Annotated in this window: 52 protein-coding genes, 1 tRNA gene and 1 pseudogene (2 of these 54 cut by a window edge); 33 read left to right on the top strand and 21 right to left on the bottom strand. The window is 73.4% G+C overall.

Going from position 1 to position 55,515, the window contains the following annotated elements:
- From AB0C99_RS16795 to AB0C99_RS16780, 4 genes are all read right to left on the bottom strand, one after another.
- Positions 1-81: the start of an S-methyl-5'-thioadenosine phosphorylase gene (locus AB0C99_RS16795; protein ID WP_362475487.1), read on the bottom strand. 762 nt of this gene lie to the left of the window's left edge; 81 of the gene's 843 nt are visible here — the first part of the coding sequence; its start codon is at positions 79-81; the stop codon falls past the left edge of the window.
- Between the two features lie 97 nt (positions 82-178).
- Positions 179-508: an FmdB family zinc ribbon protein gene (locus AB0C99_RS16790; RefSeq protein WP_362475485.1), complete on the bottom strand. Its 330-nt coding sequence runs from the start codon at positions 506-508 to the stop codon at positions 179-181.
- A gap of 68 nt (positions 509-576) precedes the next feature.
- The gene (locus tag AB0C99_RS16785) at positions 577-1,854 is read right to left on the bottom strand and encodes an MFS transporter (protein WP_362475484.1); all 1,278 of its coding nucleotides are present in this window, start codon (positions 1,852-1,854) and stop codon (positions 577-579) included.
- Positions 1,855-2,103: 249 nt separating this feature from the next.
- Positions 2,104-3,663: a potassium/proton antiporter gene (locus tag AB0C99_RS16780; protein WP_362475520.1), complete on the bottom strand. Its 1,560-nt coding sequence runs from the start codon at positions 3,661-3,663 to the stop codon at positions 2,104-2,106.
- Between the two features lie 235 nt (positions 3,664-3,898).
- Between AB0C99_RS16780 and AB0C99_RS16775 the strand changes: the two genes are divergently transcribed.
- Entirely contained in the window at positions 3,899-6,616 is a 2,718-nt protein-coding gene (locus tag AB0C99_RS16775; RefSeq protein ID WP_362475482.1) for a penicillin acylase family protein, read from the top strand.
- A 19-nt stretch (positions 6,617-6,635) separates the two neighbouring features.
- On the opposite strand, the gene AB0C99_RS16770 is transcribed toward AB0C99_RS16775, so the two are convergent.
- Positions 6,636-7,199 (bottom strand): 5-formyltetrahydrofolate cyclo-ligase, encoded by a 564-nt coding sequence (locus tag AB0C99_RS16770; RefSeq protein ID WP_362475481.1) that lies wholly within the window; start codon positions 7,197-7,199, stop codon positions 6,636-6,638.
- Between the two features lie 144 nt (positions 7,200-7,343).
- Here AB0C99_RS16770 and galU point away from each other — a divergent pair, with 144 nt between their 5' ends.
- From galU to AB0C99_RS16735, 7 genes are all read left to right on the top strand, one after another.
- Positions 7,344-8,243, top strand: a complete 900-nt coding sequence (gene galU / locus AB0C99_RS16765; protein WP_362475479.1) for a UTP--glucose-1-phosphate uridylyltransferase GalU — start codon at positions 7,344-7,346, stop codon at positions 8,241-8,243.
- Positions 8,244-8,343: 100 nt separating this feature from the next.
- Entirely contained in the window at positions 8,344-9,621 is a 1,278-nt protein-coding gene (gene glp / locus AB0C99_RS16760) for a gephyrin-like molybdotransferase Glp (protein ID WP_362475518.1), read from the top strand.
- Positions 9,622-9,679: 58 nt separating this feature from the next.
- Positions 9,680-10,165 carry a cyclic pyranopterin monophosphate synthase MoaC gene (gene moaC, locus AB0C99_RS16755; RefSeq protein WP_362475478.1) on the top strand — a complete coding sequence of 162 codons (486 nt, stop codon included), beginning with the start codon at positions 9,680-9,682 and terminating at the stop codon, positions 10,163-10,165.
- Complete coding sequence (locus AB0C99_RS16750) at positions 10,162-10,686, top strand: MogA/MoaB family molybdenum cofactor biosynthesis protein (protein WP_362475477.1); 525 nt, start codon at positions 10,162-10,164, stop codon at positions 10,684-10,686. Before moaC ends, AB0C99_RS16750 begins: the two co-directional genes overlap by 4 nt.
- Entirely contained in the window at positions 10,683-11,300 is a 618-nt protein-coding gene (locus tag AB0C99_RS16745; RefSeq protein ID WP_362475475.1) for a GNAT family protein, read from the top strand. The genes AB0C99_RS16750 and AB0C99_RS16745 overlap by 4 nt, the downstream gene beginning before the upstream one ends.
- A gap of 156 nt (positions 11,301-11,456) precedes the next feature.
- The gene (gene glpR / locus AB0C99_RS16740) at positions 11,457-12,569 is read left to right on the top strand and encodes a gephyrin-like molybdotransferase receptor GlpR (RefSeq protein ID WP_362475474.1); all 1,113 of its coding nucleotides are present in this window, start codon (positions 11,457-11,459) and stop codon (positions 12,567-12,569) included.
- A 96-nt stretch (positions 12,570-12,665) separates the two neighbouring features.
- Positions 12,666-12,739, top strand: a tRNA-Ala gene (locus tag AB0C99_RS16735).
- Positions 12,740-12,824: 85 nt separating this feature from the next.
- On the opposite strand, the gene AB0C99_RS16730 is transcribed toward AB0C99_RS16735, so the two are convergent.
- Complete coding sequence (locus AB0C99_RS16730; RefSeq protein ID WP_362475473.1) at positions 12,825-13,793, bottom strand: LysR family transcriptional regulator; 969 nt, start codon at positions 13,791-13,793, stop codon at positions 12,825-12,827.
- A gap of 95 nt (positions 13,794-13,888) precedes the next feature.
- On the opposite strand from AB0C99_RS16730, the pseudogene AB0C99_RS16725 reads away from it, so the two are divergent.
- The 3 genes and pseudogenes from AB0C99_RS16725 to AB0C99_RS16715 all read left to right on the top strand — a co-directional run.
- Positions 13,889-14,518: pseudogene (locus AB0C99_RS16725) on the top strand (NAD(P)-binding domain-containing protein); the annotation flags it as partial.
- An 8-nt stretch (positions 14,519-14,526) separates the two neighbouring features.
- Positions 14,527-14,829, top strand: a complete 303-nt coding sequence (locus tag AB0C99_RS16720) for a hypothetical protein (RefSeq protein ID WP_362475471.1) — start codon at positions 14,527-14,529, stop codon at positions 14,827-14,829.
- A gap of 244 nt (positions 14,830-15,073) precedes the next feature.
- Positions 15,074-16,141 carry a hypothetical protein gene (locus tag AB0C99_RS16715; RefSeq protein ID WP_362475470.1) on the top strand — a complete coding sequence of 356 codons (1,068 nt, stop codon included), beginning with the start codon at positions 15,074-15,076 and terminating at the stop codon, positions 16,139-16,141.
- A gap of 53 nt (positions 16,142-16,194) precedes the next feature.
- Here AB0C99_RS16715 and AB0C99_RS16710 read toward each other — a convergent pair whose 3' ends face one another.
- Entirely contained in the window at positions 16,195-16,935 is a 741-nt protein-coding gene (locus AB0C99_RS16710; RefSeq protein WP_362475468.1) for a class I SAM-dependent methyltransferase, read from the bottom strand.
- Between the two features lie 185 nt (positions 16,936-17,120).
- Entirely contained in the window at positions 17,121-17,615 is a 495-nt protein-coding gene (locus tag AB0C99_RS16705; RefSeq protein ID WP_362475466.1) for a GNAT family N-acetyltransferase, read from the bottom strand.
- Positions 17,616-17,672: 57 nt separating this feature from the next.
- On the opposite strand from AB0C99_RS16705, the gene AB0C99_RS16700 reads away from it, so the two are divergent.
- The gene (locus AB0C99_RS16700) at positions 17,673-18,476 is read left to right on the top strand and encodes an exodeoxyribonuclease III (RefSeq protein ID WP_362475465.1); all 804 of its coding nucleotides are present in this window, start codon (positions 17,673-17,675) and stop codon (positions 18,474-18,476) included.
- A 27-nt stretch (positions 18,477-18,503) separates the two neighbouring features.
- Here the strand turns inward: AB0C99_RS16700 and AB0C99_RS16695 are convergent, their stop codons facing one another.
- Complete coding sequence (locus AB0C99_RS16695; protein WP_362475463.1) at positions 18,504-19,118, bottom strand: MerR family transcriptional regulator; 615 nt, start codon at positions 19,116-19,118, stop codon at positions 18,504-18,506.
- A gap of 287 nt (positions 19,119-19,405) precedes the next feature.
- Between AB0C99_RS16695 and AB0C99_RS16690 the strand changes: the two genes are divergently transcribed.
- The 5 genes from AB0C99_RS16690 to AB0C99_RS16670 all read left to right on the top strand — a co-directional run bounded on the left by AB0C99_RS16690 (position 19,406) and on the right by AB0C99_RS16670 (position 23,703).
- The gene (locus AB0C99_RS16690; protein WP_362475462.1) at positions 19,406-20,926 is read left to right on the top strand and encodes an NAD(P)/FAD-dependent oxidoreductase; all 1,521 of its coding nucleotides are present in this window, start codon (positions 19,406-19,408) and stop codon (positions 20,924-20,926) included.
- On the top strand, positions 20,923-21,825 hold the full coding sequence (locus tag AB0C99_RS16685; RefSeq protein ID WP_362475461.1) for an alpha/beta hydrolase: 903 nt from the start codon (positions 20,923-20,925) through the stop codon (positions 21,823-21,825). The genes AB0C99_RS16690 and AB0C99_RS16685 overlap by 4 nt, the downstream gene beginning before the upstream one ends.
- Positions 21,822-22,703, top strand: a complete 882-nt coding sequence (locus AB0C99_RS16680) for an SDR family oxidoreductase (protein ID WP_362475459.1) — start codon at positions 21,822-21,824, stop codon at positions 22,701-22,703. The genes AB0C99_RS16685 and AB0C99_RS16680 overlap by 4 nt, the downstream gene beginning before the upstream one ends.
- A gap of 133 nt (positions 22,704-22,836) precedes the next feature.
- Positions 22,837-23,028, top strand: a complete 192-nt coding sequence (locus AB0C99_RS16675) for a hypothetical protein (RefSeq protein ID WP_362475458.1) — start codon at positions 22,837-22,839, stop codon at positions 23,026-23,028.
- 102 nt (positions 23,029-23,130) lie between these two features.
- Positions 23,131-23,703, top strand: a complete 573-nt coding sequence (locus tag AB0C99_RS16670) for a GNAT family N-acetyltransferase (protein WP_362475457.1) — start codon at positions 23,131-23,133, stop codon at positions 23,701-23,703.
- Here the strand turns inward: AB0C99_RS16670 and AB0C99_RS16665 are convergent.
- Positions 23,646-27,188, bottom strand: coding sequence for a S41 family peptidase (locus AB0C99_RS16665; protein WP_362475455.1), 3,543 nt, complete (start codon positions 27,186-27,188; stop codon positions 23,646-23,648). The genes AB0C99_RS16670 and AB0C99_RS16665 overlap by 58 nt on opposite strands.
- A 245-nt stretch (positions 27,189-27,433) precedes the next feature.
- On the opposite strand from AB0C99_RS16665, the gene AB0C99_RS16660 reads away from it, so the two are divergent.
- Complete coding sequence (locus AB0C99_RS16660) at positions 27,434-28,003, top strand: TetR/AcrR family transcriptional regulator (protein ID WP_362475454.1); 570 nt, start codon at positions 27,434-27,436, stop codon at positions 28,001-28,003.
- Between the two features lie 185 nt (positions 28,004-28,188).
- Positions 28,189-30,387: an MMPL family transporter gene (locus AB0C99_RS16655; protein WP_362475453.1), complete on the top strand. Its 2,199-nt coding sequence runs from the start codon at positions 28,189-28,191 to the stop codon at positions 30,385-30,387.
- A 102-nt stretch (positions 30,388-30,489) separates the two neighbouring features.
- Here the strand turns inward: AB0C99_RS16655 and AB0C99_RS16650 are convergent, their stop codons facing one another.
- On the bottom strand, positions 30,490-30,867 hold the full coding sequence (locus AB0C99_RS16650; RefSeq protein ID WP_362475451.1) for an SsgA family sporulation/cell division regulator: 378 nt from the start codon (positions 30,865-30,867) through the stop codon (positions 30,490-30,492).
- 144 nt (positions 30,868-31,011) lie between these two features.
- On the opposite strand from AB0C99_RS16650, the gene AB0C99_RS16645 reads away from it, so the two are divergent.
- From AB0C99_RS16645 to AB0C99_RS16630, 4 genes are all read left to right on the top strand, one after another.
- Positions 31,012-32,070, top strand: a complete 1,059-nt coding sequence (locus AB0C99_RS16645) for an energy-coupling factor ABC transporter permease (RefSeq protein WP_362475449.1) — start codon at positions 31,012-31,014, stop codon at positions 32,068-32,070.
- Positions 32,070-32,831: a cobalt ECF transporter T component CbiQ gene (gene cbiQ / locus AB0C99_RS16640; protein ID WP_362475447.1), complete on the top strand. Its 762-nt coding sequence runs from the start codon at positions 32,070-32,072 to the stop codon at positions 32,829-32,831. The genes AB0C99_RS16645 and cbiQ overlap by 1 nt, the downstream gene beginning before the upstream one ends.
- Positions 32,828-33,595: an ABC transporter ATP-binding protein gene (locus AB0C99_RS16635; RefSeq protein ID WP_362475445.1), complete on the top strand. Its 768-nt coding sequence runs from the start codon at positions 32,828-32,830 to the stop codon at positions 33,593-33,595. The genes cbiQ and AB0C99_RS16635 overlap by 4 nt, the downstream gene beginning before the upstream one ends.
- A gap of 112 nt (positions 33,596-33,707) precedes the next feature.
- Positions 33,708-34,871 (top strand): serine hydrolase domain-containing protein, encoded by a 1,164-nt coding sequence (locus AB0C99_RS16630; RefSeq protein WP_362475516.1) that lies wholly within the window; start codon positions 33,708-33,710, stop codon positions 34,869-34,871.
- Between the two features lie 14 nt (positions 34,872-34,885).
- Here the strand turns inward: AB0C99_RS16630 and AB0C99_RS16625 are convergent, their stop codons facing one another.
- From AB0C99_RS16625 to AB0C99_RS16615, 3 genes are all read right to left on the bottom strand, one after another.
- Positions 34,886-35,392: an RICIN domain-containing protein gene (locus AB0C99_RS16625; protein ID WP_362475443.1), complete on the bottom strand. Its 507-nt coding sequence runs from the start codon at positions 35,390-35,392 to the stop codon at positions 34,886-34,888.
- A gap of 109 nt (positions 35,393-35,501) precedes the next feature.
- Positions 35,502-36,152 carry a YdcF family protein gene (locus AB0C99_RS16620; RefSeq protein WP_362475442.1) on the bottom strand — a complete coding sequence of 217 codons (651 nt, stop codon included), beginning with the start codon at positions 36,150-36,152 and terminating at the stop codon, positions 35,502-35,504.
- Entirely contained in the window at positions 36,152-36,937 is a 786-nt protein-coding gene (locus AB0C99_RS16615; protein ID WP_362475441.1) for a GntR family transcriptional regulator, read from the bottom strand. The genes AB0C99_RS16620 and AB0C99_RS16615 overlap by 1 nt, the downstream gene beginning before the upstream one ends.
- A gap of 80 nt (positions 36,938-37,017) precedes the next feature.
- On the opposite strand from AB0C99_RS16615, the gene AB0C99_RS16610 reads away from it, so the two are divergent.
- Positions 37,018-37,392, top strand: coding sequence for a hypothetical protein (locus AB0C99_RS16610; RefSeq protein WP_362475439.1), 375 nt, complete (start codon positions 37,018-37,020; stop codon positions 37,390-37,392).
- A gap of 39 nt (positions 37,393-37,431) precedes the next feature.
- On the opposite strand, the gene AB0C99_RS16605 is transcribed toward AB0C99_RS16610, so the two are convergent.
- The 4 genes from AB0C99_RS16605 to AB0C99_RS16590 form a co-directional block, all read right to left on the bottom strand.
- Positions 37,432-38,283 carry a DMT family transporter gene (locus tag AB0C99_RS16605; RefSeq protein ID WP_362475437.1) on the bottom strand — a complete coding sequence of 284 codons (852 nt, stop codon included), beginning with the start codon at positions 38,281-38,283 and terminating at the stop codon, positions 37,432-37,434.
- Positions 38,280-38,768: a YbaK/EbsC family protein gene (locus AB0C99_RS16600; protein WP_362475435.1), complete on the bottom strand. Its 489-nt coding sequence runs from the start codon at positions 38,766-38,768 to the stop codon at positions 38,280-38,282. Before AB0C99_RS16600 ends, AB0C99_RS16605 begins: the two co-directional genes overlap by 4 nt.
- Before the next feature lie 148 nt (positions 38,769-38,916).
- Positions 38,917-40,563 (bottom strand): penicillin-binding transpeptidase domain-containing protein, encoded by a 1,647-nt coding sequence (locus tag AB0C99_RS16595; RefSeq protein ID WP_362475433.1) that lies wholly within the window; start codon positions 40,561-40,563, stop codon positions 38,917-38,919.
- Between the two features lie 119 nt (positions 40,564-40,682).
- Entirely contained in the window at positions 40,683-42,437 is a 1,755-nt protein-coding gene (locus AB0C99_RS16590; RefSeq protein ID WP_362475432.1) for a phospholipid carrier-dependent glycosyltransferase, read from the bottom strand.
- Positions 42,438-42,489: 52 nt separating this feature from the next.
- On the opposite strand from AB0C99_RS16590, the gene rsmI reads away from it, so the two are divergent.
- The 6 genes from rsmI (at position 42,490) to AB0C99_RS16560 (ending at position 47,912) form a co-directional block, all read left to right on the top strand.
- Positions 42,490-43,377 carry a 16S rRNA (cytidine(1402)-2'-O)-methyltransferase gene (rsmI, locus tag AB0C99_RS16585; RefSeq protein ID WP_362475430.1) on the top strand — a complete coding sequence of 296 codons (888 nt, stop codon included), beginning with the start codon at positions 42,490-42,492 and terminating at the stop codon, positions 43,375-43,377.
- 139 nt (positions 43,378-43,516) lie between these two features.
- Entirely contained in the window at positions 43,517-43,945 is a 429-nt protein-coding gene (locus AB0C99_RS16580) for a hypothetical protein (RefSeq protein ID WP_362475428.1), read from the top strand.
- Between the two features lie 84 nt (positions 43,946-44,029).
- On the top strand, positions 44,030-44,899 hold the full coding sequence (locus AB0C99_RS16575) for a TatD family hydrolase (protein ID WP_362475426.1): 870 nt from the start codon (positions 44,030-44,032) through the stop codon (positions 44,897-44,899).
- Positions 44,900-44,971: 72 nt separating this feature from the next.
- Complete coding sequence (locus AB0C99_RS16570; protein ID WP_362475424.1) at positions 44,972-46,132, top strand: ubiquitin-like domain-containing protein; 1,161 nt, start codon at positions 44,972-44,974, stop codon at positions 46,130-46,132.
- Positions 46,129-47,010: a 16S rRNA (adenine(1518)-N(6)/adenine(1519)-N(6))-dimethyltransferase RsmA gene (gene rsmA / locus AB0C99_RS16565; RefSeq protein WP_362475422.1), complete on the top strand. Its 882-nt coding sequence runs from the start codon at positions 46,129-46,131 to the stop codon at positions 47,008-47,010. Before AB0C99_RS16570 ends, rsmA begins: the two co-directional genes overlap by 4 nt.
- Positions 47,007-47,912 (top strand): 4-(cytidine 5'-diphospho)-2-C-methyl-D-erythritol kinase, encoded by a 906-nt coding sequence (locus tag AB0C99_RS16560; RefSeq protein ID WP_362475420.1) that lies wholly within the window; start codon positions 47,007-47,009, stop codon positions 47,910-47,912. Before rsmA ends, AB0C99_RS16560 begins: the two co-directional genes overlap by 4 nt.
- Here the strand turns inward: AB0C99_RS16560 and AB0C99_RS16555 are convergent.
- From AB0C99_RS16555 to AB0C99_RS16545, 3 genes are all read right to left on the bottom strand, one after another.
- On the bottom strand, positions 47,909-48,898 hold the full coding sequence (locus AB0C99_RS16555) for a hypothetical protein (RefSeq protein WP_362475418.1): 990 nt from the start codon (positions 48,896-48,898) through the stop codon (positions 47,909-47,911). The two genes, AB0C99_RS16560 and AB0C99_RS16555, sit on opposite strands and share 4 nt — an antisense overlap.
- Positions 48,899-49,047: 149 nt before the next feature.
- Complete coding sequence (locus AB0C99_RS16550; RefSeq protein WP_362475416.1) at positions 49,048-50,145, bottom strand: hypothetical protein; 1,098 nt, start codon at positions 50,143-50,145, stop codon at positions 49,048-49,050.
- Positions 50,142-51,245, bottom strand: a complete 1,104-nt coding sequence (locus AB0C99_RS16545) for a hypothetical protein (protein WP_362475415.1) — start codon at positions 51,243-51,245, stop codon at positions 50,142-50,144. The genes AB0C99_RS16550 and AB0C99_RS16545 overlap by 4 nt, the downstream gene beginning before the upstream one ends.
- A gap of 107 nt (positions 51,246-51,352) precedes the next feature.
- On the opposite strand from AB0C99_RS16545, the gene AB0C99_RS16540 reads away from it, so the two are divergent.
- From AB0C99_RS16540 to AB0C99_RS16530, 3 genes are all read left to right on the top strand, one after another.
- Positions 51,353-53,158 carry an ABC-F family ATP-binding cassette domain-containing protein gene (locus AB0C99_RS16540; protein WP_362475413.1) on the top strand — a complete coding sequence of 602 codons (1,806 nt, stop codon included), beginning with the start codon at positions 51,353-51,355 and terminating at the stop codon, positions 53,156-53,158.
- 132 nt (positions 53,159-53,290) lie between these two features.
- Positions 53,291-55,087, top strand: a complete 1,797-nt coding sequence (locus AB0C99_RS16535) for a PQQ-binding-like beta-propeller repeat protein (RefSeq protein WP_362475411.1) — start codon at positions 53,291-53,293, stop codon at positions 55,085-55,087.
- A 79-nt stretch (positions 55,088-55,166) separates the two neighbouring features.
- Positions 55,167-55,515, top strand: partial view of a PQQ-binding-like beta-propeller repeat protein gene (locus AB0C99_RS16530; RefSeq protein WP_362475410.1) — the 5' end (the start) only. Its footprint extends 1,445 nt past the window's final position; the window shows 349 of its 1,794 coding nt (coding positions 1-349); the start codon lies at positions 55,167-55,169; its stop codon lies off the right edge, out of view.

Raw genomic sequence — 55,515 nt, 5'->3', positions numbered from 1 at the left:
CACCTCGGTCACATCGTCCAGGAAGGAGTAGAACCCCGAACCGCCGATCACACCGATGTCCGCGAACACGTCGCTCGTCATGGCGGTCACCCTAGCCGCAGGCCGCCAGAAGAAACGCCCGGGCAAACGCGAAATGCCCTGCCGAAGGTGATCGGCAGGGCAGCGCGGGAAAGGGGGATCAGGCCGCCGAAGTGGAGCTCGACGAGGCCGCCGGCTTCGAGTCCGAGGAGGACGAAGTCGAGGGGGTCGAGGTCGACGAAGAAGACGACGACGAGGTGGAGGACGACGACGAAGAGGACTTCGACGCGGCCGGCGAGCTGCTGGACGACGAGCCGCGGCTGTCGTTCCGGTAGAAGCCGGAGCCCTTGAACACGATGCCGACGGCCGAGAACACCTTCTTCAGGCGTCCCTTGCAGTTCGGGCACTCGGTCAGAGCGTCATCCGTGAACTTCTGCACCGCCTCGAGGCCCTCGCCGCACTCGGTGCACTGGTACTGGTAGGTCGGCACTTGTCTTCCTCCTGGCACTCACACTCATCGAGTGCTAACGACGATCCATAGTGACGTATTCCGCCGGTTCAGTCCACCGTCACGGGAACTCGGTGACCGATGCCACGCGCGGCGACGCGGCCCGCGGCGCGCGGCCGGAGCCGGGAGCGCAGCGTGATCAGGGTGATGAGGGCGAGCACGGTGCCCGCCATCGGCACCAGGAAACCGGTGCTCGCGCCGTGGGCGTCGGCCAGCCGGCCGGCGACGGTGACGGCGGCGGCCTGGCCGAGCGCGACCGCGCCGGTGAGCCAGGTGAACGCCTCGGTGCGGGACGAGGCCGGGACCAGGGTCTCGACGATCGTGTAGGCGGTGATCAGGGCCGGGGCGATGCACAGACCGACGATCAGGCCGAGCGCTCCGAGCAGCAGCACGGAGTGCGTGGTCCACAGGAGGGAGGCGGCGATGGTGAGACCGATGTAGCCGAAGATCAGCCGGCGGCGCGGGCCCATCTTCCAGGCGACGGCGCCCATGGCGATGCCGGCGAGCATGTTGCCGGCGGCGAAGACGCCGTACAGCAGACCGTTGGCGCCGGGGTTGCCGATCTCCTGGCTGAAGGCCGTGAGGGAGACCTGCATCCCGCCGAAGACCGAGCCGATGCCGAGGAGGGCGACGGCCAGGACCCGGACACCCGGGATGGACAGGGCCGAGCGGTGCGGCTCGCCGTCCGTGAGGCCGGCGGCGGCCGCGCCGAAGGCGGGCTGGGTGCTGCGCTGGGCGGCGAAGAACAGGCCGCCGATCAGGGTGAGGGTGGCCTCGGCGATCAGGCCGGCGGCCGGGTGCACGCCGGTGCACAGGGCGGTGGCGAGGACCGGGCCGACGACGAAGGTGAACTCGTCGGTGACCGATTCGAAGGCCGCCGCGGTCGACATCAGGGGCGTGCCGTCCAGCTTGGCGGCCCAGCGGGCCCGGACCATGGGTCCGACCTGCGGGACGGAGGCACCGGCGGGGACGGCCGCCAGGAACAGGGCCCACATCGGGGCGCCGGCCAGGGCCAGCACGACGAGGAGGGAGACCGAGGCGGTGTGGACGAGCACACCGGGGATCAGGACGGCCCGCTGGCCGAAGCGGTCGGCCAGCTTGCCGGTCTGGGGGGCGAACAGCGCCATGGAGACGCCGGTCACGGCGGCTACGGCACCCGCGCTGCCGTAGGAGCCGGTGGTGTGCTGGACGAGCAGCACGATGCCGATGGTCAGCATCGCGAAGGGCTGCCTGGCCGCGAAGCCGGGCAGTACGAAGGAGAGAGCCCCCGGAGTGCGAAGCAGCGCGCCGTATCCGGGCCGCTTCTCGGAGACGACCGTGGACTCCACGGTCCATGCCTTTCCGCCGCCTGGTAGCGGGCCCGTGCACGGGTGGTGCGGGTATCGCCGAGAGCTGTCCTCTTGCGCGGAACTGCGGTAGATACCTGGCCCCACGTTGGTGGAAGGGCGCTGGCCGCCATACGGTCGCGCCAGCTCTGCGTCAGGCAGAGTTGGTTCGATCAAGTGTGCCTTCATGGTACAGGGAAGGGCGCCCTCCCGCCTGGGAAAGCGCCCTCAGGCCCGAATTAATGCCTGGGATTAACCGGATGTTCGCCGGAACGGGTTGGGAAACGCGCCTCGGGGGCGGTCCGGGGCTGCGATGGCGGTGGCACCGCCGGTGCCCAGCCAGCCGGCCAGCTTGCCGCCCTGGCCGACCGCGCGCAGCCGGCGCTCGGTGGCGTCCCGTACGGGGTCGGTGGCGACCACCAGGAGCTCGTCCCCGCGGCGCAGCACGGTGGCGGGGCCGGGGACGAAGCTGGCGTCCTCGCGGACGACCAGGGTGACGGCGGCGCCGGCCGGGAGCCGGAGCTCGGCGACCTCGACGCCGTGCATCTTGGACTTCTCCGGGATGGCGACGGAGAGCAGGTGGCCGCGCAGCCGCTCCAGGGGCGCGGACTCGACGCCGAGGTCGGCGGCCTCGGCCGAGTCGCCCAGCTTGAGGGCCTTGGCCAGCCAGGGCAGGGTCGGGCCCTGGACCAGGGTGTAGACGACCACGAGCACGAAGACGATGTTGAAGATCCGCTCGCTGCCCTCGATCCCCGAGACCATCGGGATGGTGGCGAGGATGATCGGCACCGCTCCGCGCAGGCCGGCCCAGGACATCAGGGCCTGCTCCTGCCAGGGGATGCGGAAGGGGAGGAGGCTGACGAAGACCTCCATGGGGCGGGCGACCATGGTGAGGACGAGGCCGATGATCACGGCCGGCCAGAAGTCGTTGCCGAGCTCGTGCGGGGTGACGAGCAGGCCGAGCAGGACGAACATGCCGATCTGGGCGATCCAGCCGAGGCCCTCGGCGAAGCCCCGGTTGGCGGGGGCGTGCGGGAGCTTGGCGTTGCCGAGCACCATCGAGGCCAGGTAGACGGCGAGGAAGCCGGAGCCGTGGGCCATGGCGCCGGCGGCGTAGGCGACGACCGCGATGGCCATGACGGCGATCGGGTAGAGGCCGGAGGCGGGCAGCGCGACGTGCCGCAGTCCGTAGGCGCCGAGGAAGCCGACGGCGAGGCCGACGGCGACGCCGATGGCGAGTTCCAGGGCGATCTCGCCGACCAGCAGGTACCAGGCGTCGACGGGGCCGGCGGTGGAGAAGGCGACGACGAGGATGACGACGGGGGCGTCGTTGAAGCCGGACTCGGCCTCCAGGACGCCGGTGACCCGGGAGGGCAGCGGCACCTTCCGGAGCACGGAGAAGACGGCGGCGGCGTCGGTGGAGGAGACGACGGCGCCGATGATGAGGGCCTGCTGCCATTCCAGGCCGACGAGGTAGTGCGCGGCCGAGGCCGTGATGCCCACGCTCACCGCGACGCCGACGGTCGACAGCACGACCGCCGCGGGCAACGCGGGTTTGATCTCCTTCCACTTGGTGCCCAGGCCGCCCTCGGCCAGGATCACCACGAGTGCGGCATAGCCGATCACCTGGGTCAGTTCGGCGTTGTCGAAGGCGACGTTGCCGATGCCGTCCTGCCCCATGGCGACCCCGATCCCGAGATAGAGCAGGAGGCTGGGGAGCCCGCTCCGGGAGGAGATCCGCACCGCCGCGACAGCGATGAGCAGTACGAGCGAGCAGATGAGCAGGAGTTCGTTGAGCTGGTGGACAGTCAGTGGCCGATCCTTCCCCTCACGCGCAGCTGGATCGTTCCTCCAGCGCCGGTACTTCGTTACCTTACCTAATCTTTAACGCTTTCTTGACGCCTCCTTGGTGTTACATCGCACAACCGTGCGTATAAGTACGGTTCTCCTCACGGCTGTCTTCCTGACACCGCGTCCAGGGCTTCCGGACGCTGCGCCTAAGGTTGCTCCCGTACTCCAGGACCACCCTGCCCCTCGAAGGACAGCGATGCCCTCCAACACGACCGCGCCCCCCGCCAAGAAGAAGGGGCGGCGTGCCCGCCTGATCGTCCTCGTCCTGGTCCTCGCGCTGGTCGCGGGTGTCGGCTACGGGGCGTACTGGGGCGTGAGCACCGTCCGGGGCTCGTTCCCGCAGACCACGGGCACCCTCCGGATCGACAAGCTCTCCGGACCGGTGGAGGTGAAGCGCGACGCTTACGGCGTCCCGCAGATCTACGCCGACAACGAGGCCGACCTCTTCCGCGCCCAGGGCTATGTCCAGGCGCAGGACCGCTTCTACGAGATGGACGTCCGCCGCCACATGACGGCCGGCCGCCTCTCCGAGATGTTCGGCAAGAGCCAGGTCGACACCGACGCCTTCCTGCGGACGCTCGGCTGGCGGCAGGTCGCGCAGGAGGAGTACGACAAGGTCCTGTCGGCGGACACCAAGAAGAACCTCCAGGCGTACGCCGAGGGCGTCAACGCCTACCTCAAGGACCGGGACCCCTCGGACATCTCCGTCGAGTACGCGGCGCTGGCCTTCACCGGCGACTACACGATCGAGCCGTGGAGCCCGGTCGACTCGGTGGCCTGGCTCAAGGCGATGGCCTGGGACCTGCGCGGCAACATGCAGGACGAGATCGACCGTTCGCTGATGGCCAGCCGGCTCACCCCGCAGCAGATCAAGGACCTCTACCCGGGCTACCCGTACGAGATCCACCAGCCGATCCTCACGCAGGGCGCCGTCGACAAGGCCACCGGGAAGTTCGACCCGAAGGCCGAGGCGCACGGCACGGACGGCGGCTCCAGCGGCGCCGACGCGCTCGGCGGCACCCAGACGCAGCTCGCCAGGCTCTCCGACGCCCTCGACGAGATCCCCGCGCTGCTCGGCCCCAACGGCAACGGCATCGGCTCGAACTCCTGGGTCGTCTCCGGGAAGTACACGACCTCCGGCAAGCCGCTGCTCGCCAACGACCCGCACCTCGCGCCGATGCTGCCCTCGCTCTGGTACCAGATGGGCCTGCACTGCCGTTCCGTCTCGGCGACCTGCCGTTACGACGTCGCCGGCTACGGCTTCTCCGGCACCCCCGGCGTGATCATCGGCCACAACGACTCCATCGCCTGGGGCTTCACCAACCTCGGCGCCGACGTCACCGACCTCTACCTGGAGAAGATCGGCGAGCAGGGCTACACGGTCGACGGCAAGGTCAAGCCGTTCCGCACCCGCGAGGAGACCATCAAGGTCGCCGGCGGCGGCGACCGCACCATCACGGTCCGCTCCACCGAGCACGGCCCGCTGGTCTCCGACCGCTCCACCGAGCTGGAGAAGGTCGGCCAGAGCGCCCCCGTCGGCAACGCCGCCCCCGACCGCGGCACCGGTTACGGCGTCGCGCTGCGCTGGACCGCGCTCCAGCCCGGCAAGTCGATGGACGCCGTCTTCGAGCTCAACCGCGCCAAGGACTTCACGAGCTTCCGCGCCGCGGCCAAGGACTTCGAGGTCCCGTCGCAGAACCTGATCTACGCCGACACCGAGGGCCACATCGGCTACCAGGCGCCCGGCAAGATCCCGGTCCGCGGCAAGGGCGACGGCACCCTGCCCGCGCCCGGCTGGGACTCCTCGTACGACTGGAAGGGCTACATCCCCTTCAACGAGCTGCCCTACGAGTACGACCCGGCGCGCGGCTACATCGTGACCGCCAACCAGGCCGTCGTCGACGAGAAGAAGTACCCCTACCTGCTCACCAAGGACTGGGGCTACGGCTCGCGCAGCCAGCGGATCAACGACCTCATCGAGTCGAAGATCAAGGACGGCGGCAAGATCTCGCCGGACGACATGCAGACCATGCAGATGGACAACCGCAGCGAGATCGCGACCCTGCTGAACCCGCTGCTGCTGAAGATCGACGTCGCCGACCCGCAGGTCCGCGAGGCGCAGAAGCTGCTGGAGGGCTGGGACTACACCCAGGAGCCCGACTCGGCCGCCGCCGCGTACTTCAACGCGGTCTGGCGCAACGTCCTCAAGCTGGCCTTCGGCAACAAGCTGCCCAAGGAGCTGCGCGTCGAGGGCGACTGCATCAACGTGCGCCGCTCCGACGCGACCGGCCCGGTCGACGAGCAGAACAAGCTGGTCCGCGAGTGCGGCGAGCGCGACGCCGACTCGGCGCAGCCGGACGGCGGCGACCGCTGGTACGAGGTGGTCCGCCCGCTGCTCAAGCAGGACGGGAACGAGTGGTGGAAGACGCCGGGCGACCGGCTGAACGCCCCCACCGAGACCCGCGACCAGCTGCTCGCGCAGGCCATGAAGGACGCCCGCTGGGAGCTGACGGCCAAGCTCGGCAAGGACGTCTCGACCTGGAGCTGGGGCCGGCTGCACCAGCTGACGCTCAAGAACCAGACCCTCGGCACCGCGGGCCCCGGCCTCGTGCAGCAGCTCCTCAACCGCGGCCCGTGGAACCTGGGCGGCGGCGAGGCGGCCGTCAACGCCACCGGCTGGAACGCGGCCGGCGGCTACGACGTCATCTGGGTGCCGTCGATGCGGATGGTCGTCAACGTCGGCGACTGGGACAAGTCCCGGTGGATCAACCTCACCGGCGCCTCCGGCCACGCCTTCAACAGCCACTACACGGACCAGACCGACAAGTGGGTCAAGGGCGAGCTGCTGGACTGGGCGTACGGGAAGGCGGCGGTCGACGCCGCCACCCAGGACACCCTGACGCTCCAGCCCTAGGGCCGGAGCGCGGGGGGTGTCAGGGCGCGAAGCGCCGGACGCCCTCCGGGGTGACCACCGCGTGCACGGGGTGGTCGTGCGGTTCCTCCGGGACCCGCGCGACCACCTCGTTCGCGTAGAGGAGGACGACGAGCGGCGGGCGCGCCCCCGCGCGGGCGAGCCGGGCGAGGACGCGGTCGTACGAACCGCCGCCGCGGCCGAGCCGCATCCCGCGCGCGTCGACGGCGAGCCCCGGCAGGAGCACCGCGTCGGCCGCGCACACGGCGTCGGGGCCGAGGCGTCCGCCGACCGGTTCGAGCAGCCCCCGGCCGGCCTTGGCGAGCCGCTCGGGGCCCTCGTACGCGGCCCAGTCGAGGTCGTTGTCGGGCAGCAGCACGGGCAGCAGGACGCGTACGCCCCGCGCGCGCAGCGCGTCCAGGAGGGCGCGCGTGCCCGGTTCGCGCCCCACCGAGACGTACGCGGCGACGGTGCCGGCCCCGGCGAGCTCGGCGAGCTCCAGCGCGGAGTCCGCCAGGGCCTCGGCGGCCCGCGCGGTGTAGTCGGGGGTCAGGGCGGCGCGGGCGCCCAGGAGGGCGCGGCGCAAGACGGTCTTCTCGGACGGTTCCGTATCCGGATCCTGGCTCAACGCGGCTCGAATTCCTCTTGTATCGGGTGGTAGCGGTACGAGGTTGAAGAAGCTCACGGGATGCTCATCTTCCTCCCATACCGAACGGCTAGGGTGCAGCGCATGACTCAGACGCCGTCCCTCACCAAGGCTGTCATCCCGGCCGCCGGTCTCGGCACCCGGTTCCTCCCGGCGACCAAGGCGACGCCCAAGGAGATGCTTCCGGTCGTGGACAAACCGGCGATCCAGTACGTCGTCGAGGAGGCCGTCGCGGCCGGGCTCTCGGACGTGTTGATGATCACCGGCCGCAACAAGCGGCCCCTGGAGGACCACTTCGACCGGAACTACGAGCTGGAGGAGGCGCTGAGCCGCAAGGGCGACGAGCAGCGCCTGGCGAAGGTGCAGGAGTCCAGCGACCTGGCGACCATGCACTACGTGCGCCAGGGCGACCCGCGCGGGCTCGGCCACGCGGTGCTGTGCGCGCAGCCGCACGTGGGCGACGAGCCGTTCGCCGTGCTCCTGGGCGACGACCTGATCGACCCGCGCGACCCGCTGCTCGCGCGGATGGTCGAGGTGCGGGAGCGGTTCGGCGGCAGCGTGGTGGCGCTGATGGAGGTCGAGCCCTCGCAGGTCCACCTCTACGGCTGCGCGGCGGTCGGCCCGACGGGCGAGTCGGACGTGGTGAAGGTGTCGGGCCTGGTGGAGAAGCCGGACCCGGCGGAGGCGCCCAGCAACTACGCGGTCATCGGCCGCTATGTCCTCGATCCGGCCGTCTTCGGGATACTGCGGGAGACCGAGCCGGGCCGCGGCGGGGAGATCCAGCTCACCGACGCGCTGCAGAAGCTGGCCCAGGACGAGCGGGCCGGCGGTCCGGTGCACGGCGTGGTCTTCAAGGGCCGGCGGTACGACACCGGGGACCGCGGCGACTATCTGCGTGCCATTGTCAGACTGGCGTGCGAACGTGAAGATCTGGGACCGGACTTCCGGACCTGGCTCCGCAGGTACGTCAACGAGGAGATGTAGCACCGTGAGCAGCAGTACGGCACCGTCGGACCACGGCCCCTCGGACCACGGCACGGCCGAGCCGGGCCCGGCCGACCCCTGCGGCGGCCCCGCCCGCGGCCTGTGGTCGGTCGACGAGCACCTCGCCGACATCCTGGCGGCGGTCGCCCCGCTCGAACCCATCGAGCTGCAACTGCCGGAGGCGCAGGGCTGCGTCCTGGTCGAGGACGTCACGGTGCCGGTCGCGCTGCCGCCCTTCGACAACAGCTCGATGGACGGGTACGCGGTCCGGGTCGCCGACGTGGCCGGGGCGAGCGAGGAGTTCCCGGCGGTCCTGACGGTGATCGGGGACGTCGCCGCGGGCGCGGGCGGGCTGCCCGAGGTCGGCCCCGGGCAGGCCGCCCGGATCATGACGGGCGCGCCGCTGCCGCCCGGCGCCGAGGCCGTCGTCCCGGTCGAGTGGACCGACGGCGGTACGGGCGGGGGCGCGGCCGGCGCGATGCGCCCCGCGAGCTCGGCGCCGGAGGGCGCGGCGGGCGAGGTCCGGGTGCACCGCGCGGCGGCGGCCGGGGAGCATGTGCGGGAGCGCGGCAGCGACGTCCGCGCGGGCGAGCAGGCGCTGGCGGCGGGCACGGTCCTCGGGCCGCCGCAGATCGGCCTGCTGGCCGCGATCGGCCGGGGCACGGTGCGGGTGCGGCCCCGCCCGCGCGTGGTCGTGATCTCGACGGGGAGCGAACTGGCGCAGCCGGGCGAGCCGTTGGCCGAGGGCCAGATCTACGACTCGAACAGCTTCGCGCTCGCCGCCGCCGCGCGGGACGCCGGGGCGCTGGCCTTCCGGGTGCCGGCGGTCGCGGACGACGCCGAGTCGCTGCGGTCGGCGATCGAGGACCAGCTGATCCGGGCGGACCTGATCGTCACCACCGGCGGGGTCAGCGTGGGGGCGTACGACGTCGTCAAGGAGGCGCTGACGGCGGACGGCGAGGTGGACTTCCGCAGGCTGGCGATGCAGCCGGGCAAGCCGCAGGGCTTCGGGATGATCGGCCAGGAGCAGATCCCGCTGCTGGCGCTGCCGGGCAATCCGGTCTCGTCGTACGTGTCGTTCGAGCTGTTCGTGCGGCCCGCGATCCGGGCGCTGCGGGGGCTCTCCGACCGGGCCGACACCGCGCGGCCGACGGTCCGGGCGGTGCTCAAGGCGGACCGGCCGCTGTCCTCGCCGGAGGGCCGCCGGCAGTTCCTGCGGGGGACGTACGACGCGGAGGCGGGTGCCGTCACTCCGGTGGGCGGCGCGGGCTCGCATCTGATCGGCGCGCTCGCGCACGCGGACGCGCTGCTCGTCGTGCCGGAGGAGGTGACCGCCGTCGAGCCCGGCACGGAGCTGGACGTGGTCCTCCTCGGCTGAGGAGGCCCTGGTGGGGGTACCGTGTCGTCCCACACAGCGACCGGGAGTGTCAACCGCCATGAGCACGCAGCAAGGACTCACCCACATCGACGAGGCGGGGGCGGCCCGCATGGTCGACGTCTCCGCGAAGGACGTCACGGCCCGCACCGCCCGCGCCAGCGGCCGCGTCCTCGTCTCGCCGCGCGTGATCGAGCTGCTCCGGGGCGAGGGCGTGCCGAAGGGCGACGCGCTCGCCACCGCCCGGATCGCCGGGATCATGGGCGCGAAGCGGACCCCGGACCTGATCCCGCTCTGCCACCCGCTGGCGGTCTCCGGTGTGACGCTGGACCTGTCGGTCGCGGACGACGCCGTCGAGATCCTGGCGACCGTGAAGACCACGGACCGTACGGGTGTCGAGATGGAGGCCCTGACGGCGGTGTCGGTGGCGGCGCTGACCGTGGTGGACATGGTGAAGGCGGTCGACAAGGGCGCGGTCATCTCCGACGTGCGCGTCGAGGAGAAGACGGGCGGCAAGTCGGGCCACTGGACGCGGAGCGAGGCGTGACGGGCACGGGCACCGCCCCGTACACGGCGCTGGTCGTCACCGCCTCCAACCGGGCGGCCGCCGGGGTCTACGCGGACAAGGGCGGTCCGCTGATCGCCGAGGCGCTGCGCGGGTCCGGCTTCGCCGTGGACGGCCCGCGGGTCGTCCCGGACGGCGCGCCGGTCGAGGCCGCGCTGCGCGCCGGGATCGCCGCCGGGTACGACGTGATCGTCACCACCGGCGGCACGGGCATCTCGCCGACCGACGAGACCCCCGAGGTCACCCGCCGGGTCCTGGAGCGGGAGATCCCCGGCATCCCGGAGGCGATCCGCGCGTACGGCCGGGAGAAGGTGCCGACGGCGGCGCTCTCCCGGGGGCTCGCCGGGGTGGCCGGCGGCACGCTGATCGTGAACCTGCCGGGCTCGACCGGCGGGGTACGGGACGGGCTGGCCGTCCTGGAGCCGCTGCTCACGCACGCCGTCGACCAGATCCGCGGCGGCGACCACCCGAGACCCGCGCCGGAAGCGGGCCCGGAGTCATGACCCCGTCCTGGCCCGTGGTCCTGGTGGACGGCGAGGTGCTGCTCCGGCCGATAAAGATGCGCGACCAGCGGGCCTGGCGCGAGGTGAACCGGCGCAACCGGGACTGGCTGCGGCCCTGGGAGGCGACCGTTCCGCCGGCGGGTCCTGGCGGGGCGGTGGCGCAGCGCCCGACGTACCGCCAGATGGTGCGCCACCTGCGGGGCGAGGCGAACGCGGGGCGGATGCTGCCGTTCGTGATCGAGTACCAGGGACGGCTGGTCGGGCAGTTGACGGTCGCCGGGATCACCTGGGGCTCGATGTGCTCGGGGCACGTGGGGTACTGGGTGGACAGCGAGGTGGCCGGGCGGGGCGTCATGCCGACGGCGGTCGCGCTCGCGGTCGACCACTGCTTCCGGGCGGTGGGGCTGCACCGGATGGAGGTGTGCATCCGGCCGGAGAACGGCCCGTCGCGGCGGGTGGTGGAGAAGCTGGGCTTCCGGGAGGAGGGGCTGCGGCCGCGCTACCTCCACATCGACGGGGCGTGGCGGGATCACCTGGTCTTCGCGCTGACGGCGGAGGAGGTCCCGGAGGGGCTGCTGCGCCGGTGGCACCAGGCGCGCCGCCAGCACCATTGAAATGCCATAAGTGTTCGAATTTCATCCCCAGTTGGCACCCAAAGCGCTCAATCGGTCTGAACAATCACAAAAAAATTCAGTGATATCAGCCAGATCGTGCGACACACCGGCCCAATTGGCCGATGCCCCCCTGCGAACCCCTCTACGGTGTGAGGCGTGAGCAGCAGCGGCCTCATCTACGCAGTCATCGTCGGGGCCTGGGCCGCCTACCTGGTGCCGATGTGGCTCCGCAGGCAGGACGAGCTGAACGAAGCCCGTCCGACGGAACGCTTCAGCACCGCCATCCGGCTGCTGTCCGGACGGGCGGGAATGGAGCGCCGGTACGCCAAGGAGCTCAGGGACCGGGATCGCGCGGCCGAGGGATCGGCGCCCGAGGTGGACCCGGACGCGGCGACCGAGCATCTGAGCTCGGTCGACGTCCGGGGCTTCAGCGCGCCCGCGGCCAGGACGGAAGCCCGCCTGGAATTCCCGGACCCGGGCCCCGCCCAGCACCAGCCCCCGCACCAGCCCCAGCCCCAGGCATCCGCCTCGGCGTCCGCGCCCGCGCCCGCTTCGGGGGGCGCTCCGGCGTCCGCCCGGCGTGCGCCGAGCGCGGCGGCCGAGCGGGCGCGCCGGGGCAAGGCGCTGGCCCGGCGCCGGCGCACCACCGTGCTCCTGTTCCTGGCCTTCACGCTCGGCGCGGTCGTCGCGGCCGTCGGCGGCCTCGCCTTCCTGTGGGCGCCCGGCGTCCCGGCGGTGCTGCTGAGCGCGTACATCGTGTACCTGCGGGTCCAGGAGCGGCGGCGCTTCATCTACGTGATGGACCGCCGCAACGCGGAGGCCGCCGCCGCGCGCCTGCGCGAGAGCCGGCGGCCCGCCCCGACACCCGAACCGACCCCCGCCGAGACCCCGGCTCCCGCGCCGGCCGTCTCCCCGCAGGAGGCCGGCCGGCGCGCCCTGGTCGAGCAGACGGACCACGCCGAGTGGGTGGACCAGCAGCGCGACCGCGGGCCCGCCCGCGGCGACAGCTGGGAGCCGGTCCCGGTGCCGCTCCCGACGTACGTCACCGCCCCGGTCGCCCCGCGCGCCTCGGGCGGCGTCGACATCACGGACCCGGAGACCTGGAGCGCGTCCCGCTCCTCCACGGCGGCGGACCCGGCCCCGGCCCCCGCCCCGGCCCCGGCCCCGCGCCAGCGCACGGCCCAGCCCCGCGCCCGCCGCGACCACGGCCGGACCCCGCTCTTCGACCAGTACGCGGACGACGACCGCCCCCGGGCGGCCAACGAATGACCCCCGGCCGGGGGGCCACGGCACCCCCCGGCTGACCTGCGGGGGAGCGGATTTCCGCGTAGGCCGCTCGGGATGCTAATGTTTCACACGTCGCAAGGGCCTGTGGCGCAGTCTGGTAGCGCACCTCGTTCGCATCGAGGGGGTCTGGGGTTCAAATCCCCACAGGTCCACAGACACAGAGGATCCCGTCCGATCGCAAGATCGGGCGGGATCTTCGTCGTTTCCGGGGTCTGTACGAGTCCGCTCGGGGCGGTGCTAATCCAGAGGGCCCGCGGGCGCGTGGGGGCGGTCGGGGTCCGTCCCGTCCGGCTGGTGAGCGGCCTGAGCCGGACGGCCCGCCGCGAACACCCTGGCGAGCTCGTCGTGCAGAGGTGCCGCCATGGGGTGGGCATGGGCGGCGCGGCGCGGCGTGATCGTGTAGACCCCGCGGGTCGGGGGATCCACCAGGGCGACCGCGGTGACATCGGCCCGTAGCGCGCTCGTCAGCACTCCGGGGACCAGCGCGATGGCGTGGCCGGTGGCGACCAGGGCCAGTTTGCCGGGCAGATCGGCCGCGGTGAGGTCGATACGGGCGCGGGCTCCGGCGCGGGCGGCGTGCTGGCGCAGGAGCGCCGCCGAGCCGTCGTTGTCCTCGGCCCAGGTCTCGTCGGCGAGCGCCTCGACGCGCACCGGCCCGCGCCCGGCCAGCGGATGGCCGGCGGGCAGTACGACGACCATCTCGTCCAGCCCGAGGAACCGCCGCTCGACCCGCCGGTCGACGGCCAGTCCCGGCGGGGCGTCGGTGACGACCGCGAGGTCGAGGTCGCCCGCGATCACCCGGCTGTGCAGCTGGGCGCTCAGGCCGGGGAGCAGGCTCCAGCGGACGGCTCCGGCCTGCTTCAGCAGAGCCCGGACGGCTTCGGGGACGATCCCCGCGGCGAGCGACGGTGTAGCGCCGATGACCAGGGGACGATCGGACACTCCGTCACGAACGTCCCGTACCGCGCGAACGGCCCGGTCGGCCTCATGGAGCGTGGCCAGGGCGTGGCGCCGGAACACCTCACCGGCCGCCGTCGGACGCACCCCGCGCGCGTGGCGCTCCACCAGAGCCACGCCGAGCTGCCGCTCCAGCCCGGCGATCTGCCGGGAGACCGCCGACTGCGTGTGATTCAGCTCGGCTGCCGCCGCCGACAGGGATCCGACCCGGCACACGGTCACGAAGGCCCGCCACACCGTCAGATCCATGGGGGCAGTATGCCCAACTCCCATGCGGGTCCCGCAGGGCGGGCATGCGAAATCTGCGCTTGTCGCAGTCGTCGCGGTGCACCACTGTGACGGGCATGACCACACCGCACACGATCGCCGTCCTCGGCCTGGGGCGCATGGGCGGCGCCCTCGCGACCCGCCTGGCCGAGCAAGGTTGGGACGTCGTCGGCTGGACCCGTTCAGGGCGCGCGTCGGGCGCCTTCAAGACGACCGGCGACCCGAACGAGGCCGTGGCGCGGGCGGACGTCGTCCTCCTGGCGCTGTTCGACGGCGCGGCCTGTCGCCAAGTCCTCGACGGTGTCCGTGACTCCCTGCGGACGGACACGATCGTGCTCAACACCAGCACCATCGCCCCCGCCGAGGCGTCGAGGCTGGCCCGGCGGCTCGGCCCGTCCTACGTCCACGCGCCCCTGCTCGGCTCGGTGCCGGCCGCCGCCGCCGGCACCCTGCGGATCCTTGCCGCCGCCGACCAGAACGCATTCGACCGGGTCCGGCCGGTGCTGGAGACACTGGGCACCATCCGGCGCACGGACGACGCCGCCACCGCCGCCGCGCTCAAGCTGATCGCCAACCACAGCCTCGCCGGCGCGGTCCTCGCGCTACGCGACTCGCTGCGGCAGGCCGACGCCCTCGGCCTGCCCCGTACCCAGGCGCTGGACATCCTCGAACTCGGCCAGCTCGGCGGCCTCGTGGCCCGTAAACGACGGCGCACTTGGCGGGGTTTCAGGACGACGGCCTGATCCTGGCTTTCGTCCTGCCCACGGGTGAGGTGGACACGTTCGTCGCGCAACTGAAGCCGGAGCAACCGCTCGGCCTGCGCGAGCAGCCGCTCGCCCACAACACGAATGCGTCGACGCCGTTCTCGCACCTCGGGTTGCCGGAGCCCGATCTGCTGGCGCCGGTCCGCGAAGGTCAGGTATGCGCGCCGTGCGAGGGTGACCTCAACTGGCTGAAGGTGGCGGTGGCACAGGTCGACGGCCGCACCAGCCGGGTCTATCTCAGCGGGGTCGACTGAGCAGTCACGCCCGCCCCCGCGGGGGATGAACCTGCTGCCCAGCCTGGCTGTTCCGACCCGGGTGCGTGTCGAGCGATGTCCCGCCGCTTCTGTTCCGTCTGTGTCGTGCCCGGGTGCTTCGTGAGGGTGATCACCGCGACCATTGCGGGGCCGGGCTGGTTAGCCCGGCATGAATGGAGACTTCTCGTCCGCGTTGTGGCCCTTTCCCGCCGGGCCGGTTCTTACGTTGAGGCCGCTGCGCCGGATGCAATCGCCCGAGCGGTGGGTGGTGGACGTGTCCGCCGGTGACCTGGCTGCTCTCGCGCAGGGGCCCGACGCCGTGTGGCGGCTGCGGGCGAAGCGCGGATTCCTCGGCGAGACGCCGGCCAACCGGCGGCTGGCGGAGATCCTGCGCCGTACGCCCGAGGAGTTCGGCGCGGTGGGGGCCATCGTGCTGGTGGCGGACGCCATCGAGGTGGCGGGAACGGGGGGTGTCCGGGGGTTCGGCGGGGAGTTGTGGGTCGACGGGGTGCGGTGCATCGACGGCTTCCAGCGCCTCCGCGTCATCGCCGACGCCGCTGCGGCGCTCGGCCCGGAGCACGTCGCGCGCTCGACCGTGCGGCTGGAGATCTACTGCGGGGCCGGCGCCGGGCTCGCCGCACGGCTGCATCACGAGGCCGGTGTGCTCGTCAACGCGCCCACCGCGCAGGACGGGCTGATCCACTGCCCCAACATCGCCCGGCTCATGGACGCGGACTGGGAGGACGAGGGCTCGTTCGATCCGCGCCGCGGTGCCGTCGCGGGGCGGCGCGGACGCCTGTTCACCATGCCGGAGGTCACCAGGGCGTTGACGTGCCTGTCGCCGTCGCCGACTCCGGAGGCGAGCCACCTCGTCGATTCGGAGGAGGGCCTTGAGGTGTTCTGGGGATCCGTCGGCACCCGGCTCTACCTGGAGGTCTTCCATGACCGTATGAGGCCGCTGGGGGTGCTGCGGGCTGTTCAGGCGCGCAAGAAGGCGCGGGAGGCGCTGAGCGCGTTGCCGGGGCGGCTGAAGGGTGGGGCCGGGCATCTCATCGAGTACGCGCCGGAGTTGATCTGCTGGGCCGCGTGCCGTGAGGTCCTGCCCCTGGAGCGGCTCCATGAGGAGAGGTCCGCGTATTTCGACTGGGACGGGGACATCCGCGATCGGCTGCCCGCCGCCGTGGAGAGGACGGCCGAGCGGCTCGTGGGCAACTACCGGGGCTTGCGGGCGGCGCGGGGCGCAAAGGGGTACTTCAAGGGCGAGGCATCGCTGCTGAGCGTCTGGCTGGACGTGCTCGCCTACCAGGGGTGAGGCGTGCCCGGGGCCGGGCGTGGCCGTGTCCGGCCCCGGCCCCGGGCCGGGTGTCAGGCTTGGCAGTGGAGCATGGTCAGGGCCGGGTTGTTGGTGAAGTCGGTCCAGAAGTCCTTGCCGTATTTTTCCGTGCCCGCCGGGGAGATCTCCAGGGGGACCCAGGTCAGGTTCGTGAAGCCGGCCGACTGGAGGGTGTTCTCGTAGACCTCGCGGCGGGGCGGGTGGGCGTGGAAGGAGATCGGGGGGTCGAGCAGGGCCGTCAGTTTGATCTGGGGGCCCACCTCGTTCTCCTCGCCCGTCGGCTCGCAGAGGAAGCCGTACTTGGCCAGCGACGGGCCGCCGAAGCGGAACTCGGGGCTCTGCATGAAGAGGAAGAAGTCCGCCCCCGGGGTCAGGTTCCGGTGGATGGCCTTCGTCATCCGTGCGATCGTCGCCACGTCGTCCGCGTAGTTGAACGCCTGCACCGCCACCGCCGTGTCGAAGGGCTCTTCAAACGAAGGGAGTTCGGCTATGTCTCCTACCTCGTACGAGATGCCCAGCGGCTCCGCCTCCTCCAGCGAGCGCGCCGCGGCGATCATCTCGCCGGAGATGTCGACGCCGTGCACCCTGGACGCGCCCCGGCGCCTCAGCTCGCGGCTGTAGAAGCCCGTTCCGCAGGCCAGGTCCAGGACCGAGCGGCCCGCCACGTCGCCCACCAGCGCGAGGAAGCCGGGCACCTCCCCGTAGCGGGCCAGCGGAAGGGTCTTGAAGCCCTCGAACGCCTCGCCGATCTCGTCGTACAACTGACCGCTCATGGTGCTGGTTCCCTCCGTCTGGGCGGCGGCCCGAGCAGGCCGCGGCCACTGGCGGAGAGTCTTCCGCCGGGTGCGGCGGGGCTGAACTGACGGAAGGTCCGAAGATCGGGGAGCGGGGGGAACGGGGTGTCCGGGGCGGGGTTGGTGGGATCGTCCAGGGGTGGGATGGCGGGCCGGCGGGTGAGTCAGAGGGGCTTGGCGTAGCAGCGGCTGTTCGGGTAGTCGCGGTAGTAGCCGAACTTCGCGCACGGCTCGTAGCCGCTCGACGTGTACAGCGCGATCGCCTCCGGCTGCGCCGTCCCCGTCTCCAGGACCATCCGGGTGCGGCCCGCCGCCCGCGCGTCCGCCTCCAGGGCTGCCAGGATCCGGCGGGCCAGGCCCAGGCCCCGCGCCTCGGGGATCACGTACATCCGCTTCAGCTCGGCGTCCCCGTCCGCGTACCCCTCCCCGTTCGCCTCCTGCGAGCGCCAGCCGCCGGTCGCCACCGGGTGGCCCTCGGGCGCGTACGCGATCAGGTAGAGGCCCCTCGGCGGGGCGAACATCGTCGCGTCGAGCGGTGTGAGGTCGCCCTCACCGTCGTCGCCGTCGTCGTCCTTGTAGCGCTCGGCGTATTCGAGCTGCACGGCGTCGTTCAGCTTGACGGCGTCCGGGTGATCGTACGGCGTGGGGCGTATATCCATGCAGAGTATGGTACATGTATGCTGCACCATGGCTCGTGGTGTCGGTATTCTCCCGGGATGCTCACTGTCACGACCGCGAATGTCAACGGGCTCCGGGCCGCCGCCAAGAAGGGCTTCGTCGAGTGGCTGGCCCAGTCCTCCGCCGACGCCGTCTGCCTCCAGGAAGTGCGCGCCGAGGAGGCCCAGCTCCCCGCCGAGGTCCGCGCCCCCGAGGGCTGGTTCACCGCCCACGCCCCCGCCGCCGCCAAGGGCCGCGCCGGCGTCTCCCTCTACACCCGCCGCGAGCCCGACGCCGTCCGCGTCGGCTTCGGGTCCGGCGAGTTCGACACCAGCGGGCGTTACATCGAGGCCGATCTCCCCGGCGTCGTCGTCGCCAGTCTTTATTTGCCCTCCGGTGAGGTCGGGACGGAGCGGCAGGACGAGAAGATCCGGTTCATGGGCGAGTTCCTGCCGTACCTGAAGGAGCTCAAGGCCCGCGCCGCCGCCGACGGGCGCGAGGTCGTCGTCTGCGGCGACTGGAACATCGCCCACCACGAGGCCGACCTCAAGAACTGGAAGGCCAACCGCAAGAACGCCGGCTTCCTCCCCGAGGAGCGCGAGTGGCTCGGGCGGGTCTTCGAGGAGGGCGACGGCGGCTACGTCGACGTCGTGCGCGCGCTCCACCCCGAGCAGGAGGGGCCCTACTCCTGGTGGTCCTACCGCGGGCGCGCCTTCGACAACGACAGCGGCTGGCGCATCGATTACCAGGTCGCCACCCCCGGACTCGCCGCGCGCGCCGTCAAGGCGTACGTCGAGCGGGCCGCCACCCACGAGGAGCGCTGGAGCGACCACGCGCCCGTCACCGCCGTCTACGAGGTGTAGGGCCGGCCCCGTCCCCCTCCGGGGGCTTCACGGGTGCAGGCGGCGGTCCAGGGCCAGGGAGAACTCCGCCTCCACCACGCTCTTCGCCAGCGGCCTCAGGCGCTGCACGTCCTGCTCGGCGGCGTACGTGCCGAGCAGCTCCGTGAACAGTTCCGCGAGCGCCTCCGCGTGCTCGCGGACCCGCCCGCCCGCCCGCAGCACCGCCGCCAGCGGTACGCCCTCGTGGACCAGCGCCGCCGAGACGTCCAGCAGGCGGCGGCTCACGTGGACGATGTCCTCGCCGTCCGTCGCCAGATAGCCGAGGTCCAGCGCCGCCGCCAGGTTCTCCGGGGTGACCTCCCCGGCGAAGTGGTCGGCCAGCTCCTCCGGCGTCAGCCGGACCGGCTCCTCCTCCGTCGGGGTGCCGAGTTCGAGGACCTCGCCCACGTCCCGGCCGGTCTCGAAGGCCGCCGTGAGGTCGGCGATCCCGTTGAGGGTGTGGCCCCGGTCGAGCAGCGCGGCGATCGTCCGCAGGCGGGCCAGGTGGCGCTCGTCGTACCAGGCGATCCGGCCCTCCCGGCGCGGCGGCGGGATCAGGCCGCGCTCGCGGTAGAAGCGGAGCGTGCGCACGGTGATGCCGGCCGCCTCCGCCAGGTCGGTCATGCGGTATTCGCGGGTGCCCGTGGCCGTATCCGTGCCTGTGGTCGTACCCGTGCTCGTGCCTGCCTCTGGTGTCACGGTCCTCATGGCCGTCACCTCCGCCCCCGTCGTCCGTTCAGGACCCTGCGTCCCCACCCCTGCTCCTGATCGTCTCGACACGCCCGCCAGCCTATGTTGTACCGCCGGTAACTTTCCCCGGTCGTACCCCTACCGCTCGGTATGCCGCTGCTCTACAGTCCCGATTGTGCCAGTGATTGCTGGCGGAATTGGCCGGGCGCACGGGAGGCGGCATGGCGAAGCACGAGCACGTACGGGTGGCGGTGATCGGATCGGGGTTCGGCGGACTCGGGGCCGCCGTCCGGCTGCGGCGCGAGGGGATCACCGACTTCGTCGTCCTGGAGCGCGCCGACTCCGTGGGCGGCACCTGGCGCGACAACAGTTACCCCGGCTGCGCCTGTGACGTCCCCTCCCACCTCTACTCCTTCTCCTTCGCCCCCAACCCCGACTGGCCCCGCGCCTTCTCCGGCCAGCGCCACATCCGCGCCTACCTGGAGCACGTCGCCGACACCTTCGGGATCCGGCCGCACCTGCGCCTCGGGCACGAGGTCATGCGGATGGCCTGGGACGAGGAAGGGTTCAAGTGGGACATCGAGACGAGCCGCGGCAGCTTCTCCGCCGACGTCGTCGTCTCCGCCACCGGGCCGCTCTCCGACCCCAAGATCCCCGACATCCCCGGGCTCGACGGCTTCACCGGCAAGGTCTTCCACTCCGCCCGCTGGGACCACGACCTCGACCTCACCGGCAAGCGCGTCGCCGTCGTCGGCACCGGCGCCTCCGCCATCCAGATCATCCCCGCCATCCAGCCGAAGGTCGGCCGGCTCACCGTCCTCCAGCGCACGCCCCCCTGGGTGATGCCCCGCGTGGACCGCGCCATCAGCGGCGCCGAGCGCTGGGTGCACCGGCAGCTCCCCTTCACCACGGCCGCCCGCCGCGGGGTCCTCTGGGGCATCCGAGAGCTCCAGGTCAGCGCCTTCACCAAGCGCCCCGCCGTCCTCGGCATGGTCGAGCGGCTCGCCAAGACGAACATGGCCAAGTCGATCAAGGACCCGGCGCTGCGCGCCAAGCTGACCCCCTCGTACCGCATCGGCTGCAAGCGGATCCTGCTGTCCAACGCGTACTACCCGGCGCTCGCCCAGCCCAACGTCGACGTCGTCGCCGCCGGGCTCAAGGAGGTCCGCGGCAACGTCCTCGTCGCCTCCGACGGCACCGAGACCGAGGCCGACGTGATCGTCTTCGGCACCGGCTTCCACGTCACCGACCTGCCGATCGCCGCCCGGGTGATCGGCCGGGACGGGCGCTCGCTCGCCGACCACTGGAAGGGCGGCATGGAGTCGCTGCGCGGCGCCACCGCCGCCGGCTTCCCCAACTGGATGACGATCATCGGGCCCAACACCGGGCTCGGGAACTCCTCCATGATCCTCATGATCGAGTCCCAGCTGAACTACCTGGCCGACTACCTCCGCCAGCTCGACGTCCTCGGCGGGCGCGCCGCCCTCGCCGTCCGGCCCTCCGCCGTCGGCGCCTGGAACCGCAAGGTCCAGGCCCGGATGGAGCGGACCGTGTGGGCCGGCGGCTGCGAGAGCTGGTACCTGGACGCGAACGGCCGCAACACCACCCTGTGGCCCGGCACCACCGGCGAGTTCCGGCGCGAGACCCGGACCGTGGACCTCGCCGAGTACGAGGTGCTGCGCGCCCCCGCCGCGCCCGCCGCCGCCCGCCGCGCCCCGCGCCGCAAGGAGAGCGCCAAGTGAGCCCCGCCGCGCGCGAGCTGACCGCGCTCTCCGCCGACGGCTCCACCCTCCACGTCGAGGTGTACGGGCCCGAGGGCGCCCCCGCCGTCGTCCTCGCCCACGGCTGGACCTGCTCCACCCGCTTCTGGGACGCCCAGATCCGGGAGCTCGCCGCCGACCACCGGGTCATCGCCTACGACCAGCGCGGCCACGGGCGCAGCCCGCTGCCCGCCCCCGGCGGCAAGGGATTCGCCACGGACGCGCTCGCCGACGACCTGGAGGCCGTGCTCGCCGCCACCCTCGGGCCCGGCGAGCGGGCCGTCGTCGCCGGGCACTCCATGGGCGGCATGACCGTGATGGCCGCCGCCGGGCGCCCCGCCCTGCGCACCCACGCCGCCGCCGTCCTGCTCTGCTCGACCGGGCCCTCCCGGCTCACCGCCGAGTCGCGGGTGCTGCCGCTGCGGCCGGGCCGGCTGCGGACCCGCCTCACCGCCTCCGTACTCGGCGCCAAGGCACCGCTCGGGCCGGTCACCGCCGCCTCGAAGAAGATCCTGAAGTACGCCACGATGGGACCGGGCTCGGCCCCCGACCGGGTCGACGCCTGTGCCCGGATCGTGCACGCCTGCCCGCGCGCCGCCCGGGTCGGCTGGTCCCACGTGCTGTCCGGGCTCGACCTGGAGGCCGGGGTGCGGGAGCTGCGGCTGCCCGTGGCCGTGCTCGTCGGCACCGCCGACCGGCTCACCCCGCCCGTCCACTCCCGCGCGATGGCCGCGGCCCTGCCGCACTGCACGGGCCTGGTCGAGCTGACCGGGATGGGGCACATGACACCGGTGGAGGCCCCGGAGGCCGTCACCGCGCAGATCCGCGAACTCACGCTCACCTACCTGGGCGCGAAGCAGAACGAGGAGGCCGGCGCATGAGCAGGGTCAGTCTGGAGGGGCAGGTCGCCGTCGTCACCGGCGGCGCCCGCGGGGTCGGCGAGCTGCTGGCCCGCAAGCTGTCCGCGCGCGGCGCGAGGATCGCCCTGGTCGGGCTTGAGCCCGAGCTGCTCAAGGAGGTCGCCGGGCGGCTGCACACCGAGGCCGACTGGTGGCACGCGGACGTCACCGACCACGAGGCCATGGCCAAGGTCGCCGCCGAGGTGAAGGAGCGCTTCGGCAAGGTGGACATCGTGGTCGCCAACGCCGGTGTCGCCGCGGGCGGCCCCTTCGTCGACTCCGACCCGGTCGCCTGGCGGCGGGTCATCGAGGTCAACCTCATCGGCGGCGCCGTCACGGCCCGCGCCTTCCTGCCCGTCCTCATGGAGTCGCGCGGCTACTTCCTCCAGATCGCCTCGCTCGCCGCGATGACCCCCGCCCCGATGATGACGGCGTACTGCGCCTCCAAGTCCGGCGTGGAGGCGTTCGCGCACAGCCTGCGGGCCGAGGTCGCCTACAAGGGCGTGAAGGTCGGCGTCGGCTACCTCTCCTGGACCGACACGGACATGGTGCGGGGCGCCGACCAGGACGACGTGATGAAGGAGCTGCGGCAGCGGCTGCCGTGGCCGTCGAACCGCACGTATCCGCTCGGCCCGGCCGTCGACCGGATCGTCGCGGGGGTCGAGCGCCGCTCCGCGCACGTCTACGCCCAGTGGTGGCTGCGCGGGATGCAGTCCACCCGCGGCTACCTCCCCGGGATCATCGCCTCCGTCGGGCAGCGCGAGATGCGCCGCTTCGAACCGCGGCTCTCCTCGGTGTCCAAGGGGCTGGTGGGCGCGGGCGGCGCGGCCGACGAGCAGGAGCGCGGCGAGCGGGTGTGACACGCCCCGGGTGGCGGGGTGTGACGCGCTGTAGCCGGTCGACATGCGCGGGGTGACCCGCCGTGCCACGCTGGTCGAGGCCCGAGGGGCGAGTCCGCCCCGTCCCCTCACACCCTTCTAGGAGTGAACCCTCATGGGCATCAAGGACCAGTTCCAGGACAAGGCGCGCGAGCTCGCGGACAAGGCGCAGGACGCCGTGGGCTCGAAGAAGGACGAGGCGTCCCAGCGGGCCGCGCGGGGCAGAGAGCAGGCGCAGGAGTCGCCGGAGTCGCAGCGCGCCCAGCAGGAGGCGCAGGACCGCTTCGACCAGGACTACGACGCCTGACCCCGCGACCTACGGAAGGCGCACCCGGGACGCCGGGTGCGCCTTCGCGTGTTCCGCCATAACCGGGGGCGGCGGGGCGCCCCGTTCCGTACGGTGGCGCCCATGCCCGTACTTGAGCGACTGCGACCCGACCACGCGCCCGCCCTGCTCGCGTTCGAGCGGGAGAACAGGGCCTTCTTCGCCGCCTCCGTGCCCGACCGGGGCGACGCGTACTTCGACGCCTTCGAGGACCGCCACCGGGCGCTGCTCGACGAGCAGGAGGAGGGCGGGATCGCCTTCCACGTGCTCGTCGGGGACGGCGGGGAGATCCTCGGCCGCTTCAACCTGGTGGACGTGACCGGCGGGAGCGCCGAACTCGGCTACCGGCTCGCAGAGAAGGCCACCGGCCGCGGGCTCGCGACCGGCGCGGTGCGGGAGCTGTGCCGGCTGGCCCGCGAGGAATACGGGCTGAGCCGGCTCACCGCCGCGACGACCCTCGGCAACGGGCCGTCCCGGGCCGTGCTGGCCCGGGTCGGTTTCGGCGCGGTGGGGAGCGTGCGGCTGCCGGTCGGGCCGGGGGCGGGCGCGCCCGGGTCCGCCGGGACCGGTGGGGAGCCCGCCGACGAGCCCGGGATCGCCTACGAGCTGGACCTCGGCGGCAGTTTCGGGCGGGAGCGGTCCGGCAGGTCCTCGTAGCCCGGCGGGCTCGCCGCGGGCGTCTCGTCGAGCAGGGCGAGCGCGATGTGCACGGCGTCGTCGAGCTGTGCGTACCGCCCCTCCGCCCAGTCGAGCGGGGTGCGCAGGACCGCCAGGTCCGGCTCCACCCCGTGGTTCTCGATCGACCAGCCGTACTCGGGGAACCAGGCCGCGTTCATCGGCACGGTGATCTGCGTGCCGTCCCCGAGCCGGTGCCGGCCGGTCATGCCGACGACGCCGCCCCAGGTGCGCTGGCCGACCACCGGGCCGAGCCCGAGCAGCTTGAACGCGGCGGTGATCATGTCGCCGTCGGAGGAGGTGGCCTCGTCGGCGAGCGCGACGACGGGGCCGCGCGGCGCGTTCGAGGCGTACGAGACGGGCTGGGCGTTGCGGGTGAGGTCCCAGCCGAGGATCCGGCGGGTCAGTTTCTCTATCACCAGCTCGCTGATGTTGCCGCCCGCGTTGCCCCGGACGTCCACGATCAGGGCCGGCCGGGAGACCTCCATGCGCAGGTCGCGGTTGAACTGCGCCCAGCCGGAGCCGCCCATGTCGGGGATGTGCAGATAGCCGCAGCGCCCGCCGCTGAGCTCCCGCACCACCGCGCGCCGCTTGGCCACCCAGTCCTGGTAGCGCAGCGGGCGTTCGTCGACGAGCGGGACGACGGCGACGCGGCGGGCGCGGCCCGGTGACCCGGCGGGCCGGAACGCCAGCTCGACGGTGGTGCCGCCGGTGCCGGAGAGCAACGGGTAGGGGCCGGTGACCGGATCGACCGGGCGGCCGTCGACGTGGGTGAGGACCGCGCCCTCGCGGATGCCGGTGCCGGCCAGCGGGGAGCGGGCCTTGGAGTCGGAGGAGTCGCCGGGCAGGATCCGCTTGACCAGCCAGCCGTCCTCCCGGCACACCAGGTTGGCGCCCAGCAGGCCCTGGGCGCGCTGGTAGTGCGGCGGGCCCTCGTTGCGCCGGGCGGGGGTGACGTACGCGTGGGAGGTGCCGAGTTCGCCGAAGACCTCGCGGAGCAGGTCGGCGAACTCGTCGGGTGAGGCGCAGCGTTCGACGAGTGGCCGGTACTGGTCGAGCACCGCCGTCCAGTCGACCCCGCCCAGGCCCGGCTCCCAGAAGTAGGCGCGGACGATCCGGCCCGCCTCGTCGAATGCCTGCCGCCACTCGGCCGCCGGGTCCACCTCGTGCACGATGCGGCGCAGGTCCAGGTAGACGGTGGAGTCGAGGTCGCCGGGTTCGTTGGCGGGTACGGCGCGCAGCTCGCCCTCGTCGACGACGACCAGCCGCGAGGCGTCGCCGCTGACCGCGAACCAGTCGAGGTGGTCGACGAGTTCGGCCTTGCGCGCCTTGGTGATGTTGTAGTGCTCCAGGGTCGGGCGGGGCGAGGGGTCCGAGGGGTTGGCGAAGGTCTCGCCGAGCGCGCCGGAGATCGGCCAGCGCAGCCAGACCAGGCCGCCGCCGGTCACCGGGGACAGCGCCGAGTACTTGGAGGCGGTGACCGGGAAGGGCGTCACCCGCTCGGCGAGCCCTTCGAGTTCGACGGTCACCGTGCCGTCGCCGGTGCCCGCGCCCTCGTCGGCGGGGTCCATGCCGCCCGCCGCGGGCCGCCCGTCGGGCAGCAGCGCGAAGGGCGACGGGGTCGCCGAGTTGAGCGGTACGAGGTAGGGGCGGCAGCCCAGCGGGAAGGACAGGTCGCCGGTGTGCACGTCGTACACCGGGTCGAAGCCCCGCCAGGAGAGGAAGGCGAGGTAGCGCCCGTCGCTGGTGAAGACCGGGTTCTCGTCCTCGAAGCGCCCGTTGGTGACGTCCACGATGACGGGCGCGCCGGGCCCGGAGATCCGGGCCATCTTGATCGAGCGCAGCGAGCGCCCGATCCCCGGGTGCGACCAGGTGAGCCAGGTGCCGTCGGGGGAGAAGGCGAGGTCGCGGACGGGGCCGTTGACGGAACGGATGAGCTCGGTGACGTCGCCGGGGGCGGGGGGTGGGGGCGTACTCGTATCCGCGCCCGCGCCCGCGCCCGCGCCCGCGCCCGTATCCGCGCCTGCGCCCGCGCCCGTATCCCCGTCCGTACCCGTACCCGTACCCGTACCCGTATCCGTATCCGTATCCGTATCCGTACCGGAGTCGGTGTCCTCTTCGCCGTCCGCCGCCGCGTCCTTCGGGTCGGCGGACTCGTCCTCCTCCGCCGTCTCCTCCTCCGGGTCCGTCGTCGTCAGCAGGAGCAGGCGGCCGTCGTCGGAGGCGATGGCCAGGCGGTCGCCGTCGGGGTCGGCGGCCATCTCCTCGACCCGGCCCAGTCGCCCGGCCGCGAGCCGGCGCGGTGCGCGGTCGCCGCTGGCGCGCGGGAGGTAGGCGATCTCGACGGCGTCCTCGCCCTCCGCGTCCGTGACGTACGCGACCTGGCCGCCGCTGCCCAGCATCTCGGGCAGCCTGACCCGTACGCCCGGGGTGTCCGCGATGGTCCGGGCCGGGCCGTCGCGGTGGGTCAGCCAGTAGAGGCTGCCGCGCACGGAGACGGCGCTGGCCCGCCCGGTCTCGTCGACCGAGAGCGCGTCCACGTGGTGGGCGGTCGGCACCTGGTAGGGGCGGCGGCCGGTGCGGGGGCCGCCGAGCCGGACGTCCAGGCGGCGCGGGCGGCCGTCGGCGCTCAGGTCCTCGACGATCCACAGCTCGCCCGCGCACTGGTAGACGATCCGGCGCCCGTCGCTGGAGGCGTGCCGGGCGTAGAAGGCGTCGTGGTCGGTGTGGCGGCGCAGCCCGCCGCCGTCGGGGCGGCAGGAGTAGAGGTTGCCGATGCCCTCGTGGTCGGAGAGGAAGGCGATCCGGTGCCCGCCCTCCGCCTCGGGCGCGGCGACGATCAGCGGCGACTCGAACTGCCCGCCGAGCTCTTCGAGGAGGCGCTCGCCGTGCAGCCAGAGCCGTCCCATGGCGCCGCCCCGGTAGCGCTTCCAGGAGGCGGGCTCGTGCGGCGGGCGGCCGGTGAGCAGCAGGGTGCGGCGCTGTTCGGCGCCGTCGGCGAGGGCGAGGTCGGCGACGGTGATGTCGGAGACCGGGCCCCAGGGCATCCGGCCGCCGGGGGTGCCGTCGGTGGGGACGGTGTAGGCCCAGGAGTAGTACGAGAAGGGCTGCCCGTGCGAGGAGACGGCGAGGATGTCGCAGCGCCCGTCCTTGTCGGGCGGCGACCAGCCGCAGACCCGGGTGTCGGTCGAGCCCCAGTAGGTGAGCCGCCGGGCCGGGCCGCCGTCGACGGGGGCGAGGTGGATCTCGGGGTCGAGGCTGCGCCAGCTCGTATAGGCGAGGTGGCGGCCGTCGGGGGAGAAGCGCGGGGGGCCGACCCTGGTCCGGTCGGCGGTGATCCGCCAGGCCCGCCCGGGGCGGTGGCCCCCGGGCACGAGCGGGGCGACCCAGAGGTCGTCCTCGGTCACGAAGCAGAGCAGCTCGCCGTGGAGGTGCGGGAAGCGGAGATACGCGAGGTCGTCACTCACCTCCTCATGCTTTCCGCGCGTGGGGGGTGCGGCAACTCGTACGTGTGCCCGAGGCGTCCGCCGGGCGGGGGCCGAGGGGCGTCCCGGGGCGTGCCCCGCGCGCGCCTCGGGTGCGTCCCGGGTGCGTCCCGCGCGCGCCCCGGGTGTGGCACAGGACACGTACGAAACCGTTTCGTTTCGCAGAGGGGCCGGGTATATCGTCGTGGAGTACGAAACCGTTTCGTTCGCTCGACAGGAGGCCGGTCATGGCCAGCAGGCTCACCCCCGAGAGGGAGTCCGAGCTCTACACGGCCGTGCTCGATCTGCTGCGCGAGGTCGGCTACGACGCCCTCACCATGGACGCCGTCGCCGCCCGCACCCGGTCCAGCAAGGCCACCCTCTACCGCCAGTGGGGGAGCAAGCCTCAGCTCGTCGTCATGGCGCTCCGGCACGACAAGCCGGTCCAGCTCGGCGAGATCGACACCGGCAGCCTGCGCGGTGACTTCGAGGTCATCCTGGAGCGGACCGACGACTGCCGGCTGGAGAAGGACGCCGCGCTCATGCGGGGTCTCGCCCACGCCGTCCACGACAACCCCGATCTGCTCCAGGCCATGCGCGAGCTGCTCGTCGAACCCGAGATGAACGGGCTCGACGAGGTCCTCCAGCGGGCCGTGCGCAGGGGCGAGGTCGCCGCCGACAACCCGGCGCTGAAGCTCATCCCCCACATGCTGATCGGCGCGTTCGTCGCCCGGCCGCTCATCGAGGACCGGCCGGTCGACGCCGCCTTCCTCACCGCCTACGTCAACGCCGTCGTGCTCCCCTCACTCGGCGCCTGACCGACACCCGTACCGAAGACCGACCTCCGCCCACGGCCTCCCCGCGGCCGGCGACCCGCACCACCACCCGCGGTACCACCCGCGGTACCGACACCCCGCAGTACCTCCACCTGACGTTGCGCACCGCTCACGCCGTCGGGCCGGCTCCCCATGCCCTGTCCCACTCACACCGGGAGTACGCCCCCGTGGCCACGTTCCTCTACAAGCTCGGCCGTTCCGCCTTCCGGCGCCGACGGCTCGTCGCCCTGCTCTGGGTGGCCCTCCTCGCCGTCGCCGGCATCGGAGCCGCCACCGCCCCCACCGCGACCTCCAGCTCCTTCTCGATCCCCGGCACCGAGGCCCAGCGCGCCTTCGACCTGCTGGAAGAGCGCTTCCCCGGCGGCAACGCCGACGGCGCCACCGCCCGCGTGGTCTTCGAGGCCCCGGCCGGCCAGACCATGAAGACCCCGGCCAACAAGGCGAAGGTCGAGGAGACCGTCGCCGCCCTGAAGTCGGGCTCCGACCAGGTCGCCCGGGTCACCGACCCGTACACCGCGCAGGCCGTCTCGCAGGACGGCCGGATCGCCTACGTATCCGTCTCGTACAAGGTCAGCGGGATGGAGCTGACCGACGCGACCCGTGACGCGCTCAAGGAGGCCGGCCACGCCGCGCAGGGCCAGGGCCTGACCGTCGAGATCGGCGGCGACGCGCTCCAGAGCATGCCGGAGACCGGCGCGGGCGAGGTCGTCGGCGTGGTCATCGCCGGCATCGTCCTCGTCATCACCTTCGGCTCGCTGGTCGCCGCCGGGCTGCCGCTGCTCACCGCGATCATCGGCGTCGGCATCGGCGTCTCGACGATCACGGCGCTCGCCAACGTCCTGGACCTCGGCTCGACCACCTCCACCCTCGCGATGATGATCGGCCTCGCGGTCGGCATCGACTACGCCCTCTTCATCGTCTCCCGCTACCGCGCGGAGCTCGCCGAGGGCCGCGGCAAGGAGGAGGCCGCCGGGCGCGCCGTCGGCACGGCGGGCTCCGCCGTGGTCTTCGCCGGCCTCACCGTGGTCATCGCGCTGGTCGGCCTGGCCGTCGTCAACATCCCGATGCTGACGAAGATGGGCTTCGCCGCCGCCGGTACGGTCGTGATCGCCGTCCTGATCGCGCTCACCCTCATCCCGGCCCTGCTGGGCTTCGCCGGTGACAAGGTCCTCGGCCGCAAGCAGCGCAAGGGCGGGGAGGCGTCCGACGGGAACGCCCCCGCCGCCGAGAAGGTCAACGGCGGCACCCGCTGGGCCCGCTTCGTCATCCGCCGCCCCGTGCTCGTCCTGCTGGTCGGCGTCCTCGGCCTCGGCGCGATCGCCGTCCCGGCCGCCTCCCTGGAGATGGGCCTGCCGGACGACGGCGTCAAGGCCGTCTCCACGACCGAGCGGCGCGCCTACGACCTGCTCTCCGAGGGCTTCGGGCCCGGCTTCAACGGCCCGCTGCTCGTCGTCGTCGACGGCGACAAGGCGACCGCCGACAAGACCGTCGACACGATCAAGGGCCTGGACGGCGTCGTGGCGGTCACCCCGCCGACCCCGAACAAGGCCGGCGACGCGGCGATGATCACGGTGATCCCGAAGGACCGCCCGTCCTCGCACGACACCGAGGAGCTGGTGCACGACATCCGCGGCGCCACCGGCGACGACGTGCTCGTCACCGGCGCCACCGCGATGAACATCGACTTCTCGCAGAAGATGAACGACGCGCTGCTGCCCTACTTGGCGCTCGTGGTCGGCCTCGCCTTCCTGCTCCTGATGGTGGTCTTCCGCTCGATCCTGGTCCCGCTGAAGGCGGCCCTCGGCTTCCTGCTCTCCGTCGTCGCCGCCCTCGGCGCGGTCGTCGCGGTCTTCCAGTGGGGCTGGCTCGGCAGCCTGTTCGGGGTCGAGCAGACCGGCCCGATCATGTCGATGATGCCGATCTTCATGGTGGGCGTGGTCTTCGGCCTGGCCATGGACTACGAGGTCTTCCTGGTCACCCGGATGCGCGAGGCGTACGTCCACGGGGCGCGCCCCGGCGAGGCGATCGTGGCCGGCTTCAAGCACAGCGCCCGGGTGGTCACCGCCGCCGCGGTGATCATGATCGCGGTCTTCTCCGGCTTCATCGGCATGGACGAGCAGATGATCAAGATGATCGGCTTCGGCCTCGCCGTCGCCGTCCTCTTCGACGCCTTCGTGGTCCGCATGGCGATCGTCCCGGCGGTGCTGGCGCTGCTCGGCCACAAGGCGTGGTGGCTGCCGAAGTGGCTCGGCCGGGTGCTGCCCAACGTGGACGTCGAGGGCGAGGGCCTGACCGCGAAGGACGGGCGCGACGAGGGCGACGCCGGGGACCACGGCGACGGGAAGAAGGAGCTGGTCTCCGTCTGACCCCCTGAGCCCCTGATCTCCGGGGCCGCCGCTTGAGCGGGCGGCGGGCCCCGGACCGCGCCGGAACCTGTGGGGACGGGGAGCCGACGCGACCCTACGCCGTCATCGCGTCGAGTCCGACGCGGTGGCGGCGTAGGTGTGCCGGAGGAAGCGCATCAGGGCCGTCGTGTCGAACTGGACGACGGCGACCCCGTCGGCGCCGTGGAACTCGACGACCGTCTGGACCCGGCCGCAGGGCCAGACCCCGATGTCCCCGCGCCGGGCGGGCCCGCGCAGCCCGGTCTCCAGGAGCGAGCGGGGGAAGGACCACTCGATGCCGCCGGGGAAGCCGAAGCGGACGGTCGCGGGCGAGAAGTCGGCGTCGTAGCGGAGGTCCACCGGGACGGGGCGGGAGAGCGGGGCGTCGGTGACGATCCGGCCCCGCGCCCGGTCCTCGACGGCATGGTTCTCGACGGCGTGGGCGTTCGTGCTGTGCGTCATCGGACGGCTCCTCACGGTCTCACACTCGTCGCGTTTGTCATCCAATGTCGCATATGTACCGGCGCATGTGCCGAGCGAGGGCCCCGCTTTTGTGTCCTCTGCGCTCTTGCAAGCCCTTCGCAGCAGCGTCCTATGATGCCGGTTGTGCATGTACCTGACGGATTCATCAACGCCCCCGTATCGGCCGCCGCCGGAGTCGTCGCCGCCGGCGCCGTCGCCGTCAGCCTGCGCGGGGCCCGTAAAGAACTCGACGAGCGGACGGCCCCGCTCGCGGGCCTCGTCGCGGCCTTCATCTTCGCCGTGCAGATGCTCAACTTCCCCGTCGCGGCGGGAACGAGCGGGCACCTCCTCGGCGGAGCCCTCGCCGCGATCCTCGTCGGCCCCTACACCGGCGTCCTCTGCATAGCCGTCGTCCTGCTCATGCAGGGCGTCCTCTTCGCCGACGGCGGGCTCACCGCGCTCGGCGTGAACATCACCGTCATGGGCGTCGTCACCGTCGTCGTGTCCTACGCGCTCTTCCGCGGCCTGGTCCTCGCGCTGCCGCGCACCCGCCGCTCGGTGACCATCGCCTCCTTCGTCGCCGCCCTGGTCTCCGTGCCCGCCGCCGCCACCGCCTTCACGGCGATCTACGCGATCGGCGGCACCACCGACGTACCGATCGGCAAGGTCCTGACCGCGATGGTCGGCGTCCACGTCCTCATCGGCATCGGCGAGGCCGTGATCACCATGCTCACCGTCGGCGCCGTCATCGCCGTCCGCCCCGACCTCGTGCACGGCGCCCGCGGCCTGACCGCCCCGCTCAAGCTGCGCGTGGGCGGCGCGCTCATCGACGCCGCGCCCGTCGACACCACGCCCGCCCCCGCCCCGGCCGCGCCCCGCTCCTCGCGCAAGCTCTGGATCGGCGGCGTGGCCACCGCCCTCGTCCTCGCCGGCTTCGTCTCCTTCTACGCCTCCGCGAGCCCCGACGGCCTGGAGAAGGTCGCCGCCGACAAGGGCATCGACAGCAAGGTGGCGCCGCACGCCGCCGCCGACTCCCCGCTCGCCGACTACGGCGTCAAGGACGTCTCCGACGCGCGCCTGTCCGGCGGTCTCGCCGGGGTGATCGGCGTGGGCGCGACCCTCGCCGTCGGCAGCGGCGCCTTCTGGGCCGTCCGCCGCCGCCGGAGCGCGAGCGCCGACGCCTCCGCGAACGCGGACGCCTGATGGGCGCGGGGCACGCCCACAAGCTCTACCGGCGGGCGGACTCGCCGGTCCACGCGCTGCCCCCGCACGCCAAGCTGGCCGCCGTCTTCGGCTTCGTCGTCGTGGTCGTCTCCACCCCGCGCGAGGCGGTCTGGGCCTTCGCCGGGTACGCGGCGCTGCTCGGCGTGGCCGCCTGGCGGGCCCGGGTGCCGGGCGGCTTCGTGCTGAAGCGGCTGCTCATCGAGGTCCCGTTCGTGGCCTTCGCCGTGCTGATGCCCTTCGTGGTGCCCGGCGAGCGGACCACCGTCCTCGGCGTCTCGCTCTCCGTCCCCGGCCTGTGGGGCGCCTGGAACGTGCTGGCCAAGGGCACCCTCGGCGTCGCCGCCTCCGTGCTCCTCGCCGCCACCACCGAGCTGCGCGCCCTGCTCCTGGGCCTCCAGCGGCTGCGGCTGCCCCCGCTGCTCGTCCAGATCGCGTCCTTCATGATCCGCTACGGGGACGTCATCACCGACGAGATGCGCCGGATGTCGATCGCCCGCCGCTCGCGCGGCTTCGAGGCCCGCGGGGTACGGCACTGGGGCGTCCTCGCCAAGTCGGCGGGGGCCCTCTTCATCCGCTCCTACGAGCGCGGCGAGCGCGTCCACCTCGCGATGGTGAGCCGCGGCTACACCGGGTCGATGCCGGTCATCGACGAGGCCACCGCGACCCCCGCCCAGTGGCGGTACGCCGCCGCGCTGCCGCTCGCCGCCCTCCTGATCTGCCTCCTCGGATGGACGCTATGACCACACCCTCCGCCGCCGTTCCGGTCCCCCCGTCCCTGGACGTCCGGGGCCTCGCCTACGCCTACCCCGACGGCCACCAGGCCCTGTTCGGCGTCGACCTGACCGTCGGGCGCGGCGAGCGCGTCGCGCTGCTCGGCCCCAACGGCGCGGGCAAGACCACCCTGGTCCTGCACCTCAACGGCATCCTCACCGGCGGCGCGGGCGGGGTGACCGTCGCCGGGCTGCCGGTCGCCAAGAAGCACCTCGCGGAGATCCGGCGCCGGGTCGGCATCGTCTTCCAGGACCCCGACGACCAGCTCTTCATGCCGACCGTCCGCGAGGACGTGGCCTTCGGGCCCGCCGCGGCGGGCGTGCGGGGCGCGGAGCTGGAGGCGGTGGTCCACCAGGCCCTGGAGCGCGTCGGCATGGCGGAGTTCGCCGACCGGCCGCCGCACCACCTGTCGTTCGGCCAGCGCCGCCGGGTCGCCGTCGCGACCGTCCTCGCGATGGAGCCGGAGATCCTGGTCCTCGACGAGCCCTCGTCCAACCTGGACCCGGCCTCGCGCCGCGAGCTCGCCGACATCCTGCGCGCCCTGGACGTCACGGTCCTCATGGTCACCCACGACCTGCCGTACGCGCTGGAGCTCTGCCCGCGCGCGGTGATCCTCAGCGAGGGCGTCATCGCGGCCGACGGGCGGACCGGCGACATCCTCGCCGACGAGGAGCTCATGGCCCGGCACCGGCTGGAACTCCCGTACGGCTTCGTGCCGAGCTCGGTGGCCTGAACGACCCCGCAGCCCACCCGGCCCCCGGAATCGGCCGGTCGCCGCCCACGTTGCACCATGGAGGGCCGTGGGGGAGCGAACGACGAGGGCGGGACGAGGGAGCGTGGACCAGGTGGACGTCAGGGGCACGGTGGAGGCCGGTTTCGAGCCGGTCGGGGACGCGTTCCTGCGCAACGCCGAGCAGCGCGGCGAGCGCGGCGCGGCCGTCGCGGTGTACCGGGACGGCGTGAAGGTCGTCGACCTGTGGACGGGCACCAAGGACGTCGACGGCGACGCCCCCTGGGCCGAGGACACCGCCCAGGTCGTCCGCTCCGCCACCAAGGGCGTCGCCGCGGCCGTGCCGCTCCTCCTCCACCAGCGCGGGCTGCTCGACCTGGACGCCCCGGTCGGCACGTACTGGCCCGAGTTCAAGGCCGCGGGCAAGGACCGGGTGACCGTGCGCCAGCTCCTCGCGCACCGGGCGGGCGTCCCCGTCCTGGACCGCCCGCTGACCCTGGCCGAGGCGGTCGACCTGCCGACGGCCACCGCCGCGATCGCGGCCCAGGCCCCCGTCTGGGAGCCCGGCACGGCGCACGGCTACCACGCGCACACCTTCAGCTGGCTGCTCTCCGGCCTGGTGCACCGGGTCACCGGGCGCACCATCGGCCGCTGGGTCGCCGAGGAGATCGCCGCCCCGCTCGGCCTGGACCTGTGGATCGGGCTGCCCGACGCCGAGGCCCACCGGGTCGGGCGGCTCGGCCCGGTGGAGGAGCGGGAGCCGGCCGACAGCGGGGCCCTGCGGCTGCGCCCCAAGCGGGCGGTCTCCGAGGCGTACCGGGACCCGGAGTCGCTGACCCGGCGGGCCTTCGGGGTGATCGAGCCCGCGCCCGACGAGAACGACCCGGCGTACCGGGCGGCCGAGCTGCCCGGCTCGGCGGGCGTCGCCACCGCGCGCTCGCTCGCCCGGTTCTACGCGGCGACGCTGGGCCCGGTCGCCGGGGCCGCGCGGCTCTTCGCCCCGGCGACGCTGACGCTGGCCCGCACGGAGGAGTCGGCGGGCGCCGACCGCGTGCTCCTGGTCGGCACCCGCTTCGGCCTCGGGTACATGCTGCACGGCCCCGCCTCGCCGCTGCTCGCCCCGGGCTCCTTCGGCCACCCGGGCCGGGGCGGCTCGCTCGGCTTCGCCGACCCCGAGTCCGGGATCGCCTTCGGCTACGTCACCAACGGGATGCGCAAGACGGTCACGGCCGACCCGCGCGCCCAGGCACTGGTGAGAGCCCTGCGCACGGCTCTCTAGAACTCCCCGGTCGCCTACCGGATGTACCACCCCTGGTCCGCGTAGTCCTCGCAGTCGTACTGGAACGGGTTCTTGTCGTTCTCGAAGCCCTGCATGGTCAGGCACTTGCCGCTGTTGAAGTTCTTCAGCTTGAAGACGTCCGGGTCGTCGGTCATGACCTTCTGCCAGAACTGGTCGGCGAAGTTCAGGCACTCGTACTGCTCGGGGACGGTCCCGTTGTCGGAGCCGCGCACGATCAGGCACTTCCCGCTGTTGGCGCTCCTGAGCTGGAAGACGCCGGGGGTGGGGGCGTTCGTGTCGTCGAATATCCAGCGCTGGTCGGCGAAGTCGAGGCAGTCCCAGGCGAACGGGATGTTCCCGTTGGCGTCGCCCTGGAGCGCCACGCACTTCCCGCCGTAGGCGTTCTTCAACTGATAGGCGGGCTGCGCCGTGGCGGAAGCGGCGGAGCCGGACGCGACGAGCGCGCCGGCCGTCAGCACGGCGGTGGCCAGGACGGTGCCCAGGGTGCGGGACCTGTTCATGCGATCTCCCTCGTAGGCGCACGCGCTCGGCGGCGTACGCGATCTTGAGAGGGAATCTAGGCGGCCGATATGGGACTTGTCGTCGAGTTTGGGATGTGGAGTGAGCCGTTCAGTCGACGACGAGCCGACTGGTGAAGCCGCGGGCGCGGAGGCGCTCGAAGGCGGCGAGGGCGTCGGCGGGGATCTCCGTCGCGATCATGAACCCCCGCTCGGGGTAGACCATGAGCCGCTGCACCGCGCCGACGAGCATGTCGAGGACGAGCCGGGCGTCGCCGAGCGAGTCCACGTACTCCGGGAGCGTCATCGGCGAGGAGGCGCTGACGATCTCGACCCCGGGCCACAGCTTCCGCGCCGTCGCGTACGCCCGGCGCTCCTCGTACGGCTTGCTGACGAGCAGCACCGACGCCACGGCGATGCCCCGCTCGGCGAGCAGCTCCCGCGTGAAGCGGACGTTCTCCCCGGTGTTGCGGGCCCGGGGCTCGACGAGCACGAGCGAGCCCGGCACCCCGAGTTCGAGCGCCCGCTCCCGGTAGTGCTCCGCCTCGCCGCGCGGCATCCGGTCCCGCGTGGTGCGGCTCGTGGCACCGGTGAAGACGATGAGCGGCGCCATCCCGCGCCGGTAGAGGGCGACCGTCGCGTCGGCGACCCCGAGGTCGTGACTGCCGAGCCCGACCGCGACCGAGCAGGGCCGCGGCTCGTGACGCATCCGCTGGAGCTCCCAGAGGAGCCGGGCGTCGGACCAGTCCTGAGCGGAGATCATCACGCTTCCGTGGCCTTGCTGTCGGGGACCTGGAAGTCGTAGGTCCAGGCGAACCGGGTGGCGGCGTGGACGCCGACGGCGAACTCGACGACGGTGCCGTCCGCCGTGTACGCGGTCCGGTGCAGCTCCACGACCCACTCACCGGGCGCCAGCTGGAGCCGTGTCGCCTCTTCGGGCGTGGCCGCCCGGGCACGGAGCTCCTCGCGCATGTGGTCGATCTCGTAACCGGCGTCGAGGAGCACCCGGAACCCGCCGCCGGGCCCGGCGGGGCCGGGGCTCGGATCGACGATGCGGGTGCCCTCCACGTGCTCGGGGCGGTAGTAGCTGGTCAGGGTGTGGGTCGGCCGGCTCCCTTCCTTGACCAGCCGGGCCCGCGCGTAGACCTCGGCGCCTTCGGGGAGCCCGTACGCGGCGGCGACGGCCGGGGGTGCCGTCACGCGTTCGACCGTCTGGGTCTGGTCGCCGCGCTTGTACGCACGCCCCGACGCGAGGCGGTCGGCGATGAAGGCGACCTCGTCGGAGTCGCGCCACTTCGCCTTGTCGTACCGGTCGATGCCGAGCCGCTTGAGCGGCTCCTGCCGCCGGACGACCGTCCCGTGTCCCCGGGACGAGGTGACCAGCCCTTCGGCCTCCAGGGCCTTGTACGCGGCGTGGACCGTCGACTTCGACCCCTCGCCGGCCTCGACCAGCTCACGGATGTGCGGCAACCGCTGCCCGGCCGCGTACTCCCCGCGCCGGATGCGCTCGGCCAGCCGGTCCGCCAGTTCCCGCCACTTTGGTGTCACACCAGCTCCTTTCGATGACCGCAGTCCACCACAGTCCCAGGACAGCGGACCGAATCGGTACGGTGTGAGGAGGCGTCCTGATGGATCCGGAGCCGGGCGCGCGGGGCCGCGGGGAGACCGTCGTACTGCGCTGGGCGCAGGGGCCGAGAAGTGTGCCGATGGCCCGGCGGAGTCCGCTCGACGCGCTGGAGTCCTGGGGGCTGGACCGTGTGGCGGAGTCCGCCTCGCTCGTGCGGATCGAGGTGCACGACGCCTCCGAGGTGCGCCCGCTGATGGCGCTGCCGGGCGACGGCGCCGAGGGCGGGTGGGGGCTTCCGCTGGTGGAGGTGCTGTCCGAGAAGTGGGGCGTCTCCGATCGCTGCGGCCCGGGCAAGCTCGTGTGGGCCGAACTCCGCACGGACCGCGGACCGGAGGGCGCCTCCCGGGTGGAGGCGGCGGCCCGGCCGGACGCCTGACCCGTCCCGGAGGCCCGCCGAAAGGCGGCGCCCCTCCGGTCAGCTCGCGTACAGCATCAGCCCGATGCCCACCACCATCAGCCCCGCCGCCGCCATCCTCGGGCCGCCGAAGCGTTCCTTGAAGAGGACCGCGCCGATCGCCGCGCCCACGATGATGGACGACTCGCGCAGCGCCGCGATCGGGGCGAGCGGGGCCTTTGTCTGGGCCCACAGGACGAGGGCGTAGGCGCCGACCGAGAGGGCCGCGGCGAGGAGGCCGCGGGCCGCGTACGGGCGGAGTTCGGTGGCCAGGGCGGCGCGGCGGCGGTAGAAGGCGTACGCCGGGATCACCAGGCCCTCCAGCAGCATCAGCCACGCGATGTAGCCGAGCGGGGTGCCGGAGGCGCGGACGCCGATGCCGTCGACGACCGTGTACGCGGCGATGGACAGGCCCGTCGCGCCCGCCGCCAGCAGGGCCGGCCAGTGCGGGCGGGCGCCCGTGCCGCGGATGCCCCACAGGGCGAGGCCCGTCAGGCCCGCGCAGGCGACGGCGACGCCCGCGAGCTGCTCGGCGGACGGGATCTCGGCGAGGAAGACGGCGGCGAGCACGGTCACCACCAGCGGGGCGGTGCCCCGGGCGATCGGGTACATCTGGCCGAAGTCGCCGAGCGCGAACGACTTCATCAGCAGCGCGTAGTACGCCACGTGCAGCGCGGCCGAACCGATCAGATACGGCCACGCCCCCGCCGCCGGGACCGGCACGAACAGGGCGGCGGCGCCGCCGAGCAGCGCGCCGCCGCCGGATATCAGGGTGAAGGACAGCAGCTGGTCCGTGACGCGGGCCGCGATCGCGTTCCAGGCGGCGTGGGTCACGGCCGCGACCAGCACGGCCGCGACGACGAGCGGGGTCACGCCGTGCGCTCCCGGACGTCCACCAGCGTCCCGCCCGCGTGCGCGACCAGCTTCCCGGGCTCCAGCGCGAAGACCGTGTGCGGGGTCCCGGCCGCCGCCCACACCACCGGGTGGTCGAGCAGCCCCCGGTCGGCGAGCACGCGGGTGCGGGTGCGGTGCCCGAAGGGCGGGACGCCGCCGATCGCGTACCCCGTCGTCTCGCGCACGATCCGCGCGTCGGCGCGGCTCACCTCGGCCGCGCCCAGCTCCTCGCGCACCCGCTCCAGGTCCACCCGCGAGGACCCGTCCATGAGGACCAGGACCGGCACCCCGTCCGCCGTGAAGACCAGCGACTTCACGATCTCGGAGACCGCGCAGCCGATGGCGTCGGCGGCCTGCTGCGCGGTGCGGGTCTCGTCCGGGAAGCGCCGGACCTCGACATCGAGGCCCAACTCTGCGAGAGCGGCGGCGAACTGGGGGTGGGCTTCGGCGTGTGACGTCGTCATGGGCGGTCACGCTAGCGGTCGGTGTAGCGGCCAAGCGACCGGGTTGCGGGCCGCCGGGGGAACAGCGGGAGAAGTCCCGGTGAAGCGACTCGCCTCCCTGGACGGGCCCCCGGCCGCCCGCGCCCCGCCCGGCCCGCGCCCCGCGCCCCTAGTCCGCGTTCAGCACCCTCGCCACGATCGGCCCCGCCGCGTCCACCCCGTGCCCGCCGCCCTCGACCAGGGCCGCCGCCGCGAGGTCGTCCGCGAAGCCGGTGAACCAGGAGTCCGAGGACTCCTGCCCGTCGACCTCCGCCGAGCCCGTCTTCCCGCCCTTGTCGCCGCCGACCGACGCCAGCACGCCGGTGGCCGTGCCGTAGCCCGCCGTCGCCGTCAGCCGCATGACGTCGCGGAGCTGCCGGGCCACCGGGGCGGACAGCTTCCGCTCCGCCGTGGCGAAGGGGCGGTCGTCCAGGTCCTTGGGGACCAGGAACGGCTGCCGGAAGGCGCCTTCCTTCGCGGTGGCCGTGATCGAGGCGATGTTCAGCGGGTTCATCTGCACCGCGCCCTGCCCGATGTACTGCGCCGCCGCCTCGCCGCCCTCCGCCGGAGGGAGCGAACCGTCGAAGGAGGTGATGCCGGTCTTCCATTCGAGGCCGATGCCGAAGACCTCCTTCGCCTCGCGGCTCAGCCCGTGGTCGTCGCCCACCTTCGTCTTCACGTCGTCGATCTTCTTGATGAGCGCCGTGTTGCAGGAGCGGGCGAAGCTCTTGCCGAAGGTGCCGCCGTCGATGGAGAAGCCGTCGAGGTTGCGGAAGGACCGGCCCTGGTACATCGCCGTCGGCGGGCACTCGGTCTTCTCGTCCGCCTTCACCAGGCCCTGCTCCAGGAGCAGCGCCGCCGTGACGATCTTCAGGGTGGAGCCGGGCGCCTTGGTGCCGAGGAAGGCCGTGTTGAAGCCGGTCGCGGGGTTGTTGGCGACCGCCCGTATCGCGCCCGTGGAGGGCTTGATCGCGACGACCGACGCCTTGCCGTACCGTTTCACCGCCTGTTCGGCCGCCGCCTGGACGTCCGCGTCGATCGTGGTCTGGAGCTTCCCCGGCTCGCCCTTCGACAGGGTCAGCAGCGTCGAGTCGGCCACGCCCTCCACACCGGAGTCGACGAAGGTCTCGACCCCGGGCTTGCCGCCGATCTTGTCGCCGTACCGCTCCCGGAGCTGGTCGAGGACCGGGCCGAGCGAGGGGTACTTCTCCGCGGTGAGCGCCCGGCCCGAGCGGTCGACGGCCTCGATCGCGGCCGTCTTCGCCGCGCCGGTGCGGATCGACGCCGACGGCGTGGTCAGCTTCGGGTGCAGGACGGCCGGCTTCCAGGCGACCAGCGGGCGGCCGGTGGTGGCGCCGCGCACCACGGTGAGGGACGACTCGTACGTCCAGGGCTTGGACACGCCCTCGTACGTGATGGTCGCCTTCACCGTGAACGGCACCGCGGCGCCGGTCGCCGCCCCGGGCGTGATCGTCGCGGCGGACACCTTGGCCTGCTCGCGGAAGCCCAGCAGCGCGGGGCCCGAGCCGACCGGGTCGTTGGTCAGCTGCGCCGCCCGGTCCGACTCGCCGGCCGCCCACGCGGCGAGGAAGTCCTCGGCCGTCGAGGTCACCTCCTCGGCGGTGACGGGCCCGCTCTTCTTGCCCTGCGCGCCGTCACCCCCGCCGGCCGAGCCCCCGGTGACCCCGCTCCAGAGGTTGTAGCCCCCGTAGCCGATGCCGCCGGCGACGACGACGAACACGCCGCCGACGACCGCGACCTTCATTCCGCTGCGCATCTCCGCGCTCCCTCCCCCTGGCTTACCGGCCCCAGCAGCCTAGGGCGGTAGCAGTGGCAGAGACACGGCTGTTACCAGAAAGCGACCGGAACGTCTGTTTCCCGCCATCAGGTCGGTGACTAGACCCAGGTGTCGAGCCACATCCGATTTCGCCAGCCCTGTATCGGAATGGCCTGCCCGGTGTACAGCGGCCAGAAATAGATGAAATTCCAGACGATGAGGAGAACGAGCACTCCCGCGGCGACCGCCCCGAAAGTGCGCCGTCTTTCCGAGGAACCCGCGGGCCCCACCATCGCCCCGATCATCATCGCCACCGCGAGGCACAGGAAGGGGACGAACACCACCGCGTAGAAAAGGAAAATGGTGCGTTCCTGGTAGAGGAACCAGGGCGCCCAGCCCGCCGCGATGCCGCAGGCGATCGCGCCCGCCCGCCAGTCCCGGCGGAAGACCCAGCGCCACAGCACGTACAGGATCGCGAAGCAGGCCGCCCACCACAGCAGCGGGGTGCCGAGGGCCAGCACCTCCTGGGCGCACTTCTCGCTCGCGTCGGCCGGGCAGCCCGCCTGGCCGGGGGCGGGGGACTCGTAGAAGTAGGAGACCGGGCGGCCGAGGACGATCCAGCTCCACGGGTTGGACTCGTAGGTGTGCGGTGAATTCAGGCCGACGTGGAACTTGTAGACCTCGGTCTCGTAGTGCCACAGGCTGCGCAGCCAGTCGGGCAGCCAGCCCCAGGTGCCGCCGCCGTTCAGCTTGTCCTGCTCGGCGGCCCAGTTGCGGAAGTAGCCCTTGTCGGTGACGATCCAGCCGGTCCAGGAGAGCAGGTACGTGCCGATCGCCACCGGGACGACGGAGACGAAGGCCGGCAGCAGATCGCGCTTGAGGACGGCCGCGTACGGGCGGATCGCGCCGGCCGTGCGGCGGGCGCCGACGTCCCACAGGACGGTCATCAGGCCGAACGCGGCCATGATGTAGAGCCCGTTCCACTTGGTGCCGGCCGCCAGGCCCAGCATCACGCCGGCCGCCAGCCGCCAGGGCCGCCAGCCCAGCCGCAGGGTCTCCGCGACCGAGGCGTCCGGCCGCAGGATCCCCTGGTCGTCCTCGGGCAGCCCCGCCGCGAGCCGGGCCCGCGCCCGGTCCCGGTCGACGACCAGGCAGCCGAAGGCGGCCAGCACGAAGAACATCAGCACCTGGTCCAGCAGGGCCGTGCGGCTCATCACGAAGTGCAGGCCGTCCACGGCCAGCAGCAGCCCCGCCAGGCAGCCCAGGAACGTCGAGCGGAACAGCCGCCGGCCGATCCGGCAGAGCATCAGCACCGACAGGGTGCCGAGCAGCGCCACCATGAACCGCCAGCCGAACGGCTCGAAGCCGAACAGCTTCTCGCCGATGCCGATGACCCACTTGCCGACCGGCGGATGGACGACGTAGCCGGGGTCGGTCGGCACCAGGACCGCGCCGGGGTCGGACAGGATCGTCTTGTCGATGTCCTTCGGCCACGCCCCCTCGTACCCCTGGTTGATCAGGGCCCAGGAGTCCTTGGCGTAGTACGTCTCGTCGAATATCACCGCGTGCGGCTTGCCCAGGTTCCAGAACCGCAGCACCCCCGCGACCAGCGCGACCAGCAGCGGCCCGCCCCACGCGGAGGCGCGCCGGATCCGGTCGGCGGCGGCCGGGCCGATCAGGAACAGCTCCCACAGCCGCTCCGAGGGGCGGGTGTACGGCGGCACCAGCCGCTCCCGCAGGCCGGTGGACAGGGCGCCCGTGGTGTCCGGCCGGTAGCCGAACTGCCGCAGCCGCCGCTGCCACGAAGGGGGCTCTGCCACGGTGGGTGCCACGGGGTGCTGACCCTCCAGGGCCTCGGGTGCGGTACTGGTCACCGCGCCATCGTAGGGAACGCGCCTGTGCGCGTCGCCTGTCCGGGCTGGGAGGATGGTCCCCGTGACAGGAACGCTGGTACTCGCAGGGACCCCCATCGGCGACATCGGGGACGCACCGCCACGGCTCGCCACCGAACTGGAGAACGCGGACATCGTGGCCGCGGAGGACACCCGCAGGCTGCGCGGGCTCACCCGCGCGCTGGGCATCCACACCTCGGGCCGGGTGGTCTCGTACTTCGAGGGCAACGAGTCCGCCCGCACGCCCGAGCTGGTCGAGGCGTTGGCCGGCGGGGCGCGGGTGCTGCTCGTCACCGACGCCGGGATGCCCTCGGTCTCCGACCCGGGCTACCGGCTGGTCGCCGCCGCCGTCGAGCGGGACATCAGGGTCACGGCCGTGCCGGGCCCGTCCGCGGTGCTCACCGCGCTCGCGCTGTCCGGGCTGCCGGTGGACCGCTTCTGCTTCGAGGGCTTCCTGCCCCGCAAGGCCGGCGAGCGCCTCGGGCGGCTGCGCGAGGTCGCCGAGGAGCGCCGGACCCTCGTCTACTTCGAGGCCCCGCACCGGCTGGACGACACGCTGGCCGCGATGGCCGAGGTCTTCGGCGAGGAGCGGCGGGCGGCCGTCTGCCGCGAGCTGACCAAGACGTACGAGGAGGTCAAGCGCGGCCCGCTGGGCGAGCTGGCGGCCTGGGCGGCGGAGGGCGTACGGGGCGAGATCACCGTCGTCGTCGAGGGTGCCCCGGAGCCCGTGCCGGGCGAGCTGGACGCCGAGGAGCTGGTGCGCAGGGTGCTGGTGCGCGAGGAGGCGGGGGAGCGGCGCAAGGAGGCCATCGCGGCGGTCGCGGCCGAGGCGGGGGTTCCCAAGCGCGAGGTGTTCGATGCCGTGGTGGCGGCAAAGAATGCGGCGGCGCCGGGCTCCGGTAAGGGTAAAGGACTAATCTGAAAGGCAAAGCGGAACCCGCTCGCGGGCCCGCCCGAAGGTCTTCAGGGCAAGGAAACGCCAAAGAGCTTCCATGGTTTTTCCGCCACTGATGCGCTCCGGCCGGAAAAGGCGTCCACTGGAGCAGTGGAGAGGAGCTGGAATGACTGAGATCACCGGCACCGGAACGCCCGTCGTGCACGAGGCGTATGCCTTCGCCTGCATGAGCTGCGGCTACGGCTGGGAGCAGGCTTACGAGATAGAGCACCACGTCGACGCCAAGGGCCACGCATTCGTGGTCTACAAGGCCGACGGAGAGCGGGTGCCGTCCCCGCTGTCCAGCCCGACCTGCATGAACTGCGGTGGCCACATCGTGCGGATCATGCGCGCGGGCCAGGTCTCCTCGGTACTCGCTCTGATGGCGGCGAGTGAGCGGCACCGGCGCGGCGCGAAGGCGACCAAGCCGGTCTCCATAGCCGGGCCGATCGGCCAGGAGCTGACGGAGGACGACCCGGCCGGTGCCGGCGCGGAGAAGCCGGAGCACCACTGGCACCTCTCCGACCTGCTGCACCCCTTCCGGTCCCGGCGGTAGCGGCCCGGTCCCGGCGCCGTCCCGGTGCCGGGACCGACGGCTGTCCTTGGCGGCCGGACGCAGGGCCCTCGTACGATCGGGGCCATGAGTTCCAAGGACGCCCCGCCGCCGCTGCCCGAGCCCCTGACCGTGGAGGTCGCGGACTCGCACACCCACCTCGACATGCAGTCCGGCACCGTCGAGGAGGCCCTGGTCAAGGCCGCCGCCGTCGGCGTGACGACGGTCGTCCAGGTCGGCTGCGACGTGAAGGGCTCCCAGTGGGCCGCCGAGACGGCCGCCGCCCACGACAGCGTGCACGCGGCGGTGGCGCTCCACCCCAACGAGGCGCCCCGGATCGTGCTGGGCGATCCGGACGGCTGGTCGCGCCAAGGGGCGCGCACCCCCGGCGGGGACGCGGCGCTCGACGACGCGCTCACCGAGATCGACCGGCTCGCCGCCCTCCCGTACGTGCGGGCCGTCGGCGAGACCGGGCTCGACTTCTTCCGCACCGGCCCCGAGGGCATGGCCGCGCAGGAGCGTTCCTTCCGTGCCCACATCGAGATCGCCAAGCGCCACGGCAAGGCCCTCGTCATCCACGACCGGGAGGCCCACGCGGACGTGCTGCGGGTCCTCGACGAGGAGGGCGCCCCCGAGCGGACCGTCTTCCACTGCTACTCCGGCGACGCGGAGATGGCCGCGATCTGCGCCGCCAAGGGCTACTACATGTCCTTCGCGGGCAACGTGACCTTCAAGAACGCCCAGCCGCTGCGCGACGCCCTCGCCGTCGCCCCGCTGGAGCTCGTCCTGGTCGAGACCGACGCCCCCTTCCTGACCCCCGCGCCCTACCGTGGCCGCCCCAACGCCCCGTACCTGATCCCCGTCACCGTCCGCGCGATGGCGGCGGTGCGCGGCATCGGCGAGGAGGAGCTGGCCGGGGCGATCGCCGTCAACACGGCCCGCGCCTTCGATTACTGATCCATAACGGTTACGCCATGGAGTCGGGTCGTTTTGGAGAGTGAGCGCGCGCGGGGCTAGGGTCCCGGCCTCGTGAGCACTTCGCATCGATCCGGGGCTCGCCGCGCCGCCGCCCGGCGCCGCAAGGCGAGCCCGACCGCCGCCGGGGGCCTGCGGCGGATCGTCCCGCAGGCCCTCGTCGTCGCCTTCCTGGCCGGCGGCACCAGCGCCTTCGTCGCCCAGGACAAGGCCGTCCGGCTCTCCGTCGACGGCGTCCCCCGCACCCTGCACACCTTCGCCGACGACGTCGAGGAGCTGCTGGCCCACGAGGGCCTGGCGGTCGGCGACCACGACATCGTGGCGCCCGCCCCCGCCGCCGCCCTGGCCAGCGGCGACGAGATCGTCGTCCGCTACGGGCGCCCCGTCGCCCTCACCCTCGACGGGCAGCGCCGCCAGGTGTGGACGACCGCCCGGACCGTCGACGGGGCCCTGCGGCAGCTCGGCGTCCGCGCCGAGGGCGCCCACCTCTCCGTCTCCCGCTCGGCCGCCATCTCCCGCCAGGGCCTCGCGCTCGACGTGCGCACCGAGCGGACCGTCACCTTCCTCGCCGACGGGCGGGAGCGGACCGTGCGCACCAACGCGGCCACCGTCCGGGAGGCCGTCGAGGAGGCCGGGATCACCCTGTCCGGCCAGGACACCACCTCGGTGCCGCCGGGCTCCTTCCCGCGCGACGGGCAGACGGTGACCGTGCTGCGGATCACCGGCACCCAGGAGGTCCGCGAGGAGTCCCTCCCGTTCGCCGTGGAGAAGGTCCGCGACGACGAGCTGTTCGCCGGGACCGAGCTCGTCGAACGCCAGGGCGTGCCGGGTGTCCGCCGCGTCACGTACAGCCTGCGCACGGTCAACGGGGTCCGGCAGAAGCCCCGCCGCACCGGCGAGGAGACCGTGCGCGAGCCGGTCGCCCAGCGGGTCCGGATCGGCACCCGCCCGCTGCCCACCTCGGTGGACGGCGCCGACCACCTGAACTGGTCCGCGCTCGCCGCCTGCGAGTCCGGCGGGCGCCCCGGTGCCGTCGACCCGTCCGGCACCTACGGCGGGCTCTACCAGTTCGACCCCGGCACCTGGCGCTCCCTCGGCGGCAGCGGCACCGCGCAGAACGCGCCCGCCGCCGAGCAGACCTTCCGGGCGAAGAAGCTCTACGTGACCCGGGGGGCGACTCCGTGGCCGCACTGCGGCCGTAGGCTGTACCGGTGAGCACCACCACCGGACCCGACAGTCCCGACGCCCTCCTCGGCCCCGCAGACATCCGCGAGCTGGCCGCCGCCCTCGGCGTGCGCCCGACCAAGCAGAAGGGCCAGAACTTCGTCATCGACGCGAACACGGTCCGGCGGATCGTCCGCACGGCCGAGGTGCGCCCCGACGACGTGGTCGTGGAGGTGGGACCGGGGCTCGGCTCCCTCACCCTCGCGCTGCTGGAGGCCGCGGACCGGGTGACCGCCGTCGAGATCGACGACATCCTCGCCGCCGCGCTGCCGGCCACCATCGCCGCCCGGATGCCGGAGCGGAAGGACCGCTTCGCGCTGGTCCACTCCGACGCCATGCTGGTCCAGGAGCTGCCGGGCCCGCCGCCCACCGCGCTCGTCGCCAACCTGCCGTACAACGTGGCCGTGCCGGTGCTGCTGCACATGCTGGACCGCTTCCCGACCATCGAGCGGACCCTCGTCATGGTCCAGGCCGAGGTCGCCGACCGGCTGGCCGCCGGGCCGGGCAACAAGGTGTACGGCGTGCCGTCGGTGAAGGCCAACTGGTACGCGGACGTCAAGCGGGCGGGCTCCATCGGGCGCAACGTCTTCTGGCCCGCGCCCAACGTCGACTCCGGCCTGGTCTCGCTGGTCCGGCGCGCCGAGCCGGTGAAGACCACCGCCGCCAAGAAGGACGTCTTCGCCGTCGTCGACGCCGCCTTCGCCCAGCGCCGCAAGACCCTGCGCGCCGCCCTCGCGACCTGGGCGGGCTCGCCCGCCGCCGCCGAGGCGGCGCTGGTCGCCGCCGGCATCTCGCCGCAGGCGCGCGGCGAGGCCCTGACGGTCGAGGAGTTCGCCCGGATCGCCGAGCACAAGGGGGCCGGGGCGTGAGCGGCGCCGGTTCCGTCACCGTACGGGTCCCCGCCAAGGTCAACGTGCAGCTCGCGGTCGGCGGCGCCCGCCCCGACGGCTTCCACGACCTGGCCAACGTCTTCCTCGCGGTCTCCCTGTACGACGAGGTGACCGCCACCCCCGCCGACGCCCTGACGATCACCTGCGAGGGCCCCGACGCGGACAAGGTGCCGCTGGACCGCACCAACCTGGCCGCCCGCGCGGCCGAACTCCTCGCCGCCCGGCACGGCATCGCGCCCGACGTGCACCTGCACATCGCCAAGGACATCCCCGTCGCGGGCGGCATGGCCGGCGGCAGCGCCGACGGCGCGGGCGCCCTGCTGGCCTGCGACGCCCTGTGGGGCCTGGACACCCCGCGCGCCGAACTCCTGGAGATCTGCGCCGAGCTGGGCAGCGACGTGCCGTTCAGCCTGGTCGGCGGCGCCGCGCTCGGCGTCGGCCGGGGCGAGCGGCTCACGGAGCTGCCGGTCGGCGGCGCCTTCCACTGGGTCTTCGCCGTCGCCGACGGCGGGCTGTCGACACCAGCCGTGTACGCCGAGTTCGACCGCCTCAACGAGGGGGTGACGGTCCCCGAGCCGGTCGCCTCCCCGGCCCTCCTCGACGCCCTGCGCACCGGCGACACCACCGCCCTCGCCGGGGCCCTCGCCAACGGCCTCCAGCCCGCCGCCCTGTCGCTGCGGCCCTCGCTGGCCGCGACGCTGGAGGCGGGCACGGCCGCCGGGGCGCTGGCCGCGCTGGTCTCCGGCTCGGGCCCGACGACCGCGTTCCTGGTGAAGGACGCCGAGTCCGCCGAGACGGTCGCGGCCGCCCTGACCGCCTCCGGCACCTGCCGCGCGGCCCGCGTGGCGACCTCCCCGGCGGCGGGCGCCACCCCGCTCTAGAGCTTGTTCTTGGAGATCCGGGCCAGCAGCAGGTTCGGGTCCTGGCCCCGCGGTACGTAGAAGGCGGCGCTGTTCACGTAGACGCTCTTGGCGTGCACGGCGACCGAGGTCGGGTTCTGGAGCCCGTCCGCCCCGGTCAGGACGATCTTGTGGGTGCCGTCCGGGCGGACCAGCGCCAGCTCGTGCACCGTGTCGAGCGCGGCCAGGACGGTGTCGCCGTGCCCGGTGAAGGCGAAGTCGTCGATGGCGGTGAGCCCGCTCGCCCGGGTCTCCGCCGGGCCCGCGGCCCGCTCGGGGCCGGGCCGGACGGGGATGCGCAGCAGGGTGCCGCGGGCCGAGTTGGAGACCCACACGGCGCCGTCCTTCACCTTGATGCCGTTGGCCCCGAAGGGGAGCGCGGCGGTGGGGGCCAGCGCGGGCCCGGTCGCCCACGCGGTGGGCCGCCCGCCGTCCACGGGGACGCTCCACACGGTGCCGAGGGCCGAGTCGGCGGCGTAGAGCGTGCCGCAGTCCTCGTCGAGCGCCAGCCCGTTGGGGAAGCCGTCGGCGGGCAGCGGGGCGATCCGCTCGGGGGCGCTGCCGTCCGGGGCGATCCGCCAGATCCCGGTCTCGGGCGTGCCGGTGGCGTAGTTGACGTACAGGGTGCCGTCCCCGGCGCGGGCGATGCCGGTGACGAGGGCCGCGCCGACCGTCGGGGTCGCCGGGTGCGCCACGGCGGGCAGGGCCGCCAGGACCCGGGTGTGCCCCTGCCGGTCCACCCGGACGACCTGCCGGGCGAAGGCGAAGGTGAGGTCGGCGGAGCCGTCGGGTTCGAGGGCGATGTTCTCCGGGGTCTGCCCGGCGGCGAAGTCGAAGTGCGCGAGGACGTGCGGATCCGTCACCTTCGGGTCGCCGTGGGCGGCGGCGGGCCCGGCGGCGAGCACGGTGAGGGCGGCGAGGGCGGCCGTGAGCGCGCCGACGGTGGCGCGGCGGGGACTGCGGGTCATGGTTCTCTCCTGGGGGTGCGGCTGTCCCCCGAACATGGCGGCCCGCCGCCGCCCCGCCCCGGCAGCCGGGGCCGCACAGTCGCCCGCGCGGCCGACCCCGGCACTCCGTTCGCACGCATGCGCGGGCCCGGCGCGGGCCGCGCACGGTGTCAGCCGGCGGTCGGCCGCTCCGTACGCGGCGCGGCGCAGCCGTGCTCCTTCGCCGACGCGGCGGCGAAGCGGGCCAGCGCGGCCCGCAGCCCCGGGTGGTCCAGGGCCAGCCCGCCGGCGTGGTCAGCCGCCCCCACCGCGTACGCCGCGGTCCCGGCCGGACAGGAGGCCCACAGCGCGTAGTACCCGTCGGGCGAGTCGCCCGGGGTGTTCCCGAGCGGGTCCAGCCAGTACCGCGCCGACTTCAAGGCAGCCCCGTAGAAGGCGGTGAACTCGTACAGCGGCGCGCCCCGCACCCCGCCGAACAGGCAGCCCTCGGCGGCCTTCGGGCCCCGCGCGGTCTCGACGGCCGTGCGCACGCCCCAGCGGGCGGCCGTCGCCGGGTCCAGGATCCCCGCGCAGCTCCCCGACACCGTCGCGAACGGCTCGTGGTCCCACGCCGTCGCCGAGACCCCGACCCCGGTCACCGGCCCGCCCTCGGCGGCCTCGCAGCCCGTCCGCCGGGCGTACGCCGTCGCCGTGCCCGTCAGCACGGCCACCAGCCGCTCCCGGGCCTCGGGACGGCCGAAGTCGAGCCGGTCGGTGCGCGCCCGGACCTCGGCGGACACCCACCCGCGCCCCTTGTCCCGGCAGTCGAGCAGCAGCGTGGCGAACGCGTCGCCCGGGTCCCCGCCGGACCGGTCGGGGTCGAAGGCGAAGCCGCCGGTCCAGCCGTGCCCCAGCGGCGCGTCGGTGCGCGCGGCCTCGATCCCGGCGTACCGCTCCTCGCCCGGCCACACCGTCACCCGCAGGTCGATCCGGCCGTCCTCGTCCCGGACGCCGGCCACCCGGCACTGCCACCACGAGTCCCGCCGGTCGCGCCGGATGTCCGCCGTCACCTCCGCCCCGCCGGTCAGCGCCCGCACCGGGCCCGCCGCCAGCGTCCCGTCGCAGGCCGAGTCCAGGGCCCGGTCGTGCCGCCAGGCGTCCCAGCCGCCCGACGCCCAGAAGAAGCCGCCGGACAGCAGGACCGCGCCGCAGGCGAGCCAGGCCACCCGCCGCCGCCACCCCCCGCGCTTCTCCGGGGCCGGCCGCCCGGACGCCGTCGCCCCGCTCACTTCCACACCGTCCCCAGCCTCGTGACGTCCCGGCAGTGCGCCGCCTCCAGATAGCGGCCGAGCAGCGCCTCGGCCCGGTCCGCGAGCCCGTCCTTCTCCGCGGCCGTCACGCTCACCCGGTGCAGCGCCGGGCCGTCGCCGCAGCGGGCCTCCGCCCAGGCGGCGACCGTGTGCGCCGAGCGGCGCCCGCCGGGCGCGGTGCCCCGGCCCACCAGGGCGAGCTCGCGCCCGTACTCGGTGCGCGCCTCCGGCAGCAGCTCGCCCCACCAGCTCGCGGAGGTCACCGCGGCGGTCCGTTCCCCGTTCAGCCCGCCGGTGACGCACGCGCGCGCCCCGGGGTGCTCGGCGCCCCGGCTGGCGTCCCCGGTCGGCCCCCAGCCGGGGCCCAGCCGCGCGGCCCGGAACCAGTCGCAGGCCGCCCGGACGGCCTTCCCGTCCTGCCCGGCGGCCCCGTCCGTGCCGTCCGGCGCGGCCCGAGGGGCGGGCCGCACGTCGGCGGGGCGCACGGCGGGGCCGCCGCAGCCGTGGGCGGTGCGCAGGTCCTCCGCGACGGCGGCGACCGCCTCGGCGAGGTGCCCGGCCCAGCCGGTCGGGGCCGCGTCCCCGACCGTGGACAGGTCCCCGTACACGTGGAAGGAGGTCACCGGGCGCGGGTACCCCGGCAGCCCGCCCGCGCAGCCGACGGTGGCCGTCGCGTCGGCCCAGCGGTGGTCGGCGACCCAGCGCGGCGCGCGCGCGAAGGGATCGCCCGCGACACCCTCGACCCGCACGCTCACCAGCGGCGGCGCCAGCACCGGGACCGCCGTCAGCTGGAGCCAGCCGCCCTCGCCGCCGCTCACCCCGACCCCGCAGGCGACCAGGCCGCGCGGCCCCGGGCCGCTCCGCTCGCTCCAGGAGCCGTCCTCCGGCAGCAGGGCCCGCACCGCGTCCCGGGGCAGCACCCCGCCGCAGGCACGCTCCAGGGCCCCCGTGTTCCCGCTCTCCCGGCGCTCGGCGCGCACCAGCACGAAGCCGGCGGCCACGGTCACGGCCAGCAGCACCAGCACGGCCCCCGGCAGCCACCGGTGGCGCCGGAACCGCGCCCACGCCGTCCCGTCCATGCCAGGCCCCCGCCCCGTACCTCACCGCGAACGAATCACCGCACGCTATCCCACCGGTCCCGCCCGACTACCCTGGACGTCGATCGATCCCCCGGTACAGGAGTGAAATGGCCGTCAACCTGGTCAATGTCGAGTCCGTCAGCAAGGTGTACGGCACCCGTGCGCTGCTCGACGGGGTCTCGCTCGGCGTCTCCGAAGGGGACCGGATCGGCGTCGTCGGCCGCAACGGCGACGGCAAGACCACCCTGATCCGGATGCTCGCCAAGCTGGAGGAGGCCGACAGCGGCCGCGTCACGCACAGCGGCGGGCTGCGCAGCGGGGTGCTCACCCAGCACGACTCGCTCGACCCCGAGGCGACCATCCGCCACGAGGTCATCGGCGTCATGGCCGACCACGAGTGGGCCGGCAGCGCCAAGATCCGCGACGTGCTCACCGGCCTCTTCGGCGGGCTGGACCTGCCCGGCTTCGAGAAGGGCCTCGACACCGTCATCGGCCCGCTGTCCGGCGGCGAGCGGCGGCGCATCGCGCTCGCCAAGCTGCTCATCGAGGACCAGGACCTGCTCGTCCTCGACGAGCCCACCAACCACCTCGACGTCGAGGGCATCGCCTGGCTCGCCGGGCACCTGCGCGAGCGGCGCTCCGCGCTCGTCTGCGTCACCCACGACCGCTGGTTCCTCGACCAGGTCTGCACCCGCATGTGGGACGTGCAGCGCGGCGCGGTCTACGAGTACGAGGGCGGCTACTCCGACTACGTCTTCGCCCGCGCCGAGCGGGAGCGGATCGCGGCCACGGAGGAGGTCAAGCGGCAGAACCTGGTCCGCAAGGAGCTCGCCTGGCTGCGCCGCGGCGCCCCCGCCCGCACCTCCAAGCCGCGCTTCCGCATCGAGGCGGCGAACGCGCTCATCGCGGACGTGCCGGAGCCGCGCGACAGCTCCGAGCTGATGAAGTTCGCCAACGCCCGGCTCGGCAAGACCGTCTTCGACCTGGAGGACGTGACCGTCACCGCCGGTCCCAAGACGCTGCTCCAGCACCTGACCTGGCAGCTCGGCCCCGGCGACCGGATCGGCCTGGTCGGCGTCAACGGCGCCGGCAAGACCTCGCTGCTGCGCGCCCTCGCCGAGGCCGCCCGCTCCGGCGGCGAGGTGCAGCCGCCGGCCGGCCGGATCGTGGTCGGCAAGACCGTGCGGCTCGCCTACCTCTCGCAGGACGTCACCGAACTCCCCGCCACCCTGCGGGTCCTGGAGGCGGTGCAGCAGATCCGCGACCGGGTCGACCTCGGCAAGGGCCGGGAGATGACCGCCGGGCAGTTGTGCGAGCAGTTCGGCTTCGGCAAGGACAAGCAGTGGACGCCGGTCGGCGACCTGTCCGGCGGCGAGCGGCGCCGGCTCCAGCTGCTGCGGCTCCTGATGGACGAGCCCAACGTGCTCTTCCTCGACGAGCCGACCAACGACCTCGACATCGAGACCCTGACGCAGCTGGAGGACCTGCTCGACGGCTGGCCCGGCTCGATGGTGGTCATCTCCCACGACCGCTTCTTCCTGGAGCGCACCACCGACCGGACCTTCGCGCTGCTCGGCGACCGGGCGCTGCGGATGCTGCCGCGCGGCATCGACGAGTACCTGGAGCGCCGCCGCCGGATGATCGAGGACGCCGCCCCGGCCGCGCCCGCCCAGGCCGCCGCGCCGAAGCAGGGCGTGTCGGCGGCCGACGCGCGCGCCGCGAAGAAGGAGCTGCAGAAGGTCGAGCGGCAGCTCGACAAGCTCTCCGACAAGGAGGCGAAGCTGCACACCCAGATCGCGGACAACGCCACGGACTTCGAGAAGGTGGCGAAGCTCGACGCGGAACTGCGCGAACTGGCGGGTGAGCGCGAGGAGCTGGAGATGCGCTGGCTGGAACTGGCCGAGGACGCGTAGAGAAGTCGTAGAGAAGGCGTAACGAGGGCATCACGGGCCGGTCCTCCCTTGGGAACAAGGGGCGGACCGGTCACTTTTGCGCCAACGCGTGAGTGGTAGAAAGAAAACCCGCTCACAAAAGGGGGAACCGAGATGACCCAGCCGCCCAGCAACCAGCCGCCGGGGGGCTTCGGCGCTCCGGACCCGAACGTGCCGCCGGTGCCCCCGGTCCCGCCGCAGGCACCTCCGGTCCCGCCGCAGGCCCCGACGGCTCCGCAGGCGCAGCCGGGACCGTACGGGTATCCGCAGCAGCCGCCGCAGCAGCCGCAGCCCGGCCCGTACGCCCAGCAGCCGGGCCCGTACGGCTACCCGCAGCAGCCGCAGCAGCCCGGCCCGTACGCCCAGCAGCCCGGCCCCTACGGCCAGCAGCCCGGTCCGTACGGCCAGCAGCCGAACCCGTACGGCGGCTACCCCGGCGCCCCGGTGCCGCCGCCCCCGTCCTCCGGCGGCGGCAACCCCTTCAAGGGCAAGCCCGGTCGCATCGTGGCCGCGGCGGTCGCCGGGCTGCTGGTCATCGGCGGCGTCGGCTGGTTGGCCTTCGGCGGCGACGACGGCAAGGAGCCGGTCGCCAAGCCGGGCAACTCCACCAGCCCCACGCCGAAGCCCTCCGACTCCGTCGACCAGGGCGACGGCAGCGGCGACGGCCAGAACGGCGACGAGAGCCTGAACGCCGGCCGCAAGGACGGCGAGGCGAAGCTCGCCTGGCTGCTGAAGAACGACGTGGACCTGCCGCGCAACGGCGCCGACGTCTTCGGCCCGTGGATCGTCGGCGACACCGTCGTCAAGGGCATGTACAAGGGCATCGACGGCTACAGCCTGGCCGACGGCTCCCCGAAGTGGCACGTCGACGTGCCCTTCGAGCTGTGCGCCGCCCCGCCGGAGCCCTCCGCGAACGGCACCATGGTCTTCGCGTACAACGACAGCGCGGGCGACCGCGCCAAGTGCACGCAGCTGCAGCAGGTCGACCTCAAGACCGGCAAGGCGGGCTGGATGAAGGCCGTCCCCAAGGCCACCGGCCTCTTCGCCTTCTCCGACAACACCCTCGCCATCAGCGGCGACACGGTGACCGCCGCGGGCTCCAGCTCCGCCTACGGCTTCTCGCTCACCGACGGCAGGCAGCTCTTCACCGGCCCGTCCGACGGCTGCAAGCCCTTCGCGTACGCGGGCGGCAGCAGGCTCATCGCCGCCTCCAAGTGCCCCTCCGGCGACGTCAACAAGCAGTCGCAGGCGGTCAGCGAGGTCGACCCGGCCACCGGCAAGGCCAAGTGGACCTTCAAGCTCCAGACCGACTGGGAGGTGGACCGGGTCTACTCGGTGGACCCGCTCGTCGTCTCCGCCACCCAGCGCGCGCAGAAGAAGTGGGCGGTCTTCTCGCTCAACGCGAACGGCTCCGAGCGCTCCCAGATCCAGGGCGGCAAGGACAAGTTCGCCCCGAACTGCGGCGGCACCTTCGTCGTCTTCGGCAAGAACCTCCAGGGCTGCACCGGGGTCGCCGCCGACGCGAACACCTTCTACATGGCGACCGAGAGCGCGTACGGCACCCCCAACGAGGTCGTCGCCTTCGACCTGAACACGGGCAAGCCCAAGTGGCGCTCCAAGGCGCCCGGCGAGCAGCAGATGACCCCGCTGCGGATGCAGGGCTCCGACGTGCTGCTCTACGTCGAGCCGCGCTACGACACGGGCGGCGCGGTCGCGACCCTCGCCCCGACCGGCGGCGCGCCGAAGGTGCTGCTCCAGCACCAGGCGGCGGTCTCGACGGTCGAGAGCTCCTTCTACAACGCCCGCTTCGCCTACGCCGACGGCACGTTCGTGATCGCCTCGGGCCGGGTCTCCGCCTCCAACGACAAGGCGGAGAAGGAGGTCAAGACGATGATGGCGTACGGCAAGTGACACCCCGCCGTCCGTCCCGTCCCCGTCTCCACCCGCTTCCCCGTCCCCGTTCCCGTCCCCGCTCCGAGGTGCCCACGTCATGACCCAGCCCCCGCCACCCCCGCCGAACCAGCCCCCCGGCCCGCCGCCGGGCGGCTTCGGCGCCCCGCAGGACCCGCCGCCGGGCGGCTTCGGCGCGCCCACGCCCCCGCCGCAGCAGCCGCCCTACGGCTACCCGCAGCCCCAGCCGCCGCAGCAGCCGTACGGCTATCCCCCGCAGCAGCCGTACGGGTACCCGACGCAGCCGCAGGGGCAGCCCCAGCCCCCGCAGCCGCCGTACGGCCAGCCGCCCCAGCAGCCGTACGGCTATCCGACGCAGCCGGTGTACCAGCAGGCCCCGCCGCCGGGCCCCGGCGGCGGGAAGAAGCCGTCGGCGCAGGCACGGATCG

It is taken from the genome of Streptomyces sp. NPDC048659, from assembly GCF_040650575.1.
Lineage (GTDB): Bacteria > Actinomycetota > Actinomycetes > Streptomycetales > Streptomycetaceae > Streptomyces.
The sequence above is the reverse complement of the archived record's forward strand: the minus strand, read 5'-3'. Positions and strand labels throughout refer to the sequence as shown.

What these genes read in the sequence shown, in the direction of transcription:
- AB0C99_RS16775 (WP_362475482.1), top strand. Translation starts at nt 3,899, where the DNA reads ATGCCCTCCAACACGACCGCGCCCCCCGCCAAGAAGAAGGGGCGGCGT.
- galU (WP_362475479.1), top strand. Translation starts at nt 7,344, where the DNA reads ATGACTCAGACGCCGTCCCTCACCAAGGCTGTCATCCCGGCCGCCGGT.
- moaC (WP_362475478.1), top strand. Translation starts at nt 9,680, where the DNA reads ATGAGCACGCAGCAAGGACTCACCCACATCGACGAGGCGGGGGCGGCC.
- AB0C99_RS16745 (WP_362475475.1), top strand. Translation starts at nt 10,683, where the DNA reads ATGACCCCGTCCTGGCCCGTGGTCCTGGTGGACGGCGAGGTGCTGCTC.
- AB0C99_RS16730 (WP_362475473.1), bottom strand. Translation starts at nt 13,793, where the DNA reads ATGGATCTGACGGTGTGGCGGGCCTTCGTGACCGTGTGCCGGGTCGGA.
- AB0C99_RS16715 (WP_362475470.1), top strand. Translation starts at nt 15,074, where the DNA reads ATGCAATCGCCCGAGCGGTGGGTGGTGGACGTGTCCGCCGGTGACCTG.
- AB0C99_RS16710 (WP_362475468.1), bottom strand. Translation starts at nt 16,935, where the DNA reads ATGAGCGGTCAGTTGTACGACGAGATCGGCGAGGCGTTCGAGGGCTTC.
- AB0C99_RS16705 (WP_362475466.1), bottom strand. Translation starts at nt 17,615, where the DNA reads ATGGATATACGCCCCACGCCGTACGATCACCCGGACGCCGTCAAGCTG.
- AB0C99_RS16700 (WP_362475465.1), top strand. Translation starts at nt 17,673, where the DNA reads ATGCTCACTGTCACGACCGCGAATGTCAACGGGCTCCGGGCCGCCGCC.
- AB0C99_RS16695 (WP_362475463.1), bottom strand. Translation starts at nt 19,118, where the DNA reads ATGACCGACCTGGCGGAGGCGGCCGGCATCACCGTGCGCACGCTCCGC.
- AB0C99_RS16690 (WP_362475462.1), top strand. Translation starts at nt 19,406, where the DNA reads ATGGCGAAGCACGAGCACGTACGGGTGGCGGTGATCGGATCGGGGTTC.
- AB0C99_RS16680 (WP_362475459.1), top strand. Translation starts at nt 21,822, where the DNA reads ATGAGCAGGGTCAGTCTGGAGGGGCAGGTCGCCGTCGTCACCGGCGGC.
- AB0C99_RS16675 (WP_362475458.1), top strand. Translation starts at nt 22,837, where the DNA reads ATGGGCATCAAGGACCAGTTCCAGGACAAGGCGCGCGAGCTCGCGGAC.
- AB0C99_RS16670 (WP_362475457.1), top strand. Translation starts at nt 23,131, where the DNA reads ATGCCCGTACTTGAGCGACTGCGACCCGACCACGCGCCCGCCCTGCTC.
- AB0C99_RS16660 (WP_362475454.1), top strand. Translation starts at nt 27,434, where the DNA reads ATGGCCAGCAGGCTCACCCCCGAGAGGGAGTCCGAGCTCTACACGGCC.
- AB0C99_RS16650 (WP_362475451.1), bottom strand. Translation starts at nt 30,867, where the DNA reads ATGACGCACAGCACGAACGCCCACGCCGTCGAGAACCATGCCGTCGAG.
- cbiQ (WP_362475447.1), top strand. Translation starts at nt 32,070, where the DNA reads ATGGGCGCGGGGCACGCCCACAAGCTCTACCGGCGGGCGGACTCGCCG.
- AB0C99_RS16635 (WP_362475445.1), top strand. Translation starts at nt 32,828, where the DNA reads ATGACCACACCCTCCGCCGCCGTTCCGGTCCCCCCGTCCCTGGACGTC.
- AB0C99_RS16625 (WP_362475443.1), bottom strand. Translation starts at nt 35,392, where the DNA reads ATGAACAGGTCCCGCACCCTGGGCACCGTCCTGGCCACCGCCGTGCTG.
- AB0C99_RS16620 (WP_362475442.1), bottom strand. Translation starts at nt 36,152, where the DNA reads ATGATCTCCGCTCAGGACTGGTCCGACGCCCGGCTCCTCTGGGAGCTC.
- AB0C99_RS16610 (WP_362475439.1), top strand. Translation starts at nt 37,018, where the DNA reads ATGGATCCGGAGCCGGGCGCGCGGGGCCGCGGGGAGACCGTCGTACTG.
- AB0C99_RS16600 (WP_362475435.1), bottom strand. Translation starts at nt 38,768, where the DNA reads ATGACGACGTCACACGCCGAAGCCCACCCCCAGTTCGCCGCCGCTCTC.
- AB0C99_RS16595 (WP_362475433.1), bottom strand. Translation starts at nt 40,563, where the DNA reads ATGCGCAGCGGAATGAAGGTCGCGGTCGTCGGCGGCGTGTTCGTCGTC.
- rsmI (WP_362475430.1), top strand. Translation starts at nt 42,490, where the DNA reads ATGGTCCCCGTGACAGGAACGCTGGTACTCGCAGGGACCCCCATCGGC.
- AB0C99_RS16580 (WP_362475428.1), top strand. Translation starts at nt 43,517, where the DNA reads ATGACTGAGATCACCGGCACCGGAACGCCCGTCGTGCACGAGGCGTAT.
- AB0C99_RS16575 (WP_362475426.1), top strand. Translation starts at nt 44,030, where the DNA reads ATGAGTTCCAAGGACGCCCCGCCGCCGCTGCCCGAGCCCCTGACCGTG.
- AB0C99_RS16555 (WP_362475418.1), bottom strand. Translation starts at nt 48,898, where the DNA reads ATGACCCGCAGTCCCCGCCGCGCCACCGTCGGCGCGCTCACGGCCGCC.
- AB0C99_RS16545 (WP_362475415.1), bottom strand. Translation starts at nt 51,245, where the DNA reads ATGGACGGGACGGCGTGGGCGCGGTTCCGGCGCCACCGGTGGCTGCCG.
- AB0C99_RS16540 (WP_362475413.1), top strand. Translation starts at nt 51,353, where the DNA reads ATGGCCGTCAACCTGGTCAATGTCGAGTCCGTCAGCAAGGTGTACGGC.
- AB0C99_RS16535 (WP_362475411.1), top strand. Translation starts at nt 53,291, where the DNA reads ATGACCCAGCCGCCCAGCAACCAGCCGCCGGGGGGCTTCGGCGCTCCG.